The organism is Corynebacterium sp. TAE3-ERU30, assembly GCF_019209925.1.
GTDB classification, from domain to species: domain Bacteria; phylum Actinomycetota; class Actinomycetes; order Mycobacteriales; family Mycobacteriaceae; genus Corynebacterium; species Corynebacterium megadyptis.
In genome coordinates this window covers 114,759-172,429 of record NZ_JAHUTO010000005.1, presented here as the reverse complement: position 1 = coordinate 172,429, position 57,671 = coordinate 114,759, and the positions used below count along the sequence as shown (strand labels likewise).

Sequence of the window (57,671 nt, the reverse complement as noted above, 5' to 3'; positions counted from 1 at the left end):
ATGGGAGCTCGACCTCGCCGAGCCGGAGGTCTATGCCATGCTCGCCCGCGCCGATGCCGTGGGGGTCTTTCAGGTGGAATCCCGCGCCCAGCTCAATACCCTGCCGCGGCTAAAACCACGCGAGTTCTTCGACCTCGTGGTGGAGGTCGCTCTGGTACGCCCGGGCCCGATTCAGGGCGGCTCAGTGCACCCCTATATCCGCCGCCGCAATGGCCTCGAGCCCGTGGAGTTCGATCACCCCTGCCTGGAAAACGCGCTGGCTAAAACCCTCGGCGTGCCGCTCTTTCAGGAACAGCTCATGCAGATAGCGGTGGACGCCGCCGGTTTTAGCGGCGTCGAGGCCGATGCTTTACGACGCGCCATGGGCTCTAAACGCTCCCCGGAGAGAATGGAGACGCTGCGGGCGAAGTTCTATGCGGGCTGTAAAAGCACCCACAATATAGATGAGGACACCGCCCACCGGCTGTGGCTGAAAATTATGGCCTTCGCCGCCTATGGTTTTCCCGAATCCCACTCCCAATCCTTCGCCTCCTTGGTGTATTTTTCGGCCTGGTTTAAATACCACTACCCGGCCGAGTTCTGCGTCGGCCTGCTGCGCGCCCAACCCATGGGCTTTTATTCGCCCCAATCCCTGATCCAAGACGCCCGCCGGCACGGGGTGCAGGTAGAGCCGGTCTCGGTGCTGGACTCGGATGTGCAACCACGGGTGGACAACGGGGCAATCCGGCTGGGACTGTGCTCGGTGAAAGGGCTGCGGCGGCAGGCGGCCGAGAAGCTCGAGGAGATCCGACACGGCCTAACGCCGGCATCGACGGTGGCTGATATCGCCCGCGCCGCCGAGCTGAACGTCCGGGATGTGGAAAGCCTCGGCCGCGCCGGGGCCTTCGCGGCGCTCGGGATCAGCCGCCGCCAAACCCAATGGGTGGCGGGCGTGGCGGCCAGTGAGCAGCAGGGCATGCTGCCAGGGCTCTCGGCGATCACCGCGCCGCCGCTGCCGGGAATGAACACCTTTGAGCTCATGGTGGCCGATGTGGCCAGCACCGGGATCACCCCAGCCAGCCAGCCGCTGGAGCTCATCCGCGCCGAGCTGGACCGGCGCGGGGTGATACCCGCGGCGCAGCTGCTGGCACAGGAGGACGGCCGCCGCATCCTCGTGGCCGGCATTATCACCCATCGCCAGCGTCCCCAGACCGCCAGTGGGGCAGTATTTTTTGGCATGGAAGACGAGACCGGCTTGATCAATGTGGTGGTCTCGCCGGGGCTGTGGGCGCGCTATCGCCGGCTCGCGCGCACCGCCACCGCGTTGCTCGTGCGCGGTATTGTGCGCACCGCCACCGGGGCGGCCACCGTGGAGGCCGATAAGTTCGAGCCCCTGGCCCTCGGAGAGATGCTGGACCTCCGTTCCCGCGACTTTCGCTAAGCAGCGGGGCACGGTGCGCACTGTGCTAAAAGTGGGCCTATGGCTTCTCACACCGAACTCAACCAGCGCGACGCCGACGCCATGGGCGTGACGTTTCAGCCCGTCTCCCCGGCCTTGGTGAAGGCGCGGCTTATCGGCCGCATGCCCGCTCTGGTCCTTGCGGCACTCGGCATGGCCATCGGTGCGTACTTCGCCTCTGGTGGGTGGCAGATTGCGCTCATCATTGGTGCGATCGCCTTGGCTGGCATCATCGCGTTTATCGCCTGGCTCACCATCGTGCAAGTGGCGCGCATCGGCTGGGCGGAAACCGAGGATGAGCTGCTGGTGCGCCGCGGCCGCCTGTTCTACAGCCTCACTGTGGTGCCCTATGGCCGCATCCAATTCGTCGATATCAATAACGGCCCCATCGAGCGTGCTCTGGGGCTGAAGAATATCGAGCTGCACACCGCGTCCTCCACCAGCGACTCCAGCATTCCGGGCCTGCCCGAGGATGTGGCCTCCGAGTTGCGCGCGCGTCTGAGTGAGAAGGCGAAGGAGAGGATGAGCGGCCTGTGAAAGAAGAACTGCACCCCGACGCCGCCGCACCAGACAACGGCGCGGCTGCGGTCACCGCAGACAACGCCGAATTCCAGCGCGTTCACCCTCTGACCCCGCTGATTCGTTTCTGGCGGGCGCTGCTGGCGCTGATCGTCGCCATCGGCATCAACCAGCGGGAGCTCCTCGGCGATATTGTTGGTTTGCTGCGCGATCGGGACTCTTTTTCCCTCCTGCCCATCGTGGTGAGTATCGGCGGCACCGTGCTTGTGCTCGGGCTGACGTGGGCGCTGTCCCGGATCTGGTGGAAGCGCAATGGCTATCGCCTCGGCAGCGATGAAGTGGTGGTGGAAAAAGGCGTATTCAGCCGCCAATCCCGGTCCGCGCGCTGCGATAGGATTCAGGCCGTCGATGTGGCCGAGCCCCTCGTCGCCCGTATCTGTGGTCTTGCTGCCGTGCACATTGAAACTGCAGGCGGCGATGATTCGGTGCTGAAGATCGAGTACCTAGATAAAAACACCGCCGAGCAGGTCAAAGACACTGTGCTGCGCCATAGCCGCGGAGAACAGGACGCGCCGAGGGGCGCTGCTACCGAGAGTGCTGCGGCTGAGTGGCCAGTGACCGAGCACTCCGCGCCCGCAGCTCCCGCGGCCGCCGCGCCAGAGCTGCTGGCCGCCGTTCCTGTGCGCCAGGCCTTGCTCGCGCTGGCCCTCCAGTGGTCCACCATCGTTACGGCGCTGGCGCTCATCCTGATCGTGCTCACCCCTGCCGGACTCGCCATCGTGCTGCCGATGCTCCTCGCTGGCTTACCTTCCGTGGTCAGCTTCGCGAATAGGGCGTGGGGCTTTCGTGCCGAGCACAATGCCACCACCCATGAGCTGCTGCTGCGCTATGGGCTCACCGAGCGTCGCTCGCAAACCGTGCCGCTGCACCGCGTACACGGGGTATCCATCACCCAGCCGCTGCTGTGGCGGCGCATCGGCTGGTGGAAGGTCACGGTGTCGGTGGCCGGCTATGGCGATAGCAGCGATACCTCCACCACCACGACGGTGCTGCCGGTGGGAGACTATGCCACGGCCACCGCGTTACTCCTGCTACTCAGCAAGGTCGACGCCGAGCACCTGCAGGGGCCGGCGCAGCCAGGGCAGCTGCACTCGCCGATGCTGCGTTCTCCCCGCCAGGCGCGATGGTTGGGGCCGGTGCACTATCGCTACCGCGGGCTCAGCCTGGTGGAGGACTACGCCGTCATCCACACCGGGCGCTTCAGCCGCACCATGAGCGTGGTGGAGCTGGAGCATATTCAGGAGCTCACGCTCAGCGCCGGGCCGCTGCAGCAGTACCTCGGGCTGGTGAGCGTCCGCCTCGACTTGGTGGAAGGCCCGGTAAAGATGGAGCTCAAGCATATCGCCAGCGCCGATGGCTACGCCCTGCTTAATCGGCTCCGCCAGCGCCAGCTCCCGGCGCTGCACAGCCCGGATAGCCCAGCTGCCGCCACGCCTCATAGGCCGCCACAGCCGCCGCATTGGACAGATTCATCGATCTCCGCCCCGCCAGCATCGGAATCCGCACCTGAGCGGTGATGCGGGGATGGGAGAGCGCCGCCGCGCTCAGCCCCGTTGGCTCGGTGCCGAAGAGCAGCACATCGCCGGGCTGGTAGTGCACCTCCGAGTGGCTAAGAGTGCCGCTGGTGGTGAAGGCGAAGACCCGAGCATCGGGCAGTGAGTCGAGGCACGCTGCAAGCGAGGAGTGCACCTGCACCTGGGCGAGGTCGTGATAGTCAAGACCGGCCCGGCGCAGGTGCTTTTCGCTGAGATCGAAGCCGAGTGGCTCGCACAGGTGCAGGGTGGCGCCCGTGCCGGCGCACATGCGGATGGCGTTGCCGGTATTCGGGGGAATCACCGGGTTATCAAAGACCACATGGGCATAGGGCAGGGCGGTGCTGGGGCTGGTAACGGGCGCGGTGTTCACGTGGGCCCATCCTACGCGGCAGACGTCTGTCATAATGGATCCATGACCGCGATGAAACTGGATGGAAAACTCTACCGCGACGAAATTTTTGTCGAGCTTGCGAAGAAAGTCGAAAGACTCAAGGAACAGGGCATCACTCCAGGGCTCGCGACGGTGCTGGTGGGCGAGGACCCCGCCAGTCAGTCCTATGTGCGCATGAAGCACAAGGACTGCGAGAAGATCGGCGTGAACTCGATCCGGAAGGACCTGCCGGAGGATGTCACCCAGGGAGAGCTGCTCGAGGTGATTGAGGAGCTGAATAATGATGACGCCTGCACCGGCTACATTGTGCAGCTGCCGCTGCCGAAGCACATCGACGAAAACGCCGTGCTCGAGGCCATCGACCCCGCCAAGGATGCCGATGGCCTGCACCCGGTGAATTTGGGCAAGCTGGTGCTCAACGAGCCCGCCCCGCTGCCCTGCACCCCCAATGGCTGCATTCATCTGCTGCGCCGCTTCGATGTTGAGCTCAACGGCGCCAAGGTTGTGGTGATCGGCCGCGGCGTGACAGTGGGCCGCCCCCTCGGGCTCATGCTCACCCGCCGCTCCGAGAACGCCACCGTGACGCTGTGCCACACCGGCACCGCCGATCTGAAGGCGGAAACCCAGCAGGCCGATGTGATCATCGCCGGCGCGGGTGTGCCGCATATGCTCACCGCCGACATGGTGAAGTCGGGCGCGGCCGTGCTGGATGTGGGAGTCTCCCGCAAGGACGGCCAGCTGATGGGCGATGTGCACCCCGATGTGTGGGAGGTCGCCGGTGCTGTATCGCCGAACCCGGGCGGTGTGGGCCCGCTGACCCGCGCCTTCCTCGTGCGCAATGTGGTGGAGCGGGCGGAGAAGCTCGCCGGTCTCACCCAGCGCGAGCTCTAATACCGGATCCGTGGAGCGCGTCGACCCTATCGCGGATCTCAGCGGCAACCCGCACGATCGGGCCCTGCCGCCCTCGCCGCTACCCCTTCGCCTGCAACGGGCGCTGATGGGTGTGTTCGTGCTGGGGCTGATTGTGGCCGCGGTGTTTCTCTTCAGCGATCACTGGCGCCGAGCCACCTTCGTCTTCGGCGCCAGTCTCGTGCTGTTATCCGGGATCCGTTACGTTTGCGATTCCCATGTATTGGGGGTGCTGGCGGTGCGCTCGCGGCGTTTCGACGTCGCCTTCACCGCCGTCGTGGGCGGATTGATGATGTACATCTCCGCCTCTATCGACGCCCTCGGTAGCTAGCTGGCGGCGAGGAAACGGCGCACAATATTGTCCATTTGGCGTTCTTCCACGAGGAAGGCGTCATGGCCCACCGGGGAAGAGATATGGGCCATCCCGAGGGGATGGGCGACATTCCGCGCAATCAATTCCTGCTGGTAGTAGGGGTAGAGAATGTCGGTGTCTACTCCTGCCACCATGGTGGGGGCGGTGATCTGCGCCAAGGCAGGCACCAGTCCGCCGCGGTCGCGGCCGATATCGAAGCGATTGAGCGCTTCGGTGAGCACCACATAGGAGCCGGCGTCGAAGCGATCGACGAGCTTGCGGCCCTGGTGGTCGAGATAGCTTTCCACGGCGAAGCGCTGGGTGGAGTCGCGATAAGCGCCTAGGGGATTCTCCCCGCGCTGGGCGGTGGTGCCGAAGCGCTCGTCGATCTCTAGCTCGCCACGGTAGGTGAGATGTGCCAGCTTGCGGGCGGTGGTGAGCCCCTGTTCGGGGCGGCGCCCCGTGCCGTAGTAATCCCCGCCCTGCCAATGGGGGTCATAGGTGATGGAGGCAATCTGGATCTGCTGCACGCCGATCTGCCAGGCACTGGCCCGCGGCGAGACCGCCACCACCAGGCAGGCCTGCACCATCTCGGGGTAGAGCAGCGCCCATTCGAGGGTGCGGGCGCCACCCATGGAGCCACCGGCGACGGCGCGCAGGCGGGTGATGCCGAGGCGATCGAGCAGGAGTTTTTCCGCGTGCACGAGATCCCGAATGGATAGCGCCGGAAAGCGCGATCCCCACGGCACGCCGTCTGGGTCCGGGGAGGCGGGGCCGGTAGAGCCCTGACAGCCGCCGAGTGCATTGGTGCAGATGATGCAGTACTCGGTGGTGTCGAAGGCGCGGCCCGGCCCGATGAGCCCGCCCCACCAGTCGGCCGCATTGGCATCGCCGGTGAGGGCGTGTTCGACGAGGATGATATTGGAGCCATCCGCGCGGGGCTCACCGAAGCGCATATACGCCAGGGAGATAGGCAGGCTCACACCGGCCTCGGTGCGGAACTCGCCGAGCGGCACCGTGTGCAGCTGGCCGGGTGTGCCTAGGTTCATCGTCTGCGTCCTTTCCCTCTCCGGAGCGAGTGATCGCTGCGGTGGGTTAGCTGAGGGCGGCGAAGCCGCGCTCGAGATCAGCGATGATGTCCTCGATCGCCTCGATACCCACCGAGAGGCGGATGGTGGACTGGCTGATACCGGCCCGGCGGAGACCAGCCTCATCCGATTGCGAGTGCGTCGTAGAGGCCGGGTGCACCACGAGGGAGCGCACATCGCCGATATTCGCCAGGTTGGAGTGCAGCTGCAGGGCGTCGATGAAGGCCCATGCCTCATCGCGGCCGCCCTCGATATCGAAGGAGAGCACCGAGCCGGTGGTGGCCAGGCCCAGCTTCTCCGCGGTGGCGTGGAAGGGCGAGGACTCCAAGCCGGCATAGTTCACCTTGGTCACCGCAGGCTGGGACTCCAAGAACTGGGCCACGGCCAAGGCATTGGAGTTGTGGCGCTCCACGCGCAGACCAACGGTGTCTAGGCCCTGGGCGGTCACCCACGCATTGAAGGGGGAGGGGGCGGCACCGGTGTCGCGGAGCAGACCCACCCGGGCCTTGAGGCCATAGGCGGCGGGGCCGAGGTCCACATAGCGCAGGCCGTGATAGGCGGGGTCCGGGGTGACGAAATCGGGGTATTTGGGTTCACCGTTGTGTTCCACGGACCAATCGAAAGAGCCGCCGTCGACAAGCACACCGCCCAAGCCGGAACCATTGCCGGTGTAGAACTTGGTCAGCGAGGCCACCACTACATCGGCGCCCAGCTCGAGCGGGCGGACCAGGGCTGCGGTGGCCACGGTGTTGTCCACGATCAGCGGCACCTTGTGCTCATGCGCCACCGCGGAGATGGCCGGAATGTCCAGCACATCCACCTGCGGGTTGGCGAAGGTCTCGCCGAAGAAGGCCACGGTGTTGTCCTGTGCGGCGGCCGCCCAGGAGGCGGGATCGTCCGGATCCTCCACGAAGGTGACGTCGATACCCAAGCGCGGGAGGGTGATCTGGAAGAGCGTCTCGGTTCCGCCATAGATGCGCGGGGAGGAGACGATATGGGAGCCGGCGCGGGCCAGGTTGAGGATCGCGGCGGTCTCAGCAGCCATGCCGGAGGCGAAGAGCACAGCGTGTACGCCGCCCTCGAGGGAGGCGAGGCGCTCTTCGACGGCGGCCACGGTGGGGTTGGTCAGGCGGGAATACACCGGACCAAGGTCGGAGAGATCGAAACGCGCGGCGGCATGGGCGGCGTCGTCGAATACATAGGACGAGGTGAAGTACAGCGGCAGATTGCGGGCGCCGGTATCGGAGTCCACCGGCTGGCCGGCGTGGATCGAGCGAGTAGCAAAGCCCCACTCGGCCGCGTTCTCATTGTTGTACTTAGGCATTGATGGTTCCTCTCATCATGGATATATCGGGGACCACAACGCGGGACGGTTCGAGCCATCCGCCGGAGAACACAGTATGAGACAGCTTCGCCGCGAAGGAGGAACCATAGACCGCGGCGAGCGCTTGAAAAGAAATGACTTCCCAAGAGTCCTTAAGGGAAAGCGGAGAGCGTCGAATCCTCAGCGCCCCGCGTTGCGTTGTCAGCAACCCTAACGAACCGCTCGGTCTAGAGCAAGAGCTACGCGGCCGGCATGGGCGCGGTTAGGCGCGCTGAACTGCGACGATAAGATAGACAGCTTGGTATGTGAGTTAGCTCATTTTGGGGGTGATCGGCGATATACGAGACCCCGCCCCAGCCATTGATCGGCCGGGGCGGGGCGTCGGGTGCGGGTGTGGGTTTTAGGAGGTGGCGGGGCTCAGCGGCAGGTAGACGCGCTCGCCGCGCTCGGTGAACTCATCCGACTTTTCCTGCATGCCGGCCTCGATGGCTTCAGCCGAGGTGAGGCCGTGCTCCTGGGCATAGTCGCGCACGTCCTGGCTGATCTTCATCGAGCAGAACTTCGGGCCGCACATAGAGCAGAAGTGGGCGGTCTTAGCCGGTTCAGCCGGCAGGGTCTCATCGTGGAAGTCCAGCGCCGTATCGGGATCCAGGGCCAGGGCGAATTGATCGTGCCAGCGGAACTCGAAACGGGCGGTGGACAAGGCATCATCGCGCTCCTGGGCGCGGGGATGTCCCTTGCCCAGATCCGCGGCGTGGGCGGCGATCTTATAGGTGATCACGCCCGTCTTTACGTCATCGCGGTTGGGCAGGCCCAAATGCTCCTTCGGGGTGACGTAGCAGAGCATCGCGGTGCCCGCCTGGCCGATGATGGCGGCGCCAATCGCGGAGGTGATGTGATCGTAGCCGGGGGCAATATCGGTGGTCAGCGGGCCGAGGGTATAGAAGGGGGCCTCATCGCACCAGTCCTCCTCCCAGGTGACATTTTCTGCCACCTTGTGCATGGGGATGTGGCCGGGGCCCTCGATCATCACCTGCACGCCATGATCGTGGGCGATGCGGGTGAGCTCGCCGAGAGTGCGCAGCTCGGCCAACTGGGCCTCGTCATTGGCATCGGCGATCGAGCCCGGGCGCAGGCCATCGCCGAGGGAGAAGGTGACATCATAGGCGGCGAGAATCTCGCAGAGCTCCGCGAAGTTGGTGTACAGGAAGGACTCGCGGTGCTCCTTCAAGCACCACGCCGCCATGATCGAGCCGCCGCGGCTGACGATGCCGGTGACGCGCTCGGCGGCCAGCGGAATATAGCGCAGCAGCACCCCGGCGTGCACCGTCATATAATCCACGCCCTGCTCGCACTGCTCAATGATGGTGTCGCGGTAGATCTCCCAGGTGAGCTTGGTGGGATCGCCCTTGACCTTCTCCAGGGCCTGGTAGATCGGCACGGTGCCCACCGGCACGGGGGAGTTACGCAGGATCCACTCGCGGGTCTCGTGAATATTGTCGCCGGTGGAGAGATCCATGATGGTGTCCGCGCCCCAGCGGGTGGCCCACACCATCTTCTCCACCTCCTCCGCGATGGAGCTAGTGACCGCCGAATTACCGATATTCGCATTCACCTTCACCGCGAACTTCTTGCCGATGATCATCGGCTCGATCTCGGGGTGCCTGTGATTGGCGCAGATCACTGCACGGCCCGCGGCCACCTCCTCGCGCACCTCCTCGGGGGTGAAGCCCTCGCGGTGGGCGATGAAGGTCATCTCCGGGGTGATGATCCCGGCCCGAGCCCAGGCCAGCTGGGTGCGCACCAGCGTGGTGGGCTGCGCCTCCGAGGCGGGGGCGGGGGCCGGGGTTTCCCACTGCTCGCGCAGCGGCTCGAGGCCCTTCTTCAGATCCAGCTGGGGGTTGTCCTCGGTGTAGATACCGGAGGTGTCATAGACCTCGAAATCCGTGCCGGTGGTCAGCTCGATGGCCCGCGCCGGAATGCGCATGGTGGTGGTGGAGCCATCGGTGTTGGTGTGGGTGACCTCGCGGTAGGTCTTGTGGCTGCGGTAGATGGGGCCGGTGGTCAGCTCGCCCGGTTCGGGCGCGGCACTGCGGGCCTTCTTGGCGGCAGACAGACGGGTAGTCATAAAAAATCCTTCCTACGCTGGCATGATCCAGACAGGTTCATACGGTCGACCCATGCGCTGGGTCCTCTCAGCGCGCAGCATCAGCGCACTCCCGTGGGTATGAGGTTGTATTTACTTAAGGCTATAGCACGATGGCCGCTCTGTCCTCGCTTTGGGCCATGACCCCCGCGCTACCCCTGAGTCGGCGGGGAACAGAGCACCTCAGCGCGTGGCTAGTAGCAGTCCCAGCTATAGCCGACGCGGGAGAAGTCGCGGGCCTTAAGATCCGCAGCGGAGATGAAAAACGCCCCCACGCCGGCATCGCCCCACATCACCGGCCCCTCGCTATCGATCTGCAGCAGCAGCACATCGAGCTCATCTTCTGGGGTGCGCAGGTCCGCCTGGGTGAAGAAGGGATAGCCGCCGATACGGTGCCCGCCGGCGGTGTGGCTATCGCGGAGCTGATCCACGAGCTCGTCGATATCGGCAGCATCCACCGTGATACCCAGCTCGTCTTCTGCGTCCTCCACCGCCTCCTCGAAGCGATGGTCCTCGGTGGAGATGGGCTGGCGGACGAGCTCGAAGTCCATCCCAGTGCCCTCGCTGCGAGTAAAGGGGGTGTGGGCCGCGGCGGGCAGGGTATAGGCGCTGCTGTCGACGGTGGAATCAAAGGATTCGCGGTAGATCACCCGGTGGTTATTGCGCCGGATATTGTCGAAGTCGTGCATGCCCAGCAGGTCATCGCCGCCGATGAAAAATTGCAGCAGGCCGGTGGTAGGCAGCAGATCATTAGCGGGAAGCTCGGCGAGGTTGAGCTGCGTCAGAAATACCAGCGGCTCGCCATCTTGGCCCACCGGCGCCTCTTCGCCAGGGTCCAGATAGGGCTGGCCGCCCACGGTGCTCTCGCTCAGCGTCTGCGGGGTGCCGCGCAGCTGAATCTCGATAGAGGGGAGGGTGGAGTGTTCGGTGATATGCGCGAAGAGACGCTCGGATTCGCTGCTCATGGGGTCCTTTCCGCTAGGGCGCTCGCTCAATGACTGTGGTGCGCCTCATGCTAGGGTGCCGAGGCGCCCAGCGCTAGGGAACACCTGTACGAAGTCGAGGCGGCGGCGGAATACAATGGCCCTATGGCTCGAATAGCGATCATTGGGTGTGGCCCGCGGGGATTGGCGGTGCTGGAAAGGCTGACAGCTTTCGCCGAGCAGCGCGGCGTGCAAGATCTGTGCATCGAGGTGATCGAGGAGTACGCTCCCGGCTCCGGTGCGGTGTGGAATCCCGAGCAGTCGCCGCTCATGCTCATGAATACCGCCAGTGGGGAAGTCACGGCCTTCGTGGACGAGACCGTGGAGCTCAGCGGCCCGCTCTGCACCGGCCCCACTCTCTATGAATGGGCCCATAGCGACGCCGCGGAGCCGTGGCTGGCGCTCGCCGGCGAGTGGGCACAGCAGGAAGCCGCGCAGCTTGCGGCCGCGGATCCCGCCAGCCGGCCCCTCTATGGCCTCTATCTGCAGTGGCGTTTCTCCCAGCTCAACGGCGCGGGCGTGCGGGTGCATACGCGCCGGGCCCGCCGCGTCCATCGCTTCGGGGAGGGCTGGCAGATCGACTTCGCCGATGCGGCGGAATCTATTCGCGTGGACGCCTGCGTGCTCACGCTCGGCCACATCCCCGCCCAGCTGCCACCCGATGTGCGCCAGCTCGACGAGGCGCTAGCGCAGCTCGGGATCACCAATACGCTGCACATCCACCCCGCTAATGCCGCCGACCACCTCGCGGAGCTCGAGACGCTAGAGCCCGGTGAGACGGTGCTGATTAAGGGCGTGGGGCTGTCTTTCTTTGACTATATGGCCGCCCTCACCGAAGGCCGCGGCGGCCGCTTCACCGCGGCGGGCTATGAGCCCTCGGGGCGGGAGCCGCATATCGTGGCCGGCTCCCCGAGTGGTCTGCCCTATCGCGGCAAGCGGAATCTGCTCCAGCAGTACACGCCGCAGGTGCTCACCCCGGAGGCGATCGCGGATCTCACCCCGCCGATCGATTTCATGCGCGATATTTGGCCGCTTATCACCGCCGAGGTGGAGGCCCACTATCCCGATGTGGATTGGCAAAAGATCATCGACCCCGCAGTGGACATGGGGCAGTGGCGGCAGTGGCTGCACACCTACCTCACCGAGGACGCCTCGTGGTTTGACCCGATTCGCGATACCTGGCCGGTGATTGAGCAGGCCGTGGGCGCGGGGCGGCTCTCCGCGCATAGCTACTCGGCGCACTTTAAGGACTTCTTCACTGGGGTCAATAGCGCGAATCTGCAGGGGCCGCCGCAGTTTCGTCTCGCGCAGCTCGATGCGCTTATCGACGCCGGCATCGTCACCCTGCCCGGCCCCGGCTTTTATGTGGAACCCAGTGCCCCGCAGGGCTTTGTGGGCTATTCGCGGATGAACGCCACGCAGCGCTATCACAGCCGGGTGTGTATTGAGGCCCGCCAACCCAACCCCGATGTGTCCGTGAGCGCCGATCCGCTCATGCAGCAGCTGCTGGCGGAGGAAGTGGCCATGGAGATGGTGCTGGCGGATGCAACGGGCACGGCGCCCACTGGGGCCCTGGCGATCTCGGAGGAGACGATGCGGGTGATCCACCCCGCCAATGGCCAGCCTTGGGCCAGCCTCTATGCCTTCGGGATTTCGGTGGCGGGGCTGCACTGGCCGGTGGCGGAAACCGCCCAAGCCCGCAGCAATCACGGGATTTTGCGCCGCGCCGATGCGATTGCGGCCGATATTGCCGCCCGCTTTATGGCCTAGCGCGGGCGGGCAGCAGCCCAGACACGGCAAAAGCCCACCGCCGCGGAGGATGATCTCTGCGGCGGTGGGCCTTGGCGTTGTGCTTACTTCAGGGTGTCGAGGATCTCGTTGTAGCGAGCGACCGGACGCATCACAGCGTTGGCCTTCTCCTCATCGGGGGCATAGTAGCCGCCCAGATCAACGGACTCGCCCTGGACGTCGATGAGCGCCTGGTGGATCTCCTCGGAGGCCTCCTGCAGGGCCTCGGCGACCGGCTTGAAGGTCGCGGCGATCTCCGCGTCATCGCTCTGCTGTGCCAGCTCGGTGGCCCAGAAGAGAGTCAGCCAGAAGTGAGAGCCACGGTTGTCGTTCTCATTGACCTTGCGGGAGGGGGACTTGCCCTCGTTCAGCAGGGTCTCGGTGGCCTTGTCCAAAGCGGAGGCCAGCACGCCGGCCTTGTCATTGCCATTGGACTGCTGCTCGTGGCGGAAGGACTCGGCCAGAGCCAGGAACTCACCGAGGGAGTCCCAGCGCAGGTGGTTTTCCTCCACCAGCTGCTGCACGTGCTTCGGGGCGGAGCCGCCGGCACCGGTCTCGAAGAGGCCGCCGCCTGCCATGAGCGGCACCACGGAGAGCATCTTCGCGGAGGTACCCAGCTCGAGGATCGGGAAGAGGTCGGTGTTGTAGTCACGCAGCACGTTACCGGTCACGGAGATGGTGTCCTCGCCGCGACGGATGCGCTCCACCGAGTAGGTGGTGGCCTCGACCGGGGACATGATCTGGATATCCAGGCCCTCGGTATCGTGATCGGCCAGGTACTTCTTCACCAGCTCGGTGAGGTTCCGGTCGTGGGCGCGCTCCGGGTCGAGCCAGAACACTGCCGGCATACCGGAGAGACGGGCGCGGGTGACGGCCAGCTTCACCCAGTCCTGGATCGGGGCGTCCTTGGCCTGGCAGGCGCGCCAGATATCGCCGGCCTCGACCTGGTGCTCCATGAGCACCTCGCCAGCGGAATTAACGACCTGCACGGTGCCGTCGGCCTCGATCTTGAAGGTCTTGTCGTGGGAGCCGTACTCCTCAGCCTTCTGTGCCATCAGGCCCACGTTCGGGACGGTGCCCATGGTGGTGGGATCGAAGGCGCCATTGGCCTTGCAGTCCTCGATCACGGCCTGGTACACGCCGGCGTAGGAGGAATCCGGGATGACGGCGAGGGCGTCCTGCTCCTCGTCGTTCTTGTTCCACATGTGGCCGGCGGTGCGGATCATGGCCGGCATGGAGGCGTCGATAATCACATCGGAGGGCACGTGCAGGTTGGTGATTCCCTTGTGGGAGTTCACCATGGCCACGTCCGGGCCCTCGGCGAGAGCCTTCTCGAAGGCTGCCTTGATCTCCTCGCCACCCTCCACGGAGTCGAGGCCGTCCAGGATGGCGCCGAGGCCGTTTTCGCCGTTCAGGCCGTTGGCCAGCAGCACCTCGCCGTGCTCGGCGAAGACATCCTTGAAGAAGGCGCGCACCACGTGGCCGAAGATGATCGGGTCGGAGACCTTCATCATGGTGGCCTTGAGGTGAGCGGAGAAGAGCACGCCCTCGTCCTGAGCGCGCTGCACCTGCTCGGTGAGGAAGGCGTCCAGAGCCTTAGCGGACATGAAGGTGGCGTCCACCACCTCGCCCTCCTGGACCTCCAGGTTGTCCTTGAGTACCTGCTCACCCTCGTCGCTGACGAGCTTGATGGTGAGGGAATCGGCGGCGGGCATAATCACGGACTTCTCGTTGTGGCGGAAGTCGCCGGAGTCCATGGTGGCCACGTTCGTCTTGGAGTCGGCCGACCACTCGCCCATGCGGTGCGGGTACTTCTTCACGAAGTTCTTCACGGCAATGGGGGCGCGACGGTCGGAGTTACCCTCACGCAGCACCGGGTTCACCGCGGAGCCCTTGACGGCGTCGTAGCGGGCGCGGATGTCCTTTTCCTCATCGGTGGAGGGCTTTTCCGGGTACTCCGGCAGGGCGAAGCCCTTGTCCTGCAGCTCCTTGATGGCGCGCAGCAGCTGCGGCAGAGAGGCGGAGATATTCGGAAGCTTGATGATGTTCGCTTCCGGGGTCTTGGCTAGTTCACCGAGCTCAGCGAGAGCGTCATTGACCTTCTGGTCCTCGCCGAGATAGTCGGGGAACTGGGCGAGAATGCGTCCGGCGAGGGAAATGTCGGAGGTCTCCACATCGATGCCGGCGGTCGCTGCGAATGCCTCTACGGCGGGCTTGAGTGAGTAGGTGGCCAGCAGCGGGGCCTCGTCGGTGCGGGTGTAAATGATCTTAGCCATGCGTCTCCTATATATATGAGTTGAAGAAATAACAGTACAGCCGTCTACGATACCCGTTCTCTTTTTCTATGGGGGTAAAAAGGCGTCCGGATCCCACCGCCGTTCCCCGCCCGCCTGTCCGGATTGCATTGTGGCCATAAAGGTGTAGTGTCTCAACGTTCGTACTACGTGTTGCACCCCAGTGTGGGAAAGGAGAAGAGCTGTTGCTGCGTCGGACAAAGAGGCTGCCGCGCCAAACCGAGATCTCGGATGCTCGCCGCTATATCGTGATGGCCGCGTTCGCGCTCGGCGCCTTCGGCATCGGCACGACCGAGTTCGCCTCCATGGGTTTGCTGCCGCTGATCGCCACCGACTTCGGTATCAGTGAGGCCAAGGCCGGCACGGTCATCTCCGTCTATGCGCTGGGAGTGATGGTCGGCTCCCCGATGGTGGCGCTGTTTACCGGCTTCATGCCGCGGCGCCGGCTGCTGCTTCTGCTCATGGCGGCGTTTACCATCTCCCACGCGGTCACGGTATTCAGCTCCTCCTATGCGATGCTGCTCATCACCCGCTTCGTCGCCGGCCTGCCGCATGGCGCCTACTTTTCCATCACCGCGCTGGCCACCGCCTCCATGGCGCCGGCGGGGCAGCGGGGCCGCTCCATCGCCTATGTGGGCATGGGCTTCTCGGTGGCCACGGTGGCCGGCGTGCCCGCCGCCCAGGCGCTGGGCTCTGTCTTTGGCTGGCAAATCGCCTATGCCTTGGTGGCCGCGGTGGGGCTGATTACCCTGGTGGCGCTGTGGTTTCTCATGCCGCACATGACCGAGATGCCGCCGACCAGCCCCCGCACCGAGCTCGGGGCCCTCGCAAAGGCGCAGATCTGGCTGACGCTGCTCATCGGCACCATCGGCTTCGGCGGCAACTTCGCCGTCTACACCTACATCACCTGGACCATGACGGAGCGGGCGGGGCTGAACCCGCACTGGATGTGGCTGGTGCTCATGGTCTACGGCTTCGGCCAGCTGCTCGGCAATGTTATCGGCGGCCGACTCAGCGACTGGAACCTCGAAAAGGGCATCATGGGCGCGCTGAGCGCCTCGGCCATTCTCATGACGCTGTTCTATCTCGCCTCGCAGCATGTGTGGCTGGCCGTTCCCGTGTTCGTGCTGATCGGCACCGCAGCCAGCGCGCTGGTGCCCATCCTGCAGATCCGCCTCATGGACAATGCCGGCGAGGCACAGATGCTGGCGGCCTCGCTCAACCACACCGCGCTCAACACCGCCAACGCCCTGGGCGCGGCGCTGGGTGGCGTGGTGATCGGCGCCGGATTCTCCTATGCCGCCCCCGCGCTGGCCGGTGCCGGCCTGGCGGTGTTGGGTGTGTGCACCTGGGCGCTGGCCTATCGCCTGAAGCGGGCGGAAGACGCCAGGATGGCGTCGACAAGCGCCCAGCGCTAAAGGCGCGGTAGGGCAAAGGGGCGCATATCGATGCCCGGATCGCGGCCGGCGACGAGCGCGGTGACAATTTCGCCGGTGATAGGGCCGAGGGTGAGCCCGTGCATATTGTGCCCGGCGGCGACGATGACATTCGGGTGTCCGCGCACGGGGCTGATATAGGGCAGCCCGGTGGGGGTCATCGGGCGCGGGCCGGTCCATTCCCGCGAGACCGGGGCCGTGTCCAGACCAGTGATAAAGTGCGCGGCCTGTTCCCGCAGAAAATCCATGCGCTGGCGCTCGAAACGCTCCACGCGGAAACCGAAATCCATCAGCCCCACCACCCGGGCGCTGCCGCTCATCGGCACGATCAGCGTCTTGCGATGCAGTCCCATAACGAGGCTGCGCGGCAGCGGATCCATCTCCACATGGAAGCTATAGCCGGTGCCCGGGGTGATAGCGGAGAAGCGCAGCCCCGGGATGCCGCGAAGCTGCCGGTTCAGCCAGGCGCCGGTGGAGACGACGGCCTTATCGAAGCCGATGGTCTCCACCCCGTCGCCGGTGCGGACGGTGGCGTGGGTGGACTCCAGCGAGAGCAGTTCGGTGTGCGGGCGGATCGTCACCCCCATCTCGCTGAGGGCGGCGTGCAGCTCCGTGCAGAAGAGATCCGGATCGATATAGCGCTCGGTGGGGATGCGATAGCCGGCGGTGATCTCCTCGCCCAGCAGCGGCTCCTCCAGCTCGGCGCGGCTCAGAATCGGGCCAGGCTCCTCCAACCCGAGATGCCGGGCGCGCGCAACTTGGGCCTCGCGGAAGACACGCAGTGCTGCGGGATCGGAGTGCACATTGAGATAGCCCCAGCCGCCGCCAGCGAGGGAGATGCCATCGCGGTGAAAAGAGTCATAGGCGGCCATCGCCTGGCGCACCAGCTGATCCAGCGCGGCGGTATTGCGCTGTAGCCGCGACTCCGTGCAGTTGCGCAGGAATTGCAGGCCAAATACCGACAGCCGCGGCAGCGCCAACGGGGCGATGGTGAAGTAGTGGCGCTGCGAGAGCACGCCCTCGGCCAGCTGGGTGAGCAGCGCCGGCTCGGGCATGGGCAGCGCCTGCAGCGGGGTGATCTCCCCGGCATTGCCGCGGGCCGCGCCGGAGCCTATCCGGCCCCTATCGATGAGGGTGACCGCATGGCCGGCACGCGCCAGACTAAAGGCGGTACACAGCCCCACCAGCCCCGCTCCTGCGACGAGAACCTGCTGTGTTGCCATGATGAACCACCTTTCTGGCCGAGGATTTTGCGTGTGAAACTAATGCTACCGGCGAGGTCGGGGAGATGGCCACGATAGAATGGCGGGCTATGGCTATCACGATTTCTTCTGTCAACGTCAATGGCATCCGCGCCGCAGTAAAGCAGCGCTCCGAGGACAACCGCGGCATGCTCGCTTGGCTCGAGACCGCCGGGGTGGATGTGGTGCTCATGCAGGAGGTGCGCGCCGAGGACGCCCAGGCCCGCGCCGCCCTAGCCCCGGCCCTGGACTCGGGCTGGCATCTCGCCACCGCGCCGGCCGCCGCCAAGGGGCGCGCCGGGGTGGGGATTCTTTCCCGCTATGAGCTGGGCGATGTGCAGATCGGCATTCCCGGTTTCGAGGACTCGGGCCGCTTCATCGCTGCCACGCTTATCGACGCTCCCCTGGAGTCGCTGCGCGTGGCCTCGCTCTATCTGCCCTCCGGTGCGGCCGATACCGAGAAGCAGGATGAGAAATACGCCTTCCTTGATTCCTTCGGCCCCCTGCTGGAGGAGCTGGCCACCACCCACCCGGACATGGTGATTGGCGGTGACTGGAATATCTGCCACCGCGCCCAGGATTTGAAGAATGACAAAGCCAATAAGAAGAAGTCCGGTTTCTTGCCGGACGAGCGGGCCTTTATGGACTCGGTCTTTGGCACCTTCCCCGATGGGGCAAGCCAGGTGGAGGCCCATGGCAGCTTCGCAGGCGCGGTGAACTATTCCTCGGCAGCGCCGCTGCGGCAGCCGGCCACCGATCCCGCCTGGTTCGATGTGGCCCGCCGCCTCGAGGGCGATGTGGACGGCCCCTATACCTGGTGGACCTACCGCGGTAAGGCCTTCGACACCGATGCCGGGTGGCGCATCGACTATCAGGCGGCCACCGCCGCCATGCTGCAGCGCGCCGAGCGCTGCTGGGTGGATAAGGCCGATGCCTATAATCTGCGGTGGTCCGATCACTCGCCGCTGAATGTGCGCTACGCGGTGTAGTGGCGGGAGGTAGGCGTCGACAAGCCTAAGAGAGGCCTAAGAGGAGCCGGGTGCAGGCGGGGCGCGAGCGGGGGTTGTAGGATTATTAAACTATGGAAAACTCTCGCTCGACCACCCCACGACCAGAGAAGAAGCAACGCGTCCTATCCGGCATTCAGCCCACCGCAGACTCCTATCACCTCGGTAACTACCTCGGTGCCCTGAAGCAGTGGATTGATCTGCAGGATTCCTATGACGCCTTCTACTTCATCCCTGATCTGCACGCCATTACTGTTGAGCAGAATCCGAAAGAGTTGCGCGAGCGCACCATCAAGGGTGTCGCGCAGCTCTTGGCGCTGGGCATTGACCCGGAAAAGTCCACCCTCTTCGTGCAATCGCATGTGCCCGCCCACGCCGAGCTGAGCTGGGTGCTCACCTGCCTCACCGGCTTCGGCGAGGCCTCCCGCATGACCCAGTTCAAGGACAAGTCCGCCAAGCAGGGCCAAGACCGCACCAGTGCCGGTCTGTTTACCTATCCCATGCTCATGGCCGCCGATATCCTGCTCTATCGCCCCCAGCTGGTGCCGGTGGGCGAGGATCAGCGCCAGCACCTCGAGCTCACCCGCACCCTTGCGGAGCGCTTTAACTCCAAGTACAAGAAGACTTTCGTGGTGCCGGAGAGCTTTATCCCCGAGGGCGCGGCCAAGATCTACGATCTGCAGGAGCCCACCTCGAAGATGAGTAAGTCCGGCTCCAACCCCAAGGGCCTGATCAACCTGCTCGACGAGCCGAAGGTCTCCGCCAAGCGGATTAAGTCCGCCGTCACCGACAATGACGGCGAGATTCGTTATGACCGCGAGGCCAAGCCGGGCGTGTCCAACCTGCTCGTGATTCAATCGGCATTGACCGGCACCAGCATCGAGGATCTGGTGAACGGTTATGCTGGACAGGGCTATGGCGCGCTCAAGACGGATACGGCCGCCGCGCTGGAAGAGTTCACCACCCCGCTCAAACAGCGCTTCGATAGCTTCTTGGCTGATCGCGGCGAGCTGGAAAATATCCTGGCCAAGGGAGCCGATAAGGCTTCTGAGATCGCCGAATCCACCTTGGACGATGTCTACGAGCGGGTGGGCTTTTTGGCAGGACAGCGTCGCTAAGCGAGACGCATAAAAGAGACTGAGGAGACACCATCTATGGCGGCACGCACTACCGCTAATCCCGCACGCACCGACGTGCACGGCATCGAGCGCACCAACGACGATAACGTCGGCGCCCTCGCCGCGTTCCGCGCCAAGCACGCGTGGTTCGATCACATCATGCGCATGCAGGAGCGCTATTCCTCGATGGGTGGCAATCAATACGCCGCCGGCATCACCTACTTTTCGGTGCTGTCGATTTTCCCCATTCTCATGCTGCTCTTTGCCGCCCTCGGCTTCGTGCTCGCCGGCAATCCGCAGCTTCTCAGCGAGGTGCACCAGCGCATCACCGAATCGGTGGACGGCTCCATGTCTGAGACCCTCACTGAAATCCTGGACACCGCCGTGAAACAGCGCGGCTCGGTCGCGGGAATCGGTGCCCTCACCGCCCTGTGGTCCGGTCTGGGTTGGATGCACAACCTGCGCTATGGCGTGTCCAAGATGTGGAAGCTCAACCCAGTGGGTGGCAACTTCCTGGTGAATAAGCTGCGCGACTTCGTCGGCCTGATCACCCTGCTGCTGGCCTTGGTGCTTGCCTTCGGCGTGACCGCCGTGGGCGCCTCGGGCCTGACCGCCACGCTGCTGGAACGAGTGGGCTTGAGCGGTATTCCTGGCATCAGCTACATCACCTATGTGGTGGCGGTGGTCGTCGGTGTGCTGGCGAACTACCTCGTGTTCTTCTGGTTGGTGAAGTTCATGCCGCGCACCACGACCCCACTGAAATCCTGCGCGAAGGCCGCTCTTCTGGGCGCAATTGGATTCGAAATCCTGAAGCAGTTCGGTTCCTTGTTCTTCTCCAATGCGCTGTCCAACCCGGCCGGTGCCACCTTCGGGCCGATTATCGGTGTGATGGCCCTGCTCTACTTCGTCTGGCGTATCCTGCTGTATTCCTCCGCGTGGGCGGCCACCACCGAGGAATCTCTGCAGCTGGTGGACTATGACGTGCCAGAGCCGGCCGTGATCCGCGTCCGCCGCGAAGTGCGCACGCAAAGCGCCGCCTCCTCGACCGCCGCTATTATCGGCGCAGGCGCCGTGGCCGGCGGTCTGCTCGCCGCGATCTTCGGCGGCAAATAGATTCTCCAGCCTCTCGGGCCTCGTTCACCCAGCGTGGACGGGGCCCTCTTTCTGTGATGGGCGGACTGTGCTGCTTCTCAGTCTTTGCTAAGCTGCCAGTGGTCTGCTCAGCGAGACGGATGGAGAGCACACCCAGGTGGCCGCACTAACCTCACCGAATCCCGCGGCGGAGGATGAATTCGGCATTGAACGCGCCGATTCCGTCCCGCCGCGGTTGTGTGCTGCGCGCCGCGCCGCGTGGCCGTGGTTCGACCACACCATGCGCATGATCGAGCGCTATATTCGCTGCGGCGGCTGGCAATACGGTGCCGCCATCACCTACTTCTCGGTGATGTCCATCGTCCCGCTGCTCATGCTCGTCTTTGCCGCCGCCGGCTTCGTGCTCAATAGCCAGCCGCGGCTCATCGACGGCATCGATAGCTTCCTCCGCGAATACTTAGGCGGCGACGCCGCTGCTCCTTTCATGTCCCTCATCATGGAGGCCATGGACCAGCGCAATATGGTGCTGGGAGTGGGTGCCTTCACGGCGCTGTGGACGGGCACGAACTGGATGGTAAACCTGCGTTTCGGCACCAGCGCGGTGTGGCTGGCGGATGCCCGCGGCCCCAATTTCCTCATCTCTAGGCTGCGTGACCTGGTGGAGCTCATCGGCCTCATGGTGGTGCTACTCATCGCCTTTAGTGTCACCACCGTGCAGACGAGCGCGGTGGCGGACCGCATTGTCGCCTATCTCCGATTGACTCATGTGCCTGGGGTCGGCGTGGGGTTGAGCCTAGCGGCGCTGGCCGTGGCGGTGCTGGCGAATATCATCGCCCTGGCGTGGATTATGAAGGCCGTGCCCACCGTGGCTGTGCCGTGGTCGCTGGTGTGGCAGCCGGCGCTGGTGGGCGCGGTGATCCTGGAGCTATTCAAACGCGCTGCCAGTGCCATCGCCATCTTTTTCTTCAACTATCCGGCCGGGGTGGTCTTCGGCCCCGTGATCGCGCTCATGGTGCTGCTCTTTATCGTCTGGCAGATCGTGTTGCTGTGCACCGCGTGGTCGGCCACCAGCGATGGCGCCCGCCAACTCGTGGAGCTTGAGGTGCCCCAACCCGCCGTGCTGCACATGGTGGGGGTGCGTGTCCGCCGCGCCCCGATCGCCACCGTGTTCGCACTCCTGTGCGCCGGAGCCGCCGCAGTGGCCGTGGGTGTCCGGTGGCTGCGCTACTCTAGAACTGACGATCGTGCCAAAGGAGAACACTAGTGAATTACCAGCACATTGTGGCCGAGCCAGTGGTGGACATTTACCGTTTGCTGGACCTCGATCATGACGCGGAGCGAGCCCTCGTGCGGCTGTGCACCATCGACGCCGAACTAGAGCTGGAGGGGCTGGCGGAAGAACAATCACCGCGGCGCGAGGTGCGCATCCTCATGGAAATCATGGATGATGCCGACACGCAGCGGGAATATGACGAGAAGGCGCTCGGCCAGCCGTGTAGCTGGGCTGAGCTCGACACCCTCGCCAAGCTCGGCGAGCTGCCCGATGATCTCGGCACCCGTACCCACTTCGGCTCGCAGGCAGCGATGCCGCCGCAGCCCGGGCCGGGAGTCACCACGGCAGGGCCTGCTGGGGTGCCGGGGATGCCGAATATGTCTTCCCCCACCTACGGGGTCGCGCCGCAGAGCCCGCAGCAGCCTGTCCCCGCGCAGGGATATAGCACCGGCGGCCCCGAAGAGCGCCGGCCAGGGCAAGGAACGCGCTTTATCCTAGGAGTCGGCGACTGGTTTGTCGCCCAGTTGTGTGCGCAGGCGATACTAGGGGTCTTAGGCTATCCCGACTCGGATACCCTGGTGAGCGTCCTCATTACCCTCGTGGTCATGCTGGTCTATGTGTGCGGCTCCGAAGCCCTCCTCGGCGGCACCCCAGCGAAACTCGCCGCCGGATACCGCACGAAGGATGTGCGCACCGGCAAGAATCTCTCGCTGGGGCAGTCGTTGCGGCGTTCCTGGTGGAAGTTCTTCGCCTGCTTCTCGGGCGGCCAGGTGATATCGATCGTCGCCGGCGCCTACTACAAATACACCATCACCGAGCAGCGAGGATATGTGGGTAAGCACGACGAGTTCGTGCACGGCGAGGTCGTGCGCAAGCGCTTCGTGGAGGATAACTAGCGCCGACGGCGGGGGCGCAGGCGCGCCCGACGGCGCCGCCGCGAGCGCACCCCAGCCACGCCGACCACTCCGGCGAGAATAAGACCGAGGAGAAACGCCGCCACCAAGGCCACGTCCGCGCCCCGTGATGGGCCGGCAGGTTCCGGTGCCGCCGCGGCGGCGTCCTCGCTGGTAGTGCTGGTGGCTGAGGGGGTGCTTTCCTCCGTGGGGCTGGTCTCGGCCAGAGCGGCCACCGTGCCGACCGGCTCGGCAGCGGGTGGGGTGTCCGCTGCGGCGTCGATGAGATCATCGGCCATCTGCCAGGCGCGCCTCTCGGGGGTGATGGTGGCATCCAAGATCACCGCGGCGAGGCGGCGCCCATTGACCTCCCGCGCGCCCACGAAGGTGTGGTTGGCATCATCGGTATAGCCGGTCTTGCCGCCGAGGGAGTCCTCATGCTTGGACAGCAGCTGATTATCGTTCCACACCTCGAATCCCTCGTAGTCACCCCAGCCGGGAAAATCGATGGAGCGCGTGCGTACGATCTCCGCGAATACCGGATTGGCCCACGCCTGCTTATAAATGAGCGCCAAATCAAAGGCCGTGGTGGACATGCCCGGGCCATCCAGGCCGCTATAGGTGGCGGCGCGCGTATTGCGTGCCCCCACCTGCTGGGCGAGGGCATTGACCTTCTCGAGTGCGACGCGATCGCCGCCGAGCTCCTGGGCGAGAGCGTGGGCGGCATCGTTGCCGCTGGCCATGAGCAGGCCACTGATGAGCTGCCGATTGGTGTACACCCCATCGGGGCCGATACCCACCGCCGACCCCTCGATACCGGCCGATTCCGCCGAGACGGTCACCTTCTTATCCAGATCGAGATTCGTGATGCTCACCAGCGCCAGCAAGGCTTTAATCACCGAGGCCGGGCGGTAGCGGCCGTGCGGATCCTTCGCGGCACTCACCTCGCCGGAGTCAAGATCGAACACAATCCAGCTCGAGGCGGTATTGCCGTCGGGCACGGTGAAGCCCTCGGCGGCGATGACACCGCACTCGTTGAGCTTCGGCCCGCCGGCATTGATCGCAGGCACCGGCAGCGGCGCCGGGGAGCTCTGCCCCGGTTTCGGCTCCTCCGAGGTATCCACCGGCGGCGGTGGGGTAGTGGCGTGTGGGCAATCATCCGTATTCGGCGAGGTGGTTCGCTGCGTCGTCTCTGAGGTGGAGGGAGTGGTCTCCTCCTGCGCCCAAGACACGGGCATGCCGGTGGTGCATAAAGAGAGCGCGAGAAGACAGGCGGGGAGGCGTCGACAAGCGCGGGAAAAATGTTCATCCATGATAGGCCGATAGTCTATTGCACGAGGCCACCCATGAGGTGGGAGGCGGCGACGCTGGTGTCACCCTAGAATGTGACCATGATCAACCCCACGTCCTCTCCTCTTCCACCGCCGCCGCGTGAGATCGTGCAGCAGCTGCCGAAAGTATCCCTTCACGATCACCTCGATGGCGGTTTAAGCCCCGATCTCATGGTGAGTCTCGCCGCCGAGCAGGGCTATGAGCTGCCGGAACCCACACCGGAGGCGCTGGCGCAGTGGTTTGAGCAGAAGGCCAATGCGGGCAGTCTCGCGGGCTATCTCGAGTGTTTTGCCCACACCGTGGCCCTGATGCAAGACGCCGCCTCCATCACCGCCGTGGCCAAGGACGCCGTGTTTCAGCTGGCCGCCGATAATTGCGTATACGCGGAGCTGCGTTTCGCCCCGGAGCTGCACACGCAGAAGGGGCTGAGCATGCAGGAGGTGGTGGACGCCGCCATCACCGGGATCAAGACGGCCACCGTCATGCTCGACGAATGCGGAGTGAGCATTGTGGTGCGGCTGATCCTCTGCGGCATGCGCCAGCAGAACAACGTGCTGGAGGTGGCGCAGCTGACCGTGGACAACTATCACCCGGGCTCGGTCGAAGGCATGGTGGTGGGCTTCGATCTTGCCGGCCCGGAGGATGGCTTTCCGGCCTCGCGCTTCCGCGAGGCCTTCGAGCTGCTGCGCCGTCACTTTGTGCCCGTGACCATTCACGCCGGCGAGGCAGCCGGGGTGGAATCCATCCGCGAGGCCCTAGAGCTGGGGGCGCGTCGTATCGGCCACGGGGTGCGGCTGATGGATGTGCTGCCTGGGGATGAGGAACTCACCACCGATCCCGTTGCCCGCTATATCTACGACAACGAAATCTGCCTCGAGCTCTGCCCCCACTCGAACTACCAGACGGGCGCGGTCGCCCACGGCCAGGTGCATCCCTTCGCCGAATTATTCAACCGCGGCTTCGCCTGCGCCATCAACACCGATAACCGGCTGGTCTCGGGTGTCACCCAGACCGATGAGATGATGTATCTGGTCGAGGAGTGCGGCCTGAGCTTCGAGGATCTGCGCGATATCACCCTGATCTCCATGGAGGCCGCCTTCATGCAGCGGGAGGTGCGCGATGTGATCCTCGTGGACTATATCGATCCGCGCATGAATGAGGCGCGGGAGGCCTATGCCGCATGGCTTGCCCGCGCCGGCGCGGGCAGCGCTGAGGATGAGACCACCGGCGCAGGCGAGGAGGGCGTTCTGCCCGTCTCCACACCGGATGCGGAGGAGGGGCGCTCCTATGGCGAGGGCGAGGCCATGCCGCTGCTGGTGGTGGAACAGCTCAGGGTCACGCCCTTCTGGGGCGATATGAACCAGGAGCTGGCCGGGCTTACTCCAGAACGGGTGGAGGATATTGAGGAGCGCGTCGATATGCTGGCGCGCACCTACCTTGTGACCCACCACGTGGCGCTGGATGGGGTGCACCGCGCGCGGTTGTGGCTGCTGCTGCGCGATAGCCTCGCGATGCTCGATGAGCTCTCCCACGTGGCGGGCCGCCCCATCAAGGCCGTGCACGATATCCTGCCGATCTTTCGCCCCGATGCCGAGGATGAGCGCAGCCGCTATGGCGGCTACCGGGTAGACGCCAGCGAGCTCGCCGCGCTCATCGGGGAGGATGTGCAGGGCGCAGATACCGCCGCCAGCGAGGAGGAGGACATGGATGAGCCCACCGTGTCGGAGCCGCCGCAGGGGGTGCAGCCCTGGGCGCGCGGTGTCGATCACGATGGGCAGATTGGGTGGCGCCGCGTCTAGCGGCTAGGACATCAGCGCCGCGAGCGCTGGCGCCACGGGGCTAGAACTTGCTGAAGCGCTGGGTGAGAGTCTCGGTGAGGGCCTTCCAGCCTTCGGCCTCCTTGCTAAAGGGCGCATCCGGCACATAGTTGGAGGCGCCGCCAAGCATATAGGCGATGTAGTCCTGCAGGCTGGGGCGGGCCAGCAGGATGGAGTTGAGCGAGTCATCGGCGGCCCAGTCGGCGGCATCCGCCAGCAGCTCATAGGCGCGGCGCATCTGCTCGGTATCCACTTCCTTAGGCCCCTTGCGGATATCATCCTCGAGCCCGGCGAAGGAATAGGAGTTGTCCTCGTGCACGGTGACATCGAGGGTGCCGCCATTGACCTCCGTCATCACGGTCTCCCAGGTGGAGAGCTTGGCGAGGTCATGATCGCCGTGCTCAGCCAGCCAGCGGGGCATGGTCTTGCGGTTATTGAAGGTGAAGATCTCGCCGTATTTACCCAAAAACACCGGCCGGCCTTCCACATAGGTGCGCAGCGTATAGAGGGTGCGGCCTTCAATGCTGATCTTCACCGGATCGATACCGGCGGCGGCCCACACGGTGCTGTCATAGGGATCAGCGGCCTCGGCCTCTTCCTTGCGCTTGGCCTCGGCGGCGGCCTTTTCCTCCGCAATGCGCTCCTGGGAGGCGGCGATAGCGGTCTCGGCCTCGGCCACGGCGGCGTCATCGACCTCGGGGGTGAATACGTGGCCGTCGAGGGCGTCCACCACATCATTCCAGCTGTTGAGCACCACGCGGCCCACGCCGGTCCATTCCTCTGCGCCCTGCTCGCCGATGTAATGATCCGAGCCGCGATCCAGATTGTCCAGCACAGAGTGCCCGGAGAAGAAGGAGGTCACCGTCACATCGGCGAGGACCTCGCCCAGCGAGCGCGCCACCCGCAGGGCGCGGGCAGTGCCCGAGACGGCGTTGTGGCTGGGGCGCTCGGCGAGCAGCGCGGGCACACCCACCACATCGGCGTAGCCGGAATCATCCGGCACCACGCGGGCCTCCGGTTTGGATTGGAAATTCGACCAGCGCGGGTGATTCGACAGATCGTGGTGCGGATGCGCCGAAATATAGGCGAGGAGCTCGGCGGGGGAGTGGAAGAAGAAGACATTGTCATCATCTCCCAAAAACGCCTGCCAGACGCTGCCGTGTTCGCGGTAGGCCGGCGCCCACAGGGTGTAGAAGTCCCCTTCTGTGAGCGCAATCTTTATAGGAATAATCGTCTGTTGTGCCTCGGAGGAGGAAGAAGTCATGCGCTAAAGCCTAGTCGAGCCTTAGTAGGTGGGGCGATAGAACCCTAGAAACCCCATCCCCATGTTGGTGGTGCGCACCGGATTCTTCTGCACCGGGTCGCCGGCCTCGATCATCATGCCCTCGCCGGCGTACATGGCCACATGCCCATCCCACACCACGAGATCGCCCGGCTGCAGCTCATCGGCGCCGACCTGCCGGCCCACCGCCTGCTCATGCGCCATCCGCGGCAGCTCGACCCCAGCCTGGGCATAGGACCATTGCACCAGCCCGGAACAATCAAAACCATCCGGGGTGGTGCCGCCCCACACATAGGGCGTGCCCAGTTGGGATTCCGCGGCCGCCACGGCACGCGCTCCCGCGGTGCTTGTCGACGCCGTCCCGCCGCCCGCACCACCCGCCACAGAGTCGGGCGCCTGGTCCAGATCGAGCGGGCCGCGCTGCGCGATATGCTCCAGCTGGGCGGTGGGCGCCTCCAGCTCGGCCTCGAGCTGCTGGGTGCGCTGCCCCGCCGCCGCGAGGGTGGCGGGGGAGAGCGCCGCGAGCGCCTGGGCGGCGGCGAAGTGCTGTGCCGGATGGGGGCTGAGCATTTGGGGCGCCAGCCGGGTGACGTCTGCGAGATAGTGCCGGGCCAGCTGCACGAGATCGGTGCTGGCGCGGGCAATGATCGGCTGGGCAATGGCCATGATCTGCTGCAGCTCCGCCTTTTCCTCATCCAAGGCGCCGGCGGCGTGGGTGAGGCGATGGGCCCCGGCGCCGAACATGGGGGCCAGACGCTGGGCGGCGGAGATATCCGTCACCCCGCCGAACTCGCGGGGCAGGGTAGCGGTGGGTACAAGGGCGGCGAGCTGGGTGAGTACCGGAAACATGAGCCTTAGACCTGCCTGTTCAGAGATGCGGCGAGGTCGGCGTCGACAAGCTCAATCGAATGAAGATGCCCGGCTGTGTCTTGGGCGCGTTGTTCGCAGCAGCGGGCGAGCTGCTGGCTGCGCTGCCCAGTGGCGGCCGTGGCGCGGGCGAGGGCGGCGGCGAAACGCTCCATCCCAGGTGTTGGGGTCAGCGCCGATGGTGCTGCTGGGGTGGTGGCGGCTGCCGCGGCGAGGAGATCGCGCAGCAGGGAGCGGGCATAGCTGGGGGTGCATATGAGGTCAGTCATGCTCATTAAGACGTTGCACACACCCGTGATGGTTCCCCTCGTCGGCGACACGGGGCACTGTTCTATTCTGGAACGTATGGAGACCAAGGTTATTGACCACCCGCTCGTCGCAGCCCGACTGACCATCATGCGGGATAAGCGCAGCAACAACGCCACCTTCCGCGCCGCGCTCCGCGATCTCGGAGCAATGCTCATCTACGAAGCCTGCCGCGAGGTGCCGGTAGAAACCTTCGACTGCCACACCCCAGTGGCCGTGGCCGAGGGAGTGCGCCTGGAAAACCCGCCGATCATCGTGCCCGTCATCCGCGCCGGGCTGGGCATGATCGATCCGGCCCTGTCCATGATCCCCGACGCCCAGGTGGGCTTCATCGGCCTGGCCCGGGATGAAGAGACCCACGAGCCGGTGCCCTATCTGGAGGCACTGCCCGAGGATCTCACCGACCAGCCGGTGTTCGTGGTGGATCCCATGCTCGCCACCGGTGGGTCGCTGCTGCACGCCATCCGGCTGCTGCACGCCCGCGGCGCCACCGATATCACCGCCGTGTGCATGGTCTCGGCGCAGCCCGGGGTGCAGGCGCTCGCCGATTCCGGCCTGCCCGTGCGGCTGGTCACCGCCACCATCGATCCCGAGCTGAACGAGGACGCCTATATCGTGCCCGGTTTGGGTGACGCCGGCGATCGCCTCTACGGTCCGCGCAACATCGACCTCTAAAAATCCGCCCACCCCATGGTGGTGCTCCTCACTCTCGTGGGGAATGCACACCATGGTGTGCAGACTCTGCCCGCTTGCGTAGGCAGAGTCTTTTTGATGGCTGATGACGATAACGTAATTTACTGGCCGAGCTATGCTGTGGCGCTCGGCCAGCGGGTGCGCACATTGCGCGCCATGCGCGATATCAGCCAAGAACGCCTCGCCGAGCTCGCCGGGGTGCACCGCAACGCGGTGGTCGGGCTCGAACGCGGGGTGTCCTCCCGAAATAGCAGCGCCAATCCGCAGCTCGCCACCGTCTATCGCATCGCCCGTGCCCTCCACGTGCCCCTCGCAGTGCTGCTTCCCGACGCCACCACCCCGCCCCGCCGGCTCTGCCGGGCCACCGAGTCCCTGCCCAGCGAGGTGGATGTGGTGTGGCCGCGCGAGCCGGAGGACGTGCTGCCCTTCGATGGCTCGCACGTGATCATTGACGGCGATGATCCCCGCTTTGTGGATGAGTTCCACCCGCTCTATGTTCTCCGGCAGCGGGCGCGGCTGCAGCTCAAGGCGCGAGAGGATGCTGTAGACGACACGGATGCTGTGGATGCCGCCGAGACCGCGGCGACTGCGGATGCTGCCGATACTGCCGAGTCCGCCGAGCTAGAGACGTCCGAGTAACTCCCGCAGCTCCCCGACGATGCGGGTGAGCAGCGCCTCCGACTGCTCCGCCGAGTCAGTCCCAGAGACGTGAATATAGATTTTGGCTTTGCTCTCCGTGCCGGAGGTGCGGGCCAGAATGCGCACCCGCCCGGCCCCGCCGCTGCCGCTCCAGCCGATGATTTGATCGTCGAGTAGCGGCAGGGGACGGAGGGGAATGCCGGCTAATTCCTGCGGCGGCGTGGCGGCGGCCTCCTCCAGCAGGGTCTGCGGATCGGAGGTGCGGATGATGACTTTGCGGCTGGCATAGTAGCCATGGCGTTTATGCAGCGTCATCAGCTCCTGCTCGAGGGAGGAGCCGTGCATATTCAGCTCGGCCGCCCAGGCACAGGTAATCAGCGCGGTGGCCAGCCCATCCTTGTCCGGAACCCGCGCCGGATCGACGCAAAAACCTTGAGCTTCCTCATAGGCGAAGGCGAGCTGGCCGGGGCGATCGTCCGCGGTTTGGGTCATGTTCTTAAAACCGGTGGCGGATTCCTGATAGTCCCAGCCCTGTGCGGCGGCCAGAGACTTCAAAAGATGCGAGGACACGCGGGTGGTGGCCACCACCGGCGCCGGCGCGCCCGCAGGAGCGTCGGCAACCAGCCGGGTAGCCAGCAGCGGCCCCAGCTCGTCGGCGCTGAGCATGCGGTGGCTGCCGGCGGCGGTTTTGATACCGATGCCGCAGCGATCCCCGTCCGGGTCGAGAGCAATGATGAGATCGGCGTCGTGATGGGCGGCGAGTTCCAGCACCTGCTCGACGGCGCTGGGTTCCTCCGGATCGGGGAAGGCGAGGGTGGGGAAGGTGGGGTCGGGATGCTGCTGGCTCAGCACCGGATAGCACAGCGCGAACCCCGCTGACTGCAGGCATTGGTGCAAAACGCGGCCGGTCACCCCATGCATCGCGGTGTAGACCACCGTCAGCCCGGCGCGCTCGGTGGCCACGCGCAGCCGATCATCCGCGCCGGGATCCACTAGGTCCACCACATAGTCCACATAGCGGCGCAGTTGATCCTGGGTGGGGCGCACATGCACCCGCGGGATCTCGGGTGCCGGCGGCATCTCCTCCATCAAGGCGGTGATCTCCGCCGCCCTGTCGGTAGACAGCAGCCGCCCGTCGCGGGTGTAGAGCTTGCAGCCATTGTCCACGGCCGGATTGTGGGAGGCGGTGATCTGGATGCCGCCATCGAAGCAGCGCGTGTGTATTAAAAACGGGATCAGCGGGGTGGGAGTGGGTTGGGGCAGCAGCGTCACTTCGAAGCCGGCCCCGGCGCACACCTCGGCGGCGGCCTGGGCGAAGGCGGAGGAGCCATAGCGGGTATCCCAGCCCACCACCACGCGAATGGGGGCGTCGGTGGCGTGGAGTAGCCGGCCGATCCCGGGTTCTTCGGAGGGGGAGTCGCCCGCGAAACGGCTAGGCGGGGTGGTGCGCTGCGTGGTGTGGCTGGGCAGCCAGGCGGCGAAGGCCGCGGCCAAGCGGGTGATGAGAGTGATGTTCATCTGCCGTGGTCCTGGCCCGACGGGGGCGCGGAAGCCGGTGGTGCCATAGACCAAAGGGGCAGCGGAGTGGGGCTCGGAGGGGCGGGATTCCACGACTGACAATCCTTTAGCTGCTTGCGGAAGGGGTCCTGTGTTGAGCCTAGCGTTATTACCCCACGTTCTGGTACGGCAAAGCCGCTAGTGTGTAATGGAAGATAGAGTTCAAGGATTATTTGTTGCCACGAGGAGGGACGAAGTCGCGTGAGCGATGTGTGGAGTCATGTACAGGGCTGGATCGAAGAGCACCATGATGTGGTGCTCAGCTGGCGCCGTCATCTCCACAGCCACCCGGAGTTATCGCACCGCGAGTACGAGACCACCGACTTCCTCGAGCAAGTGCTGCGTTCCTATGGATTAGAGCCGGTGCGTTTCCCCGATACGGGGCTGCGGGTGGATCTCGGCCCGGATACCGGCGAGAAGCTGGCCTTCCGCGCCGATATCGATGCCCTGCCCATTACCGAGATCACGGGCCTCGATTTCGCCTCCGAGAAACAGGGCTATATGCACGCCTGCGGCCACGATGTGCACACCACCATCGCCTTGGCCACGGCCTGCGCCTTAAGCAGCTTCGACCTCAACCTCGGGGTGCGCTTCATTTTCCAGCCCGCCGAGGAGGTCCTGGAAGGCGGCGCCCCCGAGGTGATCTCCTATGGTGCCCTCGAGGGAGTGGGCAGCATCTACGCCCTGCACGTCGAACCGAAACTGAAGGTGGGCAAGGTAGGGGTGCGCACCGGGGCGATCACCTCGGCGGCCGATAGCCTCACCATCACGGTCTCCGGGCACGGCGGGCACTCGGCTCGCCCGCACCTGACCGAGGATGTGGTCTACGCCTTGGGTGCGCTCGTCACCCAGCTGCCGGGGCTCTTGTCGCGCCGGGTTGATCCGCGCTCCGGTACGGTGCTGGCCTTCGGCTCGGTCAAGGCGGGTTTCGCCGCCAATGCTCTGCCCCAGCACGGGGTGCTCTTGGGCACGGTGCGCACCGCCGATATTCGGGTCTGGCGCATGATGCAGCCGCTCATGGAAGAGCTGATTCAACAGGTGGTGGCACCCACCGGCTGCGAGGCGCAGGTGCGCTATGTGCGCGGGGTTCCGCCCGTGGTCAACGATGATGTGGCCACGGCGGTGCTTGCCGACGCCGCCACGAGTGTGGATCCGCACGCGGTAGTGGAAGCCCCCCAATCCTCCGGTGGCGAGGATTTCTCTTGGTATCTCGAGCATGTGCCCGGCTCCATGGCGCGGCTGGGCTGCTGGGATGGCACCGGCACCCCGGGAGATTTGCACCAGGGCGATCTGGTGGTGGACGAGCGCGCCATCTCGGTGGGCATCCGCCTCTTCGCCGCGATCCTGAAACGCTACCTCGCCACCGATACTGGGGCCAGTAACCCTGAGATTCCTTAAGGTTTCGTTAGACTGAAGCCACCCATAGTTTCACAATCGTCTGCACGGAGGAATCTTGTCTAAGCGCATTGTCATTATCGGCGGCGGCCCCGCCGGCTACGAAGCCGCTCTCGCCGGCACCAAATACGGTGCCGAGATCACGCTCATCGAGGATCAAGGAGCCGGCGGCTCCGCGGTGCTCTTCGACTGTGTGCCCTCGAAGTCCTTTATCTCCACCACCAGCGTCAAAACGGACCTGCGCCGTGCCGACGACATGAAGCTGGTGGATACCGGCGATACCGTGCTCTTTTCTCTCGGCGCCGCCAATGAGCGTGTGCTGGATCTGGCGAAGGCACAGTCCCATGACATCCGCACCCAGCTCGAGCGCGCCGGGGTGCGCGTGATCAACGGCCGCGCCGAGTTCGACGATAGCGCCCCCAAGCAGGCCACCCACTTCGTGAAGGTGCACACCGCCGACGGCGAGGAGGAAGTGCTCGAGAGCGATCTCGTGCTCATCGCCACCGGCGCCTCCCCGCGGGTGCTGCCCGGTGCCGTGCCGGATGGAGAGCGCATCCTGGACTGGCGCCAAATCTATGATCTAAAAGAACTTCCCGAGCACCTCATCGTGGTCGGTTCCGGTGTGACCGGTGCGGAGTTCGTCTCGGCCTTCGCCGAGATGGGCGTGCAGGTGACGATGGTGGCCTCCCGCGACCGCATTCTGCCCCATGATGACGCCGACGCCGCCGATACCCTCGAGGACGTGCTCGCAGAGCGCGGCGTGCAGCTAGAAAAGCACGCCCGCGTCGATAGCGTGACCAATACCGGCGAGGGCGTTGTCGTGCGCACCTCCGATGGACGCGAAATCGAGGGCTCGCACGCCCTGATGACCGTCGGTTCCGTGCCCAATACCAAGGATCTCGGCTTGGACCGTGTCGGTGTTGAGGTGGCCCGCTCCGGCCACATCATGGTCGATCGTGTCTCCCGTACTTCTGTCACCGGCATTTACGCCGCCGGCGACTGCACCGACCTCTTCCCGCTGGCCTCCGTGGCCGCTATGCAGGGGCGCATCGCCATGTACCACGCCCTCGGCGAGGGCGTGAACCCGATTCGCTTGAAGACGGTCGCCAGTGCAGTGTTCACCCGCCCGGAGATCGCCGCCGTGGGCATCACCCAGGCGCAGCTCGAGTCCGGCGAGGTGGCCGCCCGCCAGATCAAGCTGCCGCTGTCGACCAACCCGCGGGCCAAGATGCGCGCCCTGCGCTATGGCTTCGTCAAGATCTTCTGCCGAAAGAACTCCGGCCTGGTCATCGGCGGCGTGGTGGTGGCCCCCACCGCCTCCGAGCTGATCCTGCCCATCGCACTCGCGGTGAACCACAACCTCACGGTGTCCGATCTGGCTGATACCTTCTCCGTGTATCCGACGCTGTCGGGCTCTATCACCGAGGCTGCCCGCCAGCTGGTGCAGCACGACGATCTGGAGTAACACGGCCGCAGGCCTGTAACGAACCCCGAGATTCCCAGCGTATCTCGGGGTTTCTTGCGTTCCGGGGCGCTAGGCGTAGGGGAAACGGGCCGACTGGGAGAGATCAATCTCCACGCGAGAGCGGGCATAGGGGAAGGCCCGCTGATTGCATTCGGGCCGCGAGCAGCTCCGGCAGCCAGGACCGATAGGGGTGGCCGCATCAGGGGAGAGATTCAACCCGTGGGAGTACACCAAGCGATCTGCGTGGGTGATATCGCAGCCCAGGCCAATGGCGAACTGGGCGGGGTGGTGGCTAAAGCTCGTCGCCCGGCGGGTAATGGTGCGCGCGATCCACAGGTAGGTGCGACCATCCGGCATGGCCGCGACCTGGCGGACGATGGTCTCGGGGGTGTCGAAGGCGCGGTGGATGACCCAGAGCGGGCAGCTGCCGCCGCTGTGGGAGAAGTGAAACGAGGTTGCGGATTGGCGCTTGGAAATATTGCCTGCTCGATCGGTGCGAATAAAGAAGAAGGGCACCCCGTGCGCGCCGGGGCGTTGCAGGGTGGATAGACGGTGACAGGTGGCCTCGAAGGAGGTGCCAAAGCGGACCCCGAGGGCCTCGATGTCATAGTTGAGCTGCTCGGCCTGGGCGAGGAACTCTCCATAGGGCAGGGTGACGGCAGAGGCGAAGTACTGGGCCAAACCCAGCCGGGCCACGTCGCGGGTGCTCTCTGGCAGGGTGTCAGCGATGCGGCCAAAGAGCGGGTCCAGCACGACCAACCCATATTGCAGGGCCATTTCGAAACAGAGCTGCGCAGCGGAGAGATCACTGCGCAGGTGTAATTCCCGATGGGCGCTGAGCTGCCGCTTGGGGCCCACGTGATGATGATTAAAACGGACGCTGATCCCCGCGTCTGCGGCGAGGCGTTTGGCCAGGTTCATGCTCCGCAGCGAGCCCGATCCGAGGCTCCCGGCGAGAGATTCGGCCTCTTCCTCGATAGCGGGGAAGTGGTTGTGGTGGGCATAAAAGAGATCGCGCACAGTCTCGTAGGGGTTCGAGGCGCTGTCATCCTCATCCCGCGGGGCGCGCAGCAGCGCGGTGGTGAACTCCGGATGGTGGGTGGCGATCTCGTAGAGCTCATTATCGCTGACCGCGATGTCGGGGGCATGCGCGATGCGCTCTTTGAGTCCGTCGATATGGCGATAGGCGCTATCGGTGGAGAAGTAGTCCACACCCACCGAGAAATGCTGTGCCAGCGAGATCAGCAGCGGCGCGGTGAGCGGGCGTTTGTCGTTTTCTAATTGGTTGAGATAGCTGGTGGAGATCCCGAGCAGTCGCGCCATCTGCGCCTGGGTGAGATGGCGGGCGGAGCGCAGCGCCCGAATCCGTACCCCCGCAAAAAGTTTATCCATGACTACCTGCCTCGCTATGTATGCACCTAACAGGAAATTTTACAGAGTTTACAAAACAGCCGAGGTAAGTCTGCAAAAATATTCACCTTTTACTGTGACCTGAGAAACATTTTTCGCCCTAGCGTTAGCGGTACCCCATACGGCACGACCCCTCAGGGAGAAGTGACATGAAGATCCATGATGTGCGGACCTACCGCTCCGCTGAAGAATTTCCGCGAGACGAGCATCTCGCGGCCAAGCTCGCGGCGCTCGCCACGGACCCCGTGGCCATCGAGGCAGACGTTGAGGAGATGATCATCAACCGCCTCATTGACAACGCGGCCGTGAGTGCAGCCTCCGTGGGCCGCCGCCCCGTCACCGTGGCTCGCCGCCAGGCCGAGGCGCATGCCGTGACCACCGGCGGCGCCCAGGTATTCGGCATCCCCGGCTCCTATAGCGCCGAGTGGGCCGCGTGGGCCAATGGCGTGGCGGTGCGCGAGCTCGACTTCCACGACACCTTCCTTGCCGCCGAATACTCCCATCCCGGCGATAATATTCCCGCCCTCGTTGCCGTCGCCCAGCACACGGGCCGCTCGGGCGCGGAGCTCATTGCCGGTATTGCCACCGCCTATGAGGTGCAGGTGGACCTCGTCAAAGGCATCTGCCTGCATGAGCACAAGATCGACCACGTCGCCCACCTCGGCCCATCCGTGGCTGCCGGGCTGGGCACGCTGCTCGGCTTGGACGAGGAGACCATCTACCAAGCGATCGGGCAGGCCCTGCACACCACCACGGCCACCCGCCAATCGCGCAAGGGGCTCATCTCCTCCTGGAAGGCCTTCGCCCCGGCCTTCGCCGGCAAAATGGCCGTCGAAGCGGTGGATCGAGCGATGCGCGGCGAGGGCGCCCCAGCACCCATTTGGGAGGGCGAGGATGGCGTGATCGCCTGGCTGCTCTCCGGGCCGGAGCACACCTACCAGGTGCCGCTGCCGGAGAAGGGCGAGCCGAAGCGGGCCATTCTCGATACCTTCACTAAGGAGCACTCCGCCGAGTATCAGTCCCAGGCGCCCATCGATCTGGCGCGCCGGATGCGCGAGCGCATCGCCGATCTCTCCGAGATCGAGTCCATTGTGCTGCACACCAGCCATCACACCCACTATGTGATCGGCTCAGGCGCGAATGATCCGCAGAAGTTCGACCCCGATGCCTCCCGAGAAACCCTCGATCATTCGATCATGTACATCTTCGCCGTGGCCCTAGAGGACGGCGATTGGCACCACGAGCGCTCCTATGTCCCCGAGCGTGCCCACCGCCCAGAGACCATCGAGCTGTGGCACAAGATCTCCACGGTGGAAGATCCCGAGTGGACCCGCCGCTATCACTCCACCGATCCCGCGGAAAAGGCCTTCGGCGCCCGCGCCGTGATCACGCTGCGCAACGGCGAGGTGATCGAGGATGAGATCGCCGTCGCAGATGCCCACCCCCTCGGCGCACGTCCCTTCGCCCGAGAGAACTACATCCAGAAATTCACCACTCTGGCAGAGGGTGTCGTCGATAAGCAGGAGCAGGAACGCTTCCTTGACGCGGTCCAACACTGTGCCGATCTCTCCGGCACCGAGCTGAATCAGCTCAATCTCCAGGTGCGCGAGGAGGTGCTGGCGCAAGCGCCGCACACGGGGAAGGGGCTGTTCTAGATGAACGAGCGACTATTCGCGCCTGCGGCCACCGCCCGCGATATCCGCGCCAGCTTCGCCCGCTCTTTGCGCAGCGGCGAATTGCAGCGACTGCCCGGCGCGTTCTCGCCACTGGTCGCCCGCGCTATCGAGGACGCCGCATTCGATGGCGTCTACGTCTCCGGCGCCGTGGTCGCCGCCGATCTCGCGCTCCCCGATATCGGCCTGACCACCCTCAGCGAGGTGGCTGCCCGCGCGCGGCAGATTGCTCGGAGCACCTCTCTACCGGTGCTTGTCGACGCCGACACCGGCTTCGGCGAACCCATGTCCGCGGCCCGCACCATCGCCGAGCTGGAAAGCGCTGGGGTCGCCGGCTGCCACCTCGAAGACCAAGTCAATCCCAAGCGCTGCGGCCATCTCGATGGCAAAGAGGTAGTGCCCACCGAGCTCATGGTTCGCCGCATCACGGCGGCGGTGAATGAACGCGCCGATCCGAACTTCATCATCTGTGCCCGCACCGACGCCGCAGGAGTGGAAGGAATCGACGCCGCCATCGAGCGGGCGCGCGCCTATGCCGATGCGGGAGCCGACATGATCTTCAGCGAGGCACTGACCACGCCCCAGGACTTCGAGGCCTTCCGCGCCGCCGTCGATATCCCGCTCTTGGCGAATATGACAGAGTTCGGCAAAACCCAGCTGCTCACCGCCCAGCAGCTCCAGGACATCGGCTATAACGCCGTGATCTATCCCGTGACCACGCTGCGTATCGCCATGGGCCAAGTAGAAGACGCCCTCCACGAGCTCGCGGCAACGGGCACCCAAGAGGGGTGGCTGGAGCGAATGCAGCACCGCTCCCGGCTCTATGAGCTGCTGCGCTACGCCGAGTACAACGCCTTCGATCAAGAAATCTTCACCTACACCAACCCAGAAAGTGGGGCATAACAATGACGCAAGACACGACAATTCGCAAGGGCCTCGCCGGGGTGGTGGTGGACTACACCGCCGTGTCCAAGGTGGTGCCGGAGACCAACTCCCTGACCTACCGCGGCTACCCCGTCCAGGAACTCGCGCGCTACTGCACCTTCGAGGAAGTGGCCTACCTGCTGTGGAATGGTCAGCTGCCCACCCCAGATGAGCTGCGCCGGTTCTCCATCCGCGAAAAAGCCCTGCGGCATATCGATCGCGGGCTGATCGAATTGGTGAATAAGATGCCCACCACCTGCCACCCCATGGACGTGCTGCGCAGCGCCGTGAGCTATATCGGCTCCCAGGACCCGGAGGCCTATACCAAGGACTCCGATCACATTCGCCGCACCTCGCTGGAGCTCATGGCCAAGCTGCCGACCGTGGTTGCCTTGGATATTCGCCGCCGCCGCGGCGAGGGCTATATCGAGCCCTCCACGCGCAAGGGTTTTGCGGAGAATTTCCTGCACATGGTCTTCGGCGATGCCGAAGGATCCCCCGCCAATGACCGCGCCGATATTGAGGCCTTTGATAAGTCGCTCATTTTGTACGCGGAGCACTCCTTCAACGCCTCGACCTTCACGGCGCGCGTGATCACCTCCACCATGTCGGATACCTACTCGGCCGTCACGGGTGCCATCGGCGCCCTCAAGGGGCCGCTGCACGGCGGCGCTAATGAGGCCGTCATGCACACCATGCTGCAGATCGGCGATCCCGCCCGCGCCGAGCAGTGGGTGAAGGACGCCCTGGCCAATAAGGAACTGATCATGGGCTTCGGCCACCGCGTGTACAAGCGCGGCGATTCCCGCGTCCCCACCATGGAGGCGGCGTTTCGGGAGCTCGCCGAGAACCACGATGGCGAGAAGTGGGTGGAGATGTACGACATCATGGCGCGGACCATGGACGAGGCCACGGGCATCAAGCCGAACCTGGACTTCCCCTCCGGGCCGGCCTATCACCTGCTCGGATTCGATGTGGAGTTCTTTACTCCCATCTTCGTGATGGCGCGGATCACCGGGTGGACAGCGCACATCATCGAACAGAATGAGTCCAATTCGCTCATCCGGCCGCTCTCTGCCTACAACGGCGAAGAGCAGCGCAAGGTCCCGGCCCAGACGGTCGAATAACACGACTTCCGCACCTTCCTGCCGGGGATGCCCCCGAGGAGGGGCGGTAGCGTCTCTCACTCACTCCCAGATCCACAGGCATGGTGGACGCATCACGCGGCCGCGCCGACACGGTGGTTCCTACACACACGAAAGATGAAGAAAAAAGCGGCACTCAGGTCTTTACGGCAGTCATAACCGAGTTAAAGACAGGGTTTCGCTGGCGCTTCACTTTCGCTGCTGTGGGCGATGAACCATCGCCGCACACCCGTCGGCGCGCAGGCGTACGGGCTCTTAGGGTGCGTTCCACATTAGGATGTGGGATGTGTGAGGGAGACGATCATGGCTCCGGTGCATGTTCCTCCTTACATGCGCCGGAGCCATGTGCTTTCCCGGCGCATGCATAGTACGGCGCTCAAAGGCACTACTCTGTGTGATATGCCCTACACAATGGGCGCACGACCAAGAAAGAGATATATGAATCAGGATCAGTCCCTGCCCAGTTTTAATAAGGTGCTCGTGGCCAACCGCGGTGAGATCGCGGTCCGTGCCTTCCGTGCCGCCTATGAGATCGACGCCAGCACGGTGGCGGTCTATCCCATCGAGGATCGCAACTCCTTCCACCGCTCGCATGCCACCGAGGCCGTGCGCATCGGCGAAGAAGGCGCGCCCGTCAAGGCCTACTTAGATCCGAATGAGATTATCCGCGCCGCCCAAAAAGCCGGGGCGGATGCCATCTATCCCGGCTATGGCTTCCTCTCGGAAAACGCCGCTCTCGCCCGCAAGTGCGCCGATGCCGGCATCACCTTCGTCGGCCCGCCCGCCGAGATCCTCGATCTCACCGGCGATAAGGCCGCGGCCGTCACCGCCGCCCGCAAGGCCGGACTGCCCACCCTGGAGGAGTCCACGCCGAGTGACAATATTGATGACATCGTGGCTGCCGCCGAGGGGCAGGAGTACCCGATCTTTGTCAAGGCCGTGGCCGGCGGTGGCGGACGCGGCATGCGTTTTATCCCCAGCCCCGATAAGCTGCGCGCCCTCGCCGAAGAAGCCTCCCGTGAGGCGCTCTCGGCCTTCGGCGATGCGAGCGTGTATGTCGAGCGTGCGGTGATTAACCCGCAGCACATCGAGGTGCAGATCCTCGCCGATACCACCGGCGATGTCATCCACCTCTACGAGCGCGATTGCTCCTTGCAGCGCCGCCACCAAAAGGTGGTGGAGATCGCCCCTGCCCAGCAGCTCAGCGCCGAGCTCCGCGAGAAGATCTGCGCCGATGCGGTGAAGTTCTGTCAGTCCATCGGCTATGTGGGCGCCGGCACCGTGGAGTTCCTCGTGGACGAAAACGGCAAGCACGTGTTCATCGAGATGAACCCGCGCGTCCAGGTGGAGCACACCGTGACCGAGGAAGTCACCCAGGTCGATATCGTGCAGACTCAGCTGCGCATCGCCGCGGGTGCCACCTTGAAGCAGCTGGGACTCACCCAGGACGCCATTCACACCGAAGGCGCGGCGCTGCAATGCCGTATCACCACCGAGGATCCCAATAACGGTTTCCGCCCCGATACCGGCGTGATCACCGCCTACCGCTCCCCGGGCGGAGCGGGCGTGCGCCTCGATGGCGCCGCCATGCTGGGCGGCGAGATTACCGCACACTTCGACTCGCTATTGGTGAAGATGACCTGCCGTGGCCCGAACTTTGCCACCGCGGTCTCCCGCGCCCAGCGCGCCCTAGCCGAGTTCACCGTCTCCGGTGTGGCCACCAATATCGGCTTCCTGCGCGCCCTGCTGCGCGAGGAGGACTTCCTGCACAAGCGGATTTCCACCTCCTTCATCGAGGACCACCCGTGGCTCTTGCAGGCCCCGCCCGCCGATGATGAGCCCAGCCGCATCCTCGAGTACCTCGCCGATGTCACCGTCAATCAGCCCAATGGTGCCGCGCCCCAGGTGGGCCGCGCCAAGGCGAAGCTGCCGGTGGTGCCCAAGGGGGAGCGCCCCCGCGGTTCCCGCGATGTACTCCGGGAGCTCGGCCCGCAGAAGTTCGCCGAGCAGCTGCGCGCGAACACCACCCTCGCGGTCACCGACACCACCTTCCGCGATGCCCACCAATCCCTGCTCGCCACCCGGGTGCGCCAGTCCGCGCTGGTGCACGCCGCGCGGGCGCAGTCCTATCTCACCCCGGAGTTGCTCTCTGTAGAGGCCTGGGGCGGCGCCACCTACGATGTGGCCCTGCGCTTCCTCCACGAGGATCCGTGGGAGCGGCTGGATCAGCTCCGCGAGGCTATTCCGAATGTGAATATCCAGATGCTCTTGCGCGGCCGCAATACCGTGGGTTACACCCCCTACCCGGACACGGTGTGCCACTCCTTCGTCCAGGAAGCCGCCCGCTCGGGTGTGGATATCTTCCGTATCTTCGATGCGCTCAATGATGTCTCGCAGATGCGTCCCGCCATCGAGGCAGTGCTAGAGACCAATACCGCTGTGGCCGAGGTGGCCATGGCCTACTCCGGCAACCTGGCCGATCCGAATGAGTCGCTCTACACCCTGGACTACTACCTGAAGCTCGCGGAGCAGATCGTGGAGTCCGGCGCCCACATCCTGGCCATCAAGGACATGGCCGGGCTGATGCGCCCGCAGGCCGCCCGCACCCTGGTGTCGGCTTTGCGCAAGGAATTCGACCTGCCGGTGCACGTGCACACCCACGACACCGCTGGCGGCCAGCTGGCCACCTATATGGCGGCCGCCGAGGCCGGCGCCGACGCCGTCGATGGCGCCTCCGCGCCCCTGGCGGGCACCACCTCGCAGCCCTCGCTCTCCGCGATTGTGGCGGCATTTGCCAATACCGAGCGCGACACCGGGCTATCGCTGAAGGCGATCTCCGATATGGAGCCCTACTGGGAGGCCGTGCGCCAAATGTATGCCCCCTTCGAAACCGGGCTGGCCGGCCCCACGGGCCGCGTCTACCGGCACGAGATCCCAGGCGGGCAGCTCTCGAACCTCAAGGCCCAGGCCACCGCGCTGGGCTTGGCGGATCGCTTCGAGCTGATCGAGGACTACTACGCAGCAGTGAGCGATATGCTGGGCCGCCCCACCAAGGTGACGCCTTCCTCGAAGGTGGTGGGCGATCTCGCCCTGCACCTGGTCGGCGCGGGCGTGGATCCGGCGGACTTCGCCAAGGATCCGCAGAAATACGACATCCCGGATTCTGTGATCGCCTTCCTCCGCGGCGAGCTGGGCACCCCTCCGGGTGGCTGGCCGGAGCCGCTGCGCAGCCGCGCCCTCGACGGCCGGGCCCAGGGCAAGGACCCGCTGGAGGCGCTGTCCTCCGACTCGGAGGAGGCACTGCGCAGCGAGGATGTGGATACCCGCCGCCAGATGCTCAACCACCTGCTCTTCCCGCAGCCCACCAAGGAGTTCGCCGAGCACCGTCGCCTCTTCGGCGATACCTCGGTGCTGACGGACCGCGAGTTCTTCTACGGGCTGAAGTCCGGCGAGGAATCTCTGATCCGTTTGGAGAACCAGTCCAGTCTCGTGGTGCGTCTCGACGCTATCTCCGAGCCGGACGATAAGGGTATGCGCACCGTGGTGTGCAATGTCAATGGCCAGATCCGCCCGATCAAGGTGCGCGACCGGTCGGTGGAATCCATCACCGCCGCCGCCGAGCAGGCCGACCCGAACAACCCGGGCCATGTGGCTGCTCCCTTCGCCGGTGCGGTCACCGTGAACGCCTCCGTGGGCGATGAAGTCTCCGCCGGCGACGCCGTGGCCGTGATCGAGGCCATGAAGATGGAGGCCTCCATCACCGCCCCGGTCGATGGCACCATCACCCGCGTGGCGCTGCAACAACCCACCAAGGTTGAGGGTGGTGACCTGCTCCTCGTGATTGAGTAGCAGCCGCGCCCGCGGCATAGAAGCGAACTGGCCCCCGTCCAGCAAGGACAGGGGCCAGTTTTTTATGGCGCACCGTGCTAGCCGCCACCGGGTCTCGCCGCCCTATGAGCTCAGCGCCCCAGACAGCACATAGCCGCGTGTGCACTCGGCAGCACGCGGCTATGCGGGAGGGTATGTGACTACTTGATCTCCATGAGCGGCTCGCCCTTGGAGACGCCGGAGCCGTTCTCGGCGCTGAGGCCTTCCACGGTGCCGGACTTGTGGGCCTTCACGGGGTTCTCCATCTTCATGGCCTCGAGGACCACGACGGTATCGCCTTCGTTGACTTCCTGGCCCTCTTCCACGTTCACCTTGATCACGGTGCCCTGCATCGGGGCGACCACGGCGTCACCGGAGACGGCCTTCTTGCCGCCGCCAGCGCGACGCTTCTTGGCCTTCTTCTTGGCACCGCCAGCGCCACCGCCCAGAGCCAGGTCGCCCGGCAGGGCCACCTCGACGCGACGGCCGTCGATCTCCACGACAACCTTCTGGGAGGGAACCTTCTCCTCTTCCTCATCGGCGTCGGCCGGATCCACGTAGGGCTCGATCGGGTTGTCCCACTCCTCTTCGATCCACTTGGTGTAGACGTCGAAGCCTTCACCATCGCCCACGAAGGCGGGGTTCTCCACGATATGTGCGTGGAAGGGGATCACGGTGGGCAGGCCCTCAACAACGTACTCGGCGAGAGCGCGGCGGGAGCGCTGCAGCGCCTCCTCGCGGGTCTCTCCGTAGACGATGAGCTTCGCCAGCATGGAGTCGAACTGGCCACCGATCACGGAACCCTGGACGATACCGGCGTCCATGCGCACGCCCGGGCCGGAGGGCTCGTGGTACTTCACCACGGTGCCGGGGGCCGGCATGAAGTTGGAGCCAGCGTCCTCGCCGTTGATACGGAACTCGATGGCGTGGCCGCGCGGCTTGGGGTCTTCCTTGATGTGCAGCTCGCGGCCCTCGGCGATGCGGAACTGCTCGCGCACGAGGTCCAGGCCGGTGGTCATCTCGGTGACGGGGTGCTCCACCTGCAGGCGGGTGTTCACCTCGAGGAAGGAGATGAGTCCATCGGAGCCCACCAGATACTCGACGGTGCCAGCACCGTAGTAGCCGGCCTCCTTACAAATACGCTTCGCGGACTCGTGCAGCTGGGTGCGCTGCTCCTCGGTGAGGAACGGCGCCGGGGCCTCCTCGACGAGCTTCTGGAAGCGGCGCTGCAGGGAGCAGTCACGGGTGCCGGCAACGACGACGTTGCCGTGCATATCGGCCACCACCTGGCACTCCACGTGGCGGGCCTTGTCGAGGTAGCGCTCCACGAAGCACTCGCCGCGACCGAAGGCGGCAGTGGCCTCACGGGTAGCGGAATCGTAGAGGTCGGCGACCTCTTCCATCTTGTAGGCCACCTTCATACCGCGGCCGCCGCCGCCGAAGGCTGCCTTAATGGCGATGGGCAGGCCATGCTCCTCAGCGAAGGCCACCACCTCATCGGCGTCCTTGACCGGCTCCTTGGTACCCGGGGCCATCGGTGCTTCGGCGCGCAGCGCGATGTGGCGAGCGGTGACCTTATCGCCGAGATCATTGATGGACTGCGGGGAGGGGCCAATCCAAATCAGGCCGGCATCGATGACGGCCTGGGCGAAGTCGCCGTTCTCCGATAGGAAGCCGTAGCCAGGGTGAATGGCGTCGGCGCCGGACTTCTTGGCGGCATCGAGGATCTTGTCGAAGACCAGGTAGGACTCTGCAGAGGTGGAGCCGCCGAGGGCGAATGCCTCATCGGCCAAGGCGACAAAGGGTGCCTCGGCATCAGGCTCGGCGTAGACCGCAACGCTGGCGATTCCTGCATCGCGAGCGGCACGGATCACGCGGACGGCGATCTCACCACGGTTGGCAACCAGCACCTTGGTGATCTTCTTTTGTTCGACGGTCACTAAAACCCCTCCTGAGTTTTGAAAACCTTTAAGTTTTTGCTGTGCGATCCTCGCTATGCACAGGCATGCGCAGTGAGGATAGCGTCGGGCTACCTGTCATTGTTACACACCTAACAACAAAGCAAAGGCGGCTTGGATCAGTTATTTCGTAATTACCCCCACCGTCCACACCTAAATTTGGGTAAGGCGTGCAGGTGGCGTGGGGCGCTGCGGACATCCGCGAACCCCAGATTTTCCTGCGTGCGCGGCCTTATTTTCCCTGCATAGCGCCCGCGGGCTCGGATGCTATGCGAGAGGCATGGGCATAGGTGAAGGCACACCGGCCGAGGAGAAGCCGGACATCGGAGACGTCCTCGGGGTGTGCCTAGTGATGCTAGTCGGAATGTCTTGTGAGCAAAAGTAGAGGTCGCTGAGCTGCCGCTACTGCGAGTGCCCGCAACGGCGCCCGCAGCCGCGAGCCGCCCGCAGCGCCGCGCGAGCGCTGGGGCGCTCTAGTCGAGGGTGCCCGGCTCCTCGCCGTGCACGATGGGCATGCCGATCATGTTGCCCCACTCGATCCAGGAGCCGTCATAGTTACGGACATTGCTGAAGCCGAGCAGGTACTTCAGCACAAACCAGCTGTGCGCGGAGCGATCGCCGAGGCGGCAGTAGACGATGGTGTCGGCGTCCTTGTCATAGTCGGCATAGAGCTCGGCGAGTTCTTCGCGGGAGCGGAAGCGCGAATTGGCGTAGACGGCTTTATTCCACGGCACGTTGATGGCGGTGGGGATGTGGCCGGTACGAGAGACGGTGTCGGCGGGGTAGCCCTCCGCATTGGAGGCGACGCCGGTGTACTCATCGGGCTCGCGGACGTCGAGCAGGGTGGTTTCTCCGAGCTTGGCCCGCACCTCGGCCACGAGGCTGCGGTGCTCCGAGTCATCGCGCACAGGCACCTCGTAGTTGGTGCGGGGATACTCCGGCACCACGAAGCTGGTGTCGCGCTCCTCGGCCATCCAGGCATCGCGGCCGCCATTGAGCAGGCGCACGTCCTTGTGGCCGAAGAGGGTGAATACCCAGAAGGTATAGGCGGCCCACCAATTGGATTTATCGCCGTAGATCACCACGGTGTCATCATTGGCAATGCCCTTCGAGCGCATGAGCTCGGCGAATTGCTCGGCGGTGATGTAATCGCGGATCAGCGGATCATTGAGCTCGCCGCGCCAATCGATGCGCACCGCCCCAGGCACGTGGCCGATGTCGTAGAGGAGGGTGTCTTCGTCGGATTCCACCACGCGGAGCCCGGGGGTGCCCAGACGTGCGGACAACCAGGACGCCGACACGATCTTCTCCGGATGGGCATAGTCCGCGAGCACGGGGTTGGGGTCAAAAGGGATCGGCATGGACAATCACATTCCTCATACAGTGGGCGTTAGGTGTGCGAGGCCGTGGCCTAGCGCGTGACGACGCTAGGGGCCAGCATCGTCTGCCATCCTGCCGGGCGGTGGCCTGCAGTGGTGGCAGCGAGCACGAACCCGCACACACGAGAAGCTTCCACTCTACTTTTATCACCAGTTGGGGCATCACTCTCACTCGCGCAGTGTGTCATTCATTACGCTTTAGGGGCATGTGGAGCGAAAGTAACAGTGCTGCCTTAGAATTATCTGAGTAATGGTTGTCGAGGCATTTTCCTCTATTAAGCACTCACTTAGTGAGAGTTTCACGACGTACACAGTGCTCAGTAAGCACTCGATCCCGGAAGTAATTCTCTAAGCGCCTTCCGCGTCGAGCGCACATCTACGTATCGCTGTGCTGCTGAGCAGTGTCGTTAGCGGGCCTGCTGACTATTACGCACCGGCTGAAGAATGGTGCGCCACGCGCCCTCCAGCCAGCGCAGTTTATGTGATCTTCACATCTGCATGCACGACTCACAATCGCTCTACAAGGAGAGTTTTAGGCTTATGAAGAAGGGTATCGTCGTTTTCGAGGTTGAAGGCGGCAACGACAAGCAGTTCAACGGTCACCGCAAGGACACCCTGCCGATCGTTAACGCCATTAAGGAAAAGGGCTGGAAGTCCGAGGTGGTGTTTTACCGCCCCGAGTGGTCCGAGCAGCTTTTTGAGTACGTGTCCGAGAATTTCGACGCCTATATTTCCCGCGTCAATCCCGGCAATATCCCCGGTGGCGAGAAGGGCTATTTCACCCTCCTCACCAAGCTCTCCGAGGAGGCCGGCCTGGTGGGCATGTCCACCCCGGAGGAGATGATGGCCTATGGCGCCAAGGACGCCCTGGTCAAGCTCGCCTCCACCGATCTGGTGCCGGATGATACCTACGCCTACTACGACGTGGAGAAGTTCCACTCCACCTTCCCGTCCTCCCTGTCCTATGGTGAGCGCGTGCTCAAGCAGAACCGCGGCTCCACCGGCTCCGGCATCTGGCGCGTGCAGCTGGAGGATAAGGAATTGGCTGCCTCCGTCGAGCCCGGCACCGAACTGCCCCTCGACACCAAGCTCAAGTGCACCGAGGCCGTGGACAACCACACCGAGGTTCGTGAGCTCGGCGAGTTCATTGACTTCTGTGAGCAGTACATCATCGGCGACAACGGCATGCTGGTCGATATGCGCTTCATGCCGCGCATCGTCGAGGGCGAGATCCGCATTCTGCTGGTGGGCCCGCACCCGGTATTCGTGGTGCACAAGAAGCCGGCCGCGGGCGGCGACAACTTCTCCGCCACCCTCTTCTCCGGCGCCAAGTACTCCTATGACAAGCCGGAAGAGTGGCAGGAGCTCATCGACATGTTCGCCGATGTGCGCCCGGTCATCGCGGAGAAGCTCGGCGGCGACAACATCCCGCTGATCTGGACCGCTGACTTCATGCTGGACGACGCCGAGGACGGCGGCGACACCTACGTGCTCGGTGAGATCAACTGTTCCTGCGTGGGCTTCACCTCCGAGCTGGACATGGGCATCCAGGAAATGGTGGCCGAGGAGGCCATCAAGCGCGTGGAGGCCAAGCACGCTTAAGAGCGCGCCCTAGGGGCATACGCTCGAGCGCCGTGTGAGGCGCAGGGCCCGGACTCGGTGAATCTCATCGGGGCCGGGCCTTCGCCATGGTCTGGGCCGGTTTTATAATCAGCCCATAGAGTCACGATGCCTCGTATAAAGGAGATCCACCATGACTGATGTGCAGTCCCTCGAACGGCGTGTGGCCGCCCTCGAGTTGAACCAGCGGCGACTGATGGTGCTGCTGCGGCCCGGCAGCGATGATGAAAAGGCTTTTGTACGCGCGGTGCTCGCCGCTGGCCTCGACGCCACCCAAGAGGTGGACGCGCTGAATACTATTCGCGCTTTCGTGGTGGATGATGCCCAGCGGGAGAACGCCCTGGGCCGGATCCGCACTGAGGCGGTAAAACAGGCCGCATCCACCAAGCCCCGCACCCTCACCGGGCTGCTGGAAAGCGTGATGCTGATCGTCGGCGATGTGTGGGTGGCGGAGTCGCTGGTGGCGGCGGTGCGCACCCAGGAGCCGCAGCATGCGCGCTGGGAGCAGCTCGATCACGAGGACGTGATGAAGGAGTGGCCGCGCGTCTAGCGCAGGAGGGTGGCGGCTGCCTGGGGGTCGGCGTCCTTCAGCATCTGCTCGCAGCGCTCGTATTCCGCCGTGTCGTCGATCATCGCCGATACCCGTGCGAGGGCAGCGATAGCGCGCAGCACCCCGCGGTTCGGCTCATGGGAGTAGGGCAGCGGCCCCCAGCCTTTCCAGCCGTGGGCGCGCAGCCGGTCGAGGCCGCGGTGATAGCCGGTGCGAGCATAGGCATAGGCCTGCGCCCGATCGCTATCGCTGGCGGCGTCTGCCAGGGCCTCTTCGGCGAGCTGGGCCCAGAGCAGCGGTGATTCGGGGTGGCTGAGCACCGCAGACACCAGCGGTCCGGCGGCGTCGGCGGCCGGATCCTCCGGCAGGTGTAGTGGCGGTGGGGCGAGCATATCCTTAAATTGCGTCATGGCTTTAGAGGATAGTCGCCGCAGCAGCCTCAGCGCAGAAATTCGTGGACCTCATAGCCCAGCTGATACAGCGCTGAGCGCAGCACCGGCAGCGATAGCCCGATCACGCTCGAGGGATCGCCCTCGATGCGATCAATAAACCAGCCGCCGATGGCTTCGAGAGTAAAAGCCCCAGCACATTCCAGCGCTTCGCCGGTGCGGGCATAGGCCTCGATATCGCGATCGCTGGCCTCGGCGAAACGCAGCCGGGTTTGCGCAGACTTATCGACGCAGCCCCGCGGCGAGATAATGCAGTGGCCGGTGATGAGCGTGGCGGTGCGTCCCCGCTGCGCCCGCCAGCGCTCGATGGTTGCCTCCACGGTGTGGGGCTTGCCCTGGAGGTGGCCGTCGATAAGCAACATGGAATCGCAGCCCACCACGATGTCTGTGGCGAAGTGCTCGGCCACCGCCTCGGCCTTGGCGCGGGCGAGGGCACTAACGATCTCCTGCGGTTCTCGCCCCGCCAGCGCGGCCTCGATAGCGCGCTCATCCACCTCTGCGGGCTGGCACAGCGGTTCGACGCCGGCGGCGCGCAGGATGGAGCGGCGGGACGGGGAGGCGGAGGCGAGAACGAGACGCATGTGCACAGATCCTAGCTGGTGGCCTTCTTACCCACCCAGCGGTACATGGCCGCGGCGGCGCCGGCGAAGACGAGCACGCCCAGCCATTGCGCGATCGGGGCGAAGTCCTCGCCGAAGAGGGCCAGCGGATCCGAGGTGCCTGCGGCAGCGATGATGCCGGCGTTGAGCACGCCGAATAGCGACTCACCCACAATCAGGCCGGTGGCCAGCAGCACGCCGAGGCGCTTGATCGGCTCCGGATCCTCGTGCTTATCGGCCCAGCGGTTGTAGAAGAAACCGATGAAGGCGCCAATCGGCACGATCAGCGTGAGGGCCACGGGCAGGTACATGCCCATGCCCACTGCCAGCGGCGGCAGGGAGAAGCGGGTGGTGCGGCGGAGGATCTCGTCGACCACGATGATGCCGGCACCGATGAGCGCGCCCAAGCCGATGCGGCTCCAATCCAAGGAATTGCCGAAGATGCCCTCAGCCACGCTGGACAGCAGCGCCGCCTGGGGTGCGGCCAGCGCATCCGGGCCGGCGCCCTCCATACCCACGAAGCCGAAACCGGTGAGCATCAGCTGCAGCACCGGCGGAATGATGGCGGAGCCGAAGAGCACACCGATGATCAGCGCGAACTGCTGGCGCCACGGGGTCGCGCCCACCAGCTGGCCGGTCTTGAGGTCCTGCAGGTTATCGTTCGAGATGGTGGCAATACCGAATACCACCGCCGAGGTAAACAGCGTATAGGCCACTAAGGCGGTGGCGTTGGTTTCGTGCTCATTGCCGGTGACCAGCTTGATCAGCAGCGCCGCGGTGATCACCACGATGATGCCCACACCCGAGATCGGGGAGTTAGAGGCACCAATGAGACCGGCCATATAGCCGCAGATACCGGCCACCACCAGACCCACCAGCAGCACGTAGATGATGCTCAGCAGCACCAGGCCGGTGGTGTGGTGAGTGATGGAGGAATCCTTCACAAATAGCCACAGCAGCAGCCCCACCGGCAGCATGGAAATCAGGGTGGTGGTGACCACGATGCTGAAGGGGATATCGCGCTCCGTGAGGGGCACGGACTGGCCATCGTGGCGGGCACGGGAGGAAGCCAGAGCATCCTTCATACCGGAGATGATGGGGCCGATGATCTTCAGCAGGGTCCAGATGGCGGCCACCGCCATGGCGCCAGCGCCCACGAAACGCACATCCGAGGAGAACATGGCGGGCACGATCTCGTCGAGGGCGCCGCCAGCGGCAATATCCTCGGAGGTGAACATGGGCAGCAGCACACCATAGGAGATGGCGAGGCCCACGAGCATGGCGATACCCACGGCCACGCCCACGAGGTGGCCGACGCCGATCAGCGCCAGGGAGAGGCTGCCGCCGATCATGGTGCCGCCGGCGCCGAACTTGAAGGTGGAGGTGACCGAGCCTGCCACGGCGCGCACCGCGGCTAGCAGGCCATAGCCGGCAGAGACCAGCGCGCCGCCGACGATCACGGCGAGTCCGCGCTTATTCTCCTCGACCGAGCCCTGCTCATCGCCCACCTTGAGCACCTCGGCGGCGGCGACGCCCTCGGGGTAGGGCAGATCCGAGCCGGTGACGAGGGCGCGGCGCAGCGGGATGGAATACATCACGCCCAAAATGCCGCCGATGGCGCACACGAAGGCCGTCTCCCAGTAGCTGAAGCCGCTCCACCAGCCGATCATGACGAGGCCGGGGAGCACGAAGATAATGGCAGATAGGGTGCCGGCGGCAGAGGCGATGGTCTGCACAATATTATTTTCTTGGATGGTGTGGCCTGCGAACTTACGCAGGATCGCCATCGAGATCACCGCAGCCGGGATGGAGGTGGCAAAGGTGAGACCCACCTTCAGTCCCAAGTACACATTGGCGGCGGTGAATACTAGGGTAATGAGACCACCGATGATGACCGCTCTAAGCGTTAACTCACTGATCGGGCCGCGCGTCTGCGCTGCGGGCGAGCCCGTGTCGGAGGTTGTCGCGTTCATGTTCCTCTTTTCCATCGTGAAGAAGACAAACTGGACGTGCCGGTGGCCGCGCGGACGCCCCAGCTCAGTCGATGCTGGCTGGGATAACGCTCGGCGCCACGGCCCGCCACAGTGAAAGCGTTGTGCTAACGGCAGCAATTATCCTCTTCCCGCCTGCACGGGGTGTGCTCGGGGCAGGTTAAGGCCATGACACGGGGCGTAGGGGGCTGCGCATGCGACAGCGCCGCCGCGTTCTACCACAGTGGGTACAACGGGGCGGCGCTGGAAATGCGAGGCTGCTTCTGCGAAAGCTAGTAGAAGCTGACGTTGCGGAATGCGTTGGGGTTATAGGTGGTCGGGCGGTTGAGCCGCTCGGCGTAATTGCCCCACTTATTGCGGTCGACTTCTTTCTTCTCGGCTGCCGCGGCCGCAGAAGCAAGCCCAGCGAACACGGTGGTCAACGCGGCCACCTGAGCGTCGCTCGGATTGCCCTTGACGATACTCAAGAAGGGCTTCTTTGCAGCCTCTGCTGCCTCAGTGGTCTCTGGGGAATCCGTGTTCTCCGGACGGGAGTCTGACATGCTTTCTTCCTTTTAACTTCTCGTGGCTTGCGCGTCGTAGCCGGCTTAGAGCGGGATATTTCCGTGCTTCTTGGCGGGAACGCTGACAACCTTGCGGTCGAGCAGGCGCAGGCCCTCGATGATCTGGCCGCGGGTCTCGGACGGCGGGATCACGGCGTCGACGAAGCCGCGCTCGGCAGCCATGTAGGGGTTAACGAGTTCGCGATCGTACTCGGCCTCGTATTCCTTCATCAACTCCTGAACGTCCTTGCCCTCCTTGGCGGCGGCCTTCAGCTCCTTGCGGTAGATGAAGCCCACGGCGCCGGAGGCGCCCATCACGGCGATCTGTGCGGTGGGCCAGGCGAGCACGATGTCCGCGCCCATTTCCTTGCCGCCCATCACGCAGTAGGCGCCGCCATAGGACTTGCGGGTGATCACGGTGATCTTGCCGACAGTGGCCTCGCAGTAGGCGTAGAGCAGCTTCGCGCCGCGGCGAATGATGCCCTCGTACTCCTGGTTGGTGCCGGGCAGGAAGCCGGGCACGTCCACGAACTCGAGGATCGGGATATTGAAGGCATCGCAGGTGCGCACGAAGCGGGCGGCCTTCTCGGAGGCCTTGATGTCCAAGCAGCCGGCGAATTGCATCGGCTGGTTGGCCACAATACCCACGGAGCGGCCCTCGACGCGGCCGAAACCGATGATGATGTTTTCGGCGTAGTTTTCCTGAATCTCCAAGAAGTCGCCATCATCGATGATGCGGGTGATGACGTCCTTCATGTCATAAGGCTGGTTCGGGGAATCCGGAATGAGGGTGTCCAGCTCCAGGTCAGCTTCGTTGATGTTGTCCTGGATGGAGCCCTCCATGATCTCCGCTTCCATACGCGGGGCCTCATCCCGGTTGTTCTGCGGGAGGAAGCCGATGAGCTCGCGCACCCAGTCGAGGGCGTCGGCGTCATCTGCGCCGGTGTAGTGAGAGGTACCGGAGGTGGCCATGTGGGTGGAGGCGCCACCCAGCTCTTCCTGGGTCACTTCCTCGCCGGTGACGGTCTTGATCACCGAGGGGCCGGTGATGAACATCTTGGAGGTCTTGTCCACCATCACGATGAAGTCCGTGAGGGCGGGGGAGTAGACGTGGCCGCCAGCGCAGGCGCCCATGATCAGCGAGATCTGCGGGATCACGCCGGAGGCTTGGGTATTGCGGAAGAAGATCTTGGAGTAGAGGCCGAGGGAGACCACGCCCTCCTGAATGCGGGCGCCCGCACCCTCGTTGATGCCGATGATCGGCACGCCGGTCTTAATCGCCATATCCATGATCTTGACGATCTTTTCGCCGTAGACCTCGCCGAGGGCGCCACCGAAGACGGCGCCATCCTGGGAGAATACACACACCTTGCGGCCGTCGATGGTGCCATAACCGGTGACGACACCGTCGGTGACGGGGCGCTTGGCATCGAGGCCGAAGTTCTTGGAGCGGTGCCGGGCGAGGGCATCGATCTCCACGAAGGAGCCATCATCGAGCAGGTACTCAATGCGCTCACGAGCGGTCTTCTTGCCCGCCTCGTGGACCTTCTCCACAGAGGCAGGGCCCATCGGGGCCTGGGTTTCATTCAGGCGGGCTCGCAGATCGGCGAGCTTGCCTGCGGTCGTATTTACGTCGGGCATGGTATCGCCCGGAGTCTGTGCGGCAGTCATAGTTCCTAAGTTTAGGTGTTGAAGGCCACAATGTTGTCCAAAGCAGCCTTCATTTCAATTTTCACCGCAAAAATCCACATATACGGGGGTAGTGTTCGGCGGCAAAACCCCCACCTCGCCTCGGTATGAGGTGGGTATTTCCCTGAGATGAGGTGGGGGTATGGGGTGGTGGGATGGCGCCTCGCCGCCCCGACCGCGGGCCCTAGAGCGGCATATTGCCGTGCTTGCGGGCGTGGCGGTGTTCCACCTTGGAACGCAAAAGACGCAGGTTGCGGATGATGGACTCGCGCGTTTCTGAGGGCAGGATGACGGCGTCGATAAGCCCGCGCTCGGCAGCCTGATAGGGGGTGAGGAAGTGGTCGTTGTACTCCCGCTCATAGGATTCGATGAGGGCGGCCACGTCCTTGCCCTCGGCGGCGGCTGCGGTCAGCTCCTTGCGGTAGATGAAGCCCACGGCGCCGGCCGCGCCCATCACCGCGATTTCCGCGGTCGGCCACGCCAGGTTCAGATCGGCGCCGAGGCCCTTGGAGCCCATCACGCAATAGGCGCCGCCATAGGCCTTGCGCATGGTCACGGTGATCTTCGGCACGGTGGCCTCGCCATAGGCGTAGAGCAGCTTGGCGCCACGACGCAGAATGCCGCCATATTCCTGGGCCGCGCCGGGCAGGAAGCCGGGCACATCCACCAGCATCACGATCGGGATATTGAAGCTATCGCAGGTGCGCACGAAGCGGGCGGCCTTCTCGGAGGAATCGATATCGAGGCAGCCGGCAAAATGCAGCGGCTGATTCGCCACGAATCCCACCGGTTGGCCATCGACGTGGCCGAAGGCGGTGACAACGCTCTCGGCGCGATCGGCCTGGATCTCGAAGAAATCGGCGTCATCGGTGAGGGCGGAGATCACATCGCGCACATCATAGGGGACGCTGGGGGCGTCCGGGATGATGGAATCGAGGGCCAGTTCCTCCACGCTCGGCAGCTCCGCGAGATCCACCGGATCCTCCGGCGGGGCCTGGTCGCGGTTGTTATTCGGCAGATAGCGCAGCAAGTCCTGCACCCACTCCAGCGCATCCTCATCCGAGCTGGCGGTGTAGTGGGTATTGCCGGCGGTGGACATGTGGGTAGAAGCCCCGCCCAGCTCCTCTTGGGTAATGAGCTCGCCGGTGACGGTCTTGATCACGTCCGGGCCGGTGACGAACATCTTGGAGCTTTCATCCACCATCACCACGAAGTCGGTGAGGGCGGGGGAGTAGGCGTTGCCGCCGGCGCAGGCGCCCATGATCACCGAAATCTGCGGCACCACGCCGGATGCCTGCACGTTCTGGTAGAAGGTCTGCGCAATGAGATCCAGCGAGACGGCGCCTTCTTGGATGCGGGCGCCCGCACCCTCGTATAGGCCGATGAGGGGGCGGCCGGTGGTGGTGGCGAGTTCCATGATCTTGATCATCTTTTCGCCATAGACCTCTCCGAGGGCGCCGCCAAAGACCGCAGCGTCCTGGGAGAAGACACAGACTTCTCGGCCGTCGATGGTGCCCCAGCCGGTGACAATGCCATCGGTGAGCGGCCGGCGTGCGTGCATGCCGAAGTCGTGGGTGCGGTGGCGTGCCAGCTGATCGGTTTCCACGAAGGAGTTCTCATCCAGCAAGAAATCGAGGCGTTCCCGAGCGGTGAGCCGGCCTTGGCTGTGCCGCTTCTCGATGGGGCGGGTGCCCATGGGGGTGGCGGCATCGGAGCGCAGCTGCTTCAGGGTGGCGATCTTTTCGGCGGTGGTGGGGCGTCGGTTCGGATCGGGGAGGGTGTCGGCGCGCAAAGGTGAGGAAATTGTCATGTTGGGGATAGTAGAGCATTCTTTGTTTTGTGTCCAGAAATTCCGGGCATGTCGCCCAACTTTTTCCGTGTTCTCCCACACAGCCACCGCAGCGAGCGCAGTGCAGCGGCGGACACAATCCGGTGCATAGGGCGAATAAAGGACTAGTCTTAGAGGGCATGAACGAGCGCAGACCAATTGATACGGCCCGACTCCACCAGCGTGTCGTGGGTTATGGTCCCTTCACGCACCTCTACTACACCGAAGAAACGGGCTCGACGAACACGGACCTCGCCAAGGCGGCCACCGAGGGCGCCCCCACCTGGTCCGCGGCGGTGACCGAATCCCAAACCGCCGGCAAGGGGCGCAAGAACCGGGTGTGGGTCACCCCGCCGTATTCGCAGGTCACGCTGTCTGTCTTATTCCGCCCGCACGGCTCCGCCCTGGCGCGGCTGGGAACCATGCCGCTGATGACAGGGCTGGCGCTTATCGACGCCTTGCGCGAGCACTCCATCAACGCCCAATTGAAGTGGCCCAATGATGTGCTGCTCAATGGCAAGAAGCTCTGCGGCATCCTCGGCGAAGCCGTCTCCTTGGGCGAGGAGCCGGCGCTGGTGATGGGCCTAGGCCTTAATGTCTCGCTCACCCAGGAGGAGCTGCCGGTGCCGCACGCCACCTCGCTCGAGCTAGAAGGCTATGAGGTCGACCGCACCGATCTCGTCGGCGATATTCTCCTGGCCCTGCATCACCGCCTCGGCCAGTGGGCGGCTGGGGTGATCAGCCCCATGGACGCCTACCGCGAGGTGTGTAGCTCTATTGGGCAGCAGGTGCGGGTGCATCTCTCCGAAACGCAGGTATTGGAGGGGGAGTGCGTGGGTGTGGGCGATGATGGCCGCATCCACGTGCGCGATACGGCCGGCGAGCTCCACCAGCTCTCCGCCGGCGATGTGGAGCACCTGCGGCTGAAGCGCTAGGCTGTGAGGCCACTATGACCATTGTGGACAACCGCGAGCGCTGCATCTTTGACGCCACCACCCCGGTGACGGGATTGACCTTCCCGGCGCTCGAACTCGTGCTGTGGACAGGGCTGGCGTGGATCGCCATCGGCTTTTTCGATCGCCTGCCCGGCAGCCCCGGCTATGAGCAGGTGGGCTATTTTCCCGCAGAGACCCGCGGCCTGGTGCTGCTGCTGTGGGTACTGCTGGTGCTGTGGCGCTTCGTGCTGCCCGTGGTGCGCGCCCGCCGCCGCCGCTTCACGGTGACCACCCAGCGGGTAGTGGTGCGCGGGCCCGCCCTGCGCGCCCGTTCCCAGTCGATTGGGATGCGCTATATCTACCGGGCGAGCAAGCAGCGCGGTGCCGTGGTCCTCGAGGTGGCCGGCCAACCCCACCCCATGGTCTTTCGCGGGGTGCCTAAGTCCAAGCAGGCGGTCAAGGCCATTAATTCCGTGCTGGCGCAACGGCGCTAGGTGGGCGGTGGCTGGGGTGGCCTTAAATACCCAGCGGGGTCTTTGACCTCCTACACTGTGTATCTGTGACTACAGAGCAGCCAGCTAGCGAGAACATGTCCGCCCACGCCCCCGGCTTTCCGATCGTCGCCGTGATCGGCGATGGTCAGCTCGCCCGCATGATGCAGACGGCGGCCATCGAATTGGGGCAATCCTTGCGCGTGCTTGCCTCCAGCCCAGACTCCTCGGCCGCCCAAGTGGCCCACGATGTGCATATCGGCGACTACACCGATCTGGATGATCTCCGCGCGGTCTGCGCCGGCGCAGACGTGGTGACCTTCGATCACGAGCATGTGCCCAATGAGCACCAGCACACCCTCATCGGCGAGGGCGTTAATA

46 protein-coding genes, 1 pseudogene and 1 riboswitch (2 of these 48 cut by a window edge) are annotated in these 57,671 nt (G+C 64.6%); of the genes and pseudogenes, 26 read left to right on the top strand and 21 right to left on the bottom strand.

What is annotated here, in order from left to right; all coding sequences use genetic code 11:
• From KR227_RS10500 to KR227_RS10490, 3 genes and pseudogenes are all read left to right on the top strand, one after another.
• Positions 1-1,420, top strand: partial view of an error-prone DNA polymerase gene (locus tag KR227_RS10500; protein WP_218365275.1) — the 3' portion only. Its footprint begins 1,742 nt before the window's first position; the window shows 1,420 of its 3,162 coding nt (coding positions 1,743-3,162); its start codon lies beyond the left edge, outside the window; the stop codon is at positions 1,418-1,420.
• 39 nt (positions 1,421-1,459) lie between these two features.
• Positions 1,460-1,975, top strand: a complete 516-nt coding sequence (locus KR227_RS10495; RefSeq protein ID WP_218365274.1) for a PH domain-containing protein — start codon at positions 1,460-1,462, stop codon at positions 1,973-1,975.
• Positions 1,972-3,357, top strand: a pseudogene (locus tag KR227_RS10490) (PH domain-containing protein); the annotation flags it as partial. The gene KR227_RS10495 and the pseudogene KR227_RS10490, both read left to right, overlap by 4 nt.
• A gap of 28 nt (positions 3,358-3,385) precedes the next feature.
• On the opposite strand, the gene KR227_RS10845 reads toward KR227_RS10490, so the two are convergent.
• Complete coding sequence (locus KR227_RS10845) at positions 3,386-3,922, bottom strand: tRNA (cytidine(34)-2'-O)-methyltransferase (protein WP_370625230.1); 537 nt, start codon at positions 3,920-3,922, stop codon at positions 3,386-3,388.
• Positions 3,923-3,964: 42 nt separating this feature from the next.
• Here KR227_RS10845 and KR227_RS10485 point away from each other — a divergent pair, with 42 nt between their 5' ends.
• Positions 3,965-4,834 carry a bifunctional methylenetetrahydrofolate dehydrogenase/methenyltetrahydrofolate cyclohydrolase gene (locus KR227_RS10485; RefSeq protein WP_218365272.1) on the top strand — a complete coding sequence of 290 codons (870 nt, stop codon included), beginning with the start codon at positions 3,965-3,967 and terminating at the stop codon, positions 4,832-4,834.
• 10 nt (positions 4,835-4,844) lie between these two features.
• Positions 4,845-5,183 carry a DUF3017 domain-containing protein gene (locus KR227_RS10480; protein WP_370625229.1) on the top strand — a complete coding sequence of 113 codons (339 nt, stop codon included), beginning with the start codon at positions 4,845-4,847 and terminating at the stop codon, positions 5,181-5,183.
• Here KR227_RS10480 and KR227_RS10475 read toward each other — a convergent pair.
• The 4 genes from KR227_RS10475 to KR227_RS10460 form a co-directional block, all read right to left on the bottom strand.
• Entirely contained in the window at positions 5,180-6,253 is a 1,074-nt protein-coding gene (locus tag KR227_RS10475) for a homoserine O-acetyltransferase (RefSeq protein WP_218365270.1), read from the bottom strand. The two genes, KR227_RS10480 and KR227_RS10475, sit on opposite strands and share 4 nt — an antisense overlap.
• A gap of 46 nt (positions 6,254-6,299) precedes the next feature.
• Positions 6,300-7,616 carry an O-acetylhomoserine/O-acetylserine sulfhydrylase gene (locus KR227_RS10470; protein WP_218365269.1) on the bottom strand — a complete coding sequence of 439 codons (1,317 nt, stop codon included), beginning with the start codon at positions 7,614-7,616 and terminating at the stop codon, positions 6,300-6,302.
• A gap of 400 nt (positions 7,617-8,016) precedes the next feature.
• Complete coding sequence (thiC, locus tag KR227_RS10465) at positions 8,017-9,744, bottom strand: phosphomethylpyrimidine synthase ThiC (RefSeq protein ID WP_218365268.1); 1,728 nt, start codon at positions 9,742-9,744, stop codon at positions 8,017-8,019.
• Positions 9,737-9,849, bottom strand: a riboswitch (TPP riboswitch). It overlaps the preceding gene by 8 nt.
• 107 nt (positions 9,850-9,956) lie before the next feature.
• Positions 9,957-10,727 (bottom strand): YwqG family protein, encoded by a 771-nt coding sequence (locus KR227_RS10460; protein WP_218365267.1) that lies wholly within the window; start codon positions 10,725-10,727, stop codon positions 9,957-9,959.
• Between the two features lie 123 nt (positions 10,728-10,850).
• On the opposite strand from KR227_RS10460, the gene KR227_RS10455 reads away from it, so the two are divergent.
• Positions 10,851-12,515 (top strand): FAD/NAD(P)-binding protein, encoded by a 1,665-nt coding sequence (locus tag KR227_RS10455; RefSeq protein ID WP_218365266.1) that lies wholly within the window; start codon positions 10,851-10,853, stop codon positions 12,513-12,515.
• A gap of 83 nt (positions 12,516-12,598) precedes the next feature.
• Here KR227_RS10455 and KR227_RS10450 read toward each other — a convergent pair whose 3' ends face one another.
• Entirely contained in the window at positions 12,599-14,809 is a 2,211-nt protein-coding gene (locus KR227_RS10450; protein ID WP_218365265.1) for an NADP-dependent isocitrate dehydrogenase, read from the bottom strand.
• Positions 14,810-15,012: 203 nt separating this feature from the next.
• Here KR227_RS10450 and KR227_RS10445 point away from each other — a divergent pair, with 203 nt between their 5' ends.
• Positions 15,013-16,245, top strand: a complete 1,233-nt coding sequence (locus tag KR227_RS10445) for an MFS transporter (protein WP_151529558.1) — start codon at positions 15,013-15,015, stop codon at positions 16,243-16,245.
• Here KR227_RS10445 and KR227_RS10440 read toward each other — a convergent pair.
• Positions 16,242-17,486, bottom strand: a complete 1,245-nt coding sequence (locus KR227_RS10440; RefSeq protein ID WP_218365264.1) for an FAD-binding oxidoreductase — start codon at positions 17,484-17,486, stop codon at positions 16,242-16,244. The two genes, KR227_RS10445 and KR227_RS10440, sit on opposite strands and share 4 nt — an antisense overlap.
• Positions 17,487-17,581: 95 nt before the next feature.
• Between KR227_RS10440 and KR227_RS10435 the strand changes: the two genes are divergently transcribed.
• From KR227_RS10435 to KR227_RS10945, 5 genes are all read left to right on the top strand, one after another.
• The gene (locus KR227_RS10435; protein WP_218365311.1) at positions 17,582-18,493 is read left to right on the top strand and encodes an exodeoxyribonuclease III; all 912 of its coding nucleotides are present in this window, start codon (positions 17,582-17,584) and stop codon (positions 18,491-18,493) included.
• Positions 18,494-18,585: 92 nt separating this feature from the next.
• Positions 18,586-19,629: a tryptophan--tRNA ligase gene (gene trpS / locus KR227_RS10430; protein ID WP_151529555.1), complete on the top strand. Its 1,044-nt coding sequence runs from the start codon at positions 18,586-18,588 to the stop codon at positions 19,627-19,629.
• Between the two features lie 36 nt (positions 19,630-19,665).
• The gene (gene yhjD, locus KR227_RS10425) at positions 19,666-20,742 is read left to right on the top strand and encodes an inner membrane protein YhjD (protein WP_218365263.1); all 1,077 of its coding nucleotides are present in this window, start codon (positions 19,666-19,668) and stop codon (positions 20,740-20,742) included.
• A gap of 136 nt (positions 20,743-20,878) precedes the next feature.
• A complete protein-coding gene (locus KR227_RS10420; protein ID WP_218365262.1) occupies positions 20,879-21,985 on the top strand; it encodes a YihY/virulence factor BrkB family protein in 1,107 nt (368 codons plus the stop codon).
• Positions 21,985-22,890 carry an RDD family protein gene (locus KR227_RS10945; RefSeq protein ID WP_218365261.1) on the top strand — a complete coding sequence of 302 codons (906 nt, stop codon included), beginning with the start codon at positions 21,985-21,987 and terminating at the stop codon, positions 22,888-22,890. The genes KR227_RS10420 and KR227_RS10945 overlap by 1 nt, the downstream gene beginning before the upstream one ends.
• On the opposite strand, the gene KR227_RS10410 is transcribed toward KR227_RS10945, so the two are convergent.
• A complete protein-coding gene (locus tag KR227_RS10410) occupies positions 22,887-24,200 on the bottom strand; it encodes a serine hydrolase (RefSeq protein WP_370625228.1) in 1,314 nt (437 codons plus the stop codon). The two genes, KR227_RS10945 and KR227_RS10410, sit on opposite strands and share 4 nt — an antisense overlap.
• Before the next feature lie 78 nt (positions 24,201-24,278).
• Between KR227_RS10410 and KR227_RS10405 the strand changes: the two genes are divergently transcribed.
• Positions 24,279-26,018: an adenosine deaminase gene (locus KR227_RS10405; RefSeq protein ID WP_218365260.1), complete on the top strand. Its 1,740-nt coding sequence runs from the start codon at positions 24,279-24,281 to the stop codon at positions 26,016-26,018.
• A gap of 40 nt (positions 26,019-26,058) precedes the next feature.
• Here KR227_RS10405 and KR227_RS10400 read toward each other — a convergent pair whose 3' ends face one another.
• Genes KR227_RS10400 through KR227_RS10390 form a run of 3 tightly spaced genes read right to left on the bottom strand, consistent with a single transcriptional unit; the run spans position 26,059 to position 28,454 of the window.
• A complete protein-coding gene (locus KR227_RS10400; RefSeq protein WP_218365259.1) occupies positions 26,059-27,300 on the bottom strand; it encodes a hypothetical protein in 1,242 nt (413 codons plus the stop codon).
• Positions 27,301-27,321: 21 nt separating this feature from the next.
• Positions 27,322-28,167 carry a C40 family peptidase gene (locus KR227_RS10860; protein WP_218365258.1) on the bottom strand — a complete coding sequence of 282 codons (846 nt, stop codon included), beginning with the start codon at positions 28,165-28,167 and terminating at the stop codon, positions 27,322-27,324.
• A 5-nt stretch (positions 28,168-28,172) separates the two neighbouring features.
• Positions 28,173-28,454 (bottom strand): hypothetical protein, encoded by a 282-nt coding sequence (locus tag KR227_RS10390; RefSeq protein ID WP_218365257.1) that lies wholly within the window; start codon positions 28,452-28,454, stop codon positions 28,173-28,175.
• Between the two features lie 76 nt (positions 28,455-28,530).
• Here KR227_RS10390 and upp point away from each other — a divergent pair, with 76 nt between their 5' ends.
• Both upp and KR227_RS10380 read left to right on the top strand, forming a co-directional pair.
• Positions 28,531-29,166, top strand: coding sequence for a uracil phosphoribosyltransferase (gene upp / locus KR227_RS10385; RefSeq protein ID WP_218365309.1), 636 nt, complete (start codon positions 28,531-28,533; stop codon positions 29,164-29,166).
• Between the two features lie 96 nt (positions 29,167-29,262).
• Positions 29,263-29,823, top strand: coding sequence for a helix-turn-helix domain-containing protein (locus tag KR227_RS10380; protein ID WP_218365256.1), 561 nt, complete (start codon positions 29,263-29,265; stop codon positions 29,821-29,823).
• Here KR227_RS10380 and KR227_RS10375 read toward each other — a convergent pair.
• Entirely contained in the window at positions 29,806-31,341 is a 1,536-nt protein-coding gene (locus KR227_RS10375; protein ID WP_218365308.1) for a phospho-sugar mutase, read from the bottom strand. The two genes, KR227_RS10380 and KR227_RS10375, sit on opposite strands and share 18 nt — an antisense overlap.
• Before the next feature lie 240 nt (positions 31,342-31,581).
• Here KR227_RS10375 and KR227_RS10370 point away from each other — a divergent pair, with 240 nt between their 5' ends.
• Together KR227_RS10370 and KR227_RS10365 are read left to right on the top strand one after the other, a co-directional pair.
• Positions 31,582-32,778 carry an amidohydrolase gene (locus KR227_RS10370; RefSeq protein WP_151529544.1) on the top strand — a complete coding sequence of 399 codons (1,197 nt, stop codon included), beginning with the start codon at positions 31,582-31,584 and terminating at the stop codon, positions 32,776-32,778.
• A 55-nt stretch (positions 32,779-32,833) separates the two neighbouring features.
• Positions 32,834-34,240 carry an NAD(P)H-quinone dehydrogenase gene (locus tag KR227_RS10365; RefSeq protein ID WP_218365255.1) on the top strand — a complete coding sequence of 469 codons (1,407 nt, stop codon included), beginning with the start codon at positions 32,834-32,836 and terminating at the stop codon, positions 34,238-34,240.
• Positions 34,241-34,309: 69 nt separating this feature from the next.
• Here KR227_RS10365 and KR227_RS10360 read toward each other — a convergent pair whose 3' ends face one another.
• The gene (locus tag KR227_RS10360; protein WP_218365254.1) at positions 34,310-35,632 is read right to left on the bottom strand and encodes a short-chain fatty acyl-CoA regulator family protein; all 1,323 of its coding nucleotides are present in this window, start codon (positions 35,630-35,632) and stop codon (positions 34,310-34,312) included.
• A 167-nt stretch (positions 35,633-35,799) separates the two neighbouring features.
• Here KR227_RS10360 and prpD point away from each other — a divergent pair, with 167 nt between their 5' ends.
• The 4 genes from prpD to KR227_RS10340 all read left to right on the top strand — a co-directional run bounded on the left by prpD (position 35,800) and on the right by KR227_RS10340 (position 43,241).
• Positions 35,800-37,305, top strand: coding sequence for a 2-methylcitrate dehydratase PrpD (prpD, locus tag KR227_RS10355; RefSeq protein ID WP_218365253.1), 1,506 nt, complete (start codon positions 35,800-35,802; stop codon positions 37,303-37,305).
• The gene (gene prpB / locus KR227_RS10350) at positions 37,306-38,226 is read left to right on the top strand and encodes a methylisocitrate lyase (RefSeq protein WP_218365252.1); all 921 of its coding nucleotides are present in this window, start codon (positions 37,306-37,308) and stop codon (positions 38,224-38,226) included.
• Between the two features lie 2 nt (positions 38,227-38,228).
• Positions 38,229-39,374, top strand: coding sequence for a bifunctional 2-methylcitrate synthase/citrate synthase (locus KR227_RS10345; RefSeq protein WP_218365251.1), 1,146 nt, complete (start codon positions 38,229-38,231; stop codon positions 39,372-39,374).
• 456 nt (positions 39,375-39,830) lie between these two features.
• Positions 39,831-43,241 (top strand): pyruvate carboxylase, encoded by a 3,411-nt coding sequence (locus KR227_RS10340; RefSeq protein ID WP_218365250.1) that lies wholly within the window; start codon positions 39,831-39,833, stop codon positions 43,239-43,241.
• A 179-nt stretch (positions 43,242-43,420) separates the two neighbouring features.
• Here KR227_RS10340 and KR227_RS10335 read toward each other — a convergent pair whose 3' ends face one another.
• Complete coding sequence (locus KR227_RS10335; protein WP_218365249.1) at positions 43,421-45,199, bottom strand: acetyl/propionyl/methylcrotonyl-CoA carboxylase subunit alpha; 1,779 nt, start codon at positions 45,197-45,199, stop codon at positions 43,421-43,423.
• Positions 45,200-45,690: 491 nt separating this feature from the next.
• Entirely contained in the window at positions 45,691-46,578 is an 888-nt protein-coding gene (locus KR227_RS10330; protein ID WP_218365248.1) for a sulfurtransferase, read from the bottom strand.
• A gap of 558 nt (positions 46,579-47,136) precedes the next feature.
• Here KR227_RS10330 and KR227_RS10325 point away from each other — a divergent pair.
• Together KR227_RS10325 and KR227_RS10320 are read left to right on the top strand one after the other, a co-directional pair.
• Complete coding sequence (locus KR227_RS10325; protein ID WP_151529531.1) at positions 47,137-48,198, top strand: Cj0069 family protein; 1,062 nt, start codon at positions 47,137-47,139, stop codon at positions 48,196-48,198.
• 151 nt (positions 48,199-48,349) lie between these two features.
• Positions 48,350-48,766 (top strand): hypothetical protein, encoded by a 417-nt coding sequence (locus KR227_RS10320; protein WP_218365247.1) that lies wholly within the window; start codon positions 48,350-48,352, stop codon positions 48,764-48,766.
• Here the strand turns inward: KR227_RS10320 and KR227_RS10315 are convergent.
• From KR227_RS10315 to KR227_RS10290, 6 genes are all read right to left on the bottom strand, one after another.
• Positions 48,763-49,176, bottom strand: coding sequence for a DUF3151 domain-containing protein (locus KR227_RS10315; RefSeq protein ID WP_218365246.1), 414 nt, complete (start codon positions 49,174-49,176; stop codon positions 48,763-48,765). The genes KR227_RS10320 and KR227_RS10315 overlap by 4 nt on opposite strands.
• A gap of 29 nt (positions 49,177-49,205) precedes the next feature.
• Positions 49,206-49,796 (bottom strand): nucleoside triphosphate pyrophosphatase, encoded by a 591-nt coding sequence (locus tag KR227_RS10310; protein ID WP_218365245.1) that lies wholly within the window; start codon positions 49,794-49,796, stop codon positions 49,206-49,208.
• Positions 49,797-49,807: 11 nt separating this feature from the next.
• Positions 49,808-51,787, bottom strand: a complete 1,980-nt coding sequence (locus tag KR227_RS10305) for an OPT family oligopeptide transporter (RefSeq protein WP_218365244.1) — start codon at positions 51,785-51,787, stop codon at positions 49,808-49,810.
• A 290-nt stretch (positions 51,788-52,077) separates the two neighbouring features.
• On the bottom strand, positions 52,078-52,347 hold the full coding sequence (locus tag KR227_RS10300) for an acyl-CoA carboxylase subunit epsilon (RefSeq protein ID WP_151529523.1): 270 nt from the start codon (positions 52,345-52,347) through the stop codon (positions 52,078-52,080).
• Between the two features lie 45 nt (positions 52,348-52,392).
• Positions 52,393-54,018 (bottom strand): acyl-CoA carboxylase subunit beta, encoded by a 1,626-nt coding sequence (locus tag KR227_RS10295; protein WP_218365243.1) that lies wholly within the window; start codon positions 54,016-54,018, stop codon positions 52,393-52,395.
• 202 nt (positions 54,019-54,220) lie between these two features.
• Positions 54,221-55,846, bottom strand: coding sequence for an acyl-CoA carboxylase subunit beta (locus KR227_RS10290; protein ID WP_218365242.1), 1,626 nt, complete (start codon positions 55,844-55,846; stop codon positions 54,221-54,223).
• 158 nt (positions 55,847-56,004) lie between these two features.
• Here KR227_RS10290 and KR227_RS10285 point away from each other — a divergent pair, with 158 nt between their 5' ends.
• The 3 genes from KR227_RS10285 to KR227_RS10275 form a co-directional block, all read left to right on the top strand.
• Positions 56,005-56,799 (top strand): biotin--[acetyl-CoA-carboxylase] ligase, encoded by a 795-nt coding sequence (locus KR227_RS10285; protein WP_218365241.1) that lies wholly within the window; start codon positions 56,005-56,007, stop codon positions 56,797-56,799.
• A 14-nt stretch (positions 56,800-56,813) separates the two neighbouring features.
• Complete coding sequence (locus KR227_RS10280; RefSeq protein ID WP_218365240.1) at positions 56,814-57,293, top strand: hypothetical protein; 480 nt, start codon at positions 56,814-56,816, stop codon at positions 57,291-57,293.
• 95 nt (positions 57,294-57,388) lie between these two features.
• Positions 57,389-57,671: the beginning of a 5-(carboxyamino)imidazole ribonucleotide synthase gene (locus KR227_RS10275; RefSeq protein ID WP_218365307.1), read on the top strand. The gene runs 902 nt beyond the window's last position; 283 of the gene's 1,185 nt are visible here — the first part of the coding sequence; its start codon is at positions 57,389-57,391; the stop codon falls past the right edge of the window.

Excerpts from the sequence above, each read along its gene's own strand:
- KR227_RS10360 (WP_218365254.1), bottom strand. The coding sequence starts at position 35,632 with ATGGATAAACTTTTTGCGGGGGTACGGATTCGGGCGCTGCGCTCCGCC.
- KR227_RS10860 (WP_218365258.1), bottom strand. The coding sequence starts at position 28,167 with ATGTTTCCGGTACTCACCCAGCTCGCCGCCCTTGTACCCACCGCTACC.
- KR227_RS10470 (WP_218365269.1), bottom strand. The coding sequence starts at position 7,616 with ATGCCTAAGTACAACAATGAGAACGCGGCCGAGTGGGGCTTTGCTACT.
- KR227_RS10410 (WP_370625228.1), bottom strand. The coding sequence starts at position 24,200 with ATGGATGAACATTTTTCCCGCGCTTGTCGACGCCTCCCCGCCTGTCTT.
- KR227_RS10345 (WP_218365251.1), top strand. The coding sequence starts at position 38,229 with ATGACGCAAGACACGACAATTCGCAAGGGCCTCGCCGGGGTGGTGGTG.
- KR227_RS10455 (WP_218365266.1), top strand. The coding sequence starts at position 10,851 with ATGGCTCGAATAGCGATCATTGGGTGTGGCCCGCGGGGATTGGCGGTG.
- KR227_RS10405 (WP_218365260.1), top strand. The coding sequence starts at position 24,279 with ATGATCAACCCCACGTCCTCTCCTCTTCCACCGCCGCCGCGTGAGATC.
- KR227_RS10375 (WP_218365308.1), bottom strand. The coding sequence starts at position 31,341 with ATGAACATCACTCTCATCACCCGCTTGGCCGCGGCCTTCGCCGCCTGG.
- trpS (WP_151529555.1), top strand. The coding sequence starts at position 18,586 with ATGGAAAACTCTCGCTCGACCACCCCACGACCAGAGAAGAAGCAACGC.
- KR227_RS10485 (WP_218365272.1), top strand. The coding sequence starts at position 3,965 with ATGACCGCGATGAAACTGGATGGAAAACTCTACCGCGACGAAATTTTT.
- yhjD (WP_218365263.1), top strand. The coding sequence starts at position 19,666 with ATGGCGGCACGCACTACCGCTAATCCCGCACGCACCGACGTGCACGGC.
- KR227_RS10380 (WP_218365256.1), top strand. The coding sequence starts at position 29,263 with ATGGCTGATGACGATAACGTAATTTACTGGCCGAGCTATGCTGTGGCG.
- KR227_RS10280 (WP_218365240.1), top strand. The coding sequence starts at position 56,814 with ATGACCATTGTGGACAACCGCGAGCGCTGCATCTTTGACGCCACCACC.
- KR227_RS10450 (WP_218365265.1), bottom strand. The coding sequence starts at position 14,809 with ATGGCTAAGATCATTTACACCCGCACCGACGAGGCCCCGCTGCTGGCC.
- KR227_RS10315 (WP_218365246.1), bottom strand. The coding sequence starts at position 49,176 with ATGACGCAATTTAAGGATATGCTCGCCCCACCGCCACTACACCTGCCG.
- KR227_RS10300 (WP_151529523.1), bottom strand. The coding sequence starts at position 52,347 with ATGTCAGACTCCCGTCCGGAGAACACGGATTCCCCAGAGACCACTGAG.
- KR227_RS10340 (WP_218365250.1), top strand. The coding sequence starts at position 39,831 with ATGAATCAGGATCAGTCCCTGCCCAGTTTTAATAAGGTGCTCGTGGCC.
- KR227_RS10390 (WP_218365257.1), bottom strand. The coding sequence starts at position 28,454 with ATGACTGACCTCATATGCACCCCCAGCTATGCCCGCTCCCTGCTGCGC.
- KR227_RS10290 (WP_218365242.1), bottom strand. The coding sequence starts at position 55,846 with ATGACAATTTCCTCACCTTTGCGCGCCGACACCCTCCCCGATCCGAAC.
- KR227_RS10320 (WP_218365247.1), top strand. The coding sequence starts at position 48,350 with ATGACTGATGTGCAGTCCCTCGAACGGCGTGTGGCCGCCCTCGAGTTG.
- prpB (WP_218365252.1), top strand. The coding sequence starts at position 37,306 with ATGAACGAGCGACTATTCGCGCCTGCGGCCACCGCCCGCGATATCCGC.
- KR227_RS10285 (WP_218365241.1), top strand. The coding sequence starts at position 56,005 with ATGAACGAGCGCAGACCAATTGATACGGCCCGACTCCACCAGCGTGTC.
- upp (WP_218365309.1), top strand. The coding sequence starts at position 28,531 with ATGGAGACCAAGGTTATTGACCACCCGCTCGTCGCAGCCCGACTGACC.
- KR227_RS10460 (WP_218365267.1), bottom strand. The coding sequence starts at position 10,727 with ATGAGCAGCGAATCCGAGCGTCTCTTCGCGCATATCACCGAACACTCC.
- KR227_RS10495 (WP_218365274.1), top strand. The coding sequence starts at position 1,460 with ATGGCTTCTCACACCGAACTCAACCAGCGCGACGCCGACGCCATGGGC.
- prpD (WP_218365253.1), top strand. The coding sequence starts at position 35,800 with ATGAAGATCCATGATGTGCGGACCTACCGCTCCGCTGAAGAATTTCCG.
- KR227_RS10325 (WP_151529531.1), top strand. The coding sequence starts at position 47,137 with ATGAAGAAGGGTATCGTCGTTTTCGAGGTTGAAGGCGGCAACGACAAG.
- thiC (WP_218365268.1), bottom strand. The coding sequence starts at position 9,744 with ATGACTACCCGTCTGTCTGCCGCCAAGAAGGCCCGCAGTGCCGCGCCC.
- KR227_RS10400 (WP_218365259.1), bottom strand. The coding sequence starts at position 27,300 with ATGACTTCTTCCTCCTCCGAGGCACAACAGACGATTATTCCTATAAAG.
- KR227_RS10295 (WP_218365243.1), bottom strand. The coding sequence starts at position 54,018 with ATGACTGCCGCACAGACTCCGGGCGATACCATGCCCGACGTAAATACG.
- KR227_RS10330 (WP_218365248.1), bottom strand. The coding sequence starts at position 46,578 with ATGCCGATCCCTTTTGACCCCAACCCCGTGCTCGCGGACTATGCCCAT.
- KR227_RS10305 (WP_218365244.1), bottom strand. The coding sequence starts at position 51,787 with ATGAACGCGACAACCTCCGACACGGGCTCGCCCGCAGCGCAGACGCGC.
- KR227_RS10310 (WP_218365245.1), bottom strand. The coding sequence starts at position 49,796 with ATGCGTCTCGTTCTCGCCTCCGCCTCCCCGTCCCGCCGCTCCATCCTG.
- KR227_RS10475 (WP_218365270.1), bottom strand. The coding sequence starts at position 6,253 with ATGAACCTAGGCACACCCGGCCAGCTGCACACGGTGCCGCTCGGCGAG.
- KR227_RS10440 (WP_218365264.1), bottom strand. The coding sequence starts at position 17,486 with ATGGCAACACAGCAGGTTCTCGTCGCAGGAGCGGGGCTGGTGGGGCTG.